The 57,414-nt window shown below is 52.5% G+C and carries 56 protein-coding genes, 3 tRNA genes and 1 pseudogene (1 of these 60 only partly in view); 24 read left to right on the plus strand and 36 right to left on the minus strand.

All coding sequences use genetic code 11. The annotated features are described in order from the left end of the window. Positions 1-177: 177 nt before the first annotated feature. Positions 178-2,391, plus strand: a complete 2,214-nt coding sequence (locus tag OGV74_RS16715) for a 3'-5' exonuclease (protein WP_286521221.1) — start codon at positions 178-180, stop codon at positions 2,389-2,391. Then, positions 2,363-3,277 (plus strand): tyrosine-type recombinase/integrase, encoded by a 915-nt coding sequence (locus OGV74_RS16720; protein WP_286521485.1) that lies wholly within the window; start codon positions 2,363-2,365, stop codon positions 3,275-3,277. Before OGV74_RS16715 ends, OGV74_RS16720 begins: the two co-directional genes overlap by 29 nt. A 66-nt stretch (positions 3,278-3,343) precedes the next feature. Here OGV74_RS16720 and OGV74_RS16725 read toward each other — a convergent pair. Next, positions 3,344-3,433, minus strand: a tRNA-Ser gene (locus tag OGV74_RS16725). Positions 3,434-3,526: 93 nt separating this feature from the next. Here OGV74_RS16725 and mtfA point away from each other — a divergent pair. Further along, a complete protein-coding gene (gene mtfA / locus OGV74_RS16730) occupies positions 3,527-4,291 on the plus strand; it encodes a DgsA anti-repressor MtfA (RefSeq protein WP_003030306.1) in 765 nt (254 codons plus the stop codon). 132 nt (positions 4,292-4,423) lie between these two features. Then, a tRNA-Asn gene (locus OGV74_RS16735) sits at positions 4,424-4,499 on the plus strand. Positions 4,500-4,639: 140 nt separating this feature from the next. Here the strand turns inward: OGV74_RS16735 and cbl are convergent. Both cbl and nac read right to left on the minus strand, forming a co-directional pair. Continuing rightward, positions 4,640-5,590 (minus strand): HTH-type transcriptional regulator Cbl, encoded by a 951-nt coding sequence (gene cbl / locus OGV74_RS16740; RefSeq protein ID WP_003846751.1) that lies wholly within the window; start codon positions 5,588-5,590, stop codon positions 4,640-4,642. Between the two features lie 101 nt (positions 5,591-5,691). Then, entirely contained in the window at positions 5,692-6,609 is a 918-nt protein-coding gene (nac, locus tag OGV74_RS16745; RefSeq protein WP_003030855.1) for a nitrogen assimilation transcriptional regulator NAC, read from the minus strand. Positions 6,610-6,935: 326 nt separating this feature from the next. Between nac and OGV74_RS16750 the strand changes: the two genes are divergently transcribed. Then, positions 6,936-7,011, plus strand: a tRNA-Asn gene (locus OGV74_RS16750). Positions 7,012-7,059: 48 nt separating this feature from the next. Here OGV74_RS16750 and OGV74_RS16755 read toward each other — a convergent pair. Further along, positions 7,060-7,281, minus strand: a pseudogene (locus tag OGV74_RS16755) (type II toxin-antitoxin system PemK/MazF family toxin); the annotation flags it as partial. Between the two features lie 223 nt (positions 7,282-7,504). Between OGV74_RS16755 and fecI the strand changes: the two are divergent. The 7 genes from fecI (at position 7,505) to fecE (ending at position 15,064) form a co-directional block, all read left to right on the plus strand. Continuing rightward, a complete protein-coding gene (fecI, locus tag OGV74_RS16760) occupies positions 7,505-8,026 on the plus strand; it encodes a ferric citrate uptake sigma factor FecI (protein ID WP_071697111.1) in 522 nt (173 codons plus the stop codon). Beyond that, positions 8,023-8,976, plus strand: coding sequence for a ferric citrate uptake sigma factor regulator FecR (fecR, locus tag OGV74_RS16765; protein ID WP_032949020.1), 954 nt, complete (start codon positions 8,023-8,025; stop codon positions 8,974-8,976). Before fecI ends, fecR begins: the two co-directional genes overlap by 4 nt. A gap of 86 nt (positions 8,977-9,062) precedes the next feature. Further along, positions 9,063-11,387, plus strand: coding sequence for a TonB-dependent Fe(3+) dicitrate receptor FecA (gene fecA, locus OGV74_RS16770; protein ID WP_086503961.1), 2,325 nt, complete (start codon positions 9,063-9,065; stop codon positions 11,385-11,387). Positions 11,388-11,445: 58 nt separating this feature from the next. Next, entirely contained in the window at positions 11,446-12,348 is a 903-nt protein-coding gene (locus OGV74_RS16775) for a Fe(3+) dicitrate ABC transporter substrate-binding protein FecB (RefSeq protein WP_286521226.1), read from the plus strand. Beyond that, on the plus strand, positions 12,345-13,343 hold the full coding sequence (gene fecC, locus OGV74_RS16780) for an iron-dicitrate ABC transporter permease FecC (RefSeq protein ID WP_286521228.1): 999 nt from the start codon (positions 12,345-12,347) through the stop codon (positions 13,341-13,343). Before OGV74_RS16775 ends, fecC begins: the two co-directional genes overlap by 4 nt. Further along, positions 13,340-14,296 (plus strand): Fe(3+) dicitrate ABC transporter permease subunit FecD, encoded by a 957-nt coding sequence (gene fecD / locus OGV74_RS16785; RefSeq protein WP_086503958.1) that lies wholly within the window; start codon positions 13,340-13,342, stop codon positions 14,294-14,296. The genes fecC and fecD overlap by 4 nt, the downstream gene beginning before the upstream one ends. After that, positions 14,297-15,064 (plus strand): Fe(3+) dicitrate ABC transporter ATP-binding protein FecE, encoded by a 768-nt coding sequence (fecE, locus tag OGV74_RS16790; protein WP_286521231.1) that lies wholly within the window; start codon positions 14,297-14,299, stop codon positions 15,062-15,064. It abuts the gene before it with no gap. Between the two features lie 90 nt (positions 15,065-15,154). Here fecE and OGV74_RS23310 read toward each other — a convergent pair whose 3' ends face one another. Together OGV74_RS23310 and OGV74_RS16800 are read right to left on the minus strand one after the other, a co-directional pair. Continuing rightward, positions 15,155-15,370 carry an AraC family transcriptional regulator N-terminal domain-containing protein gene (locus OGV74_RS23310; protein WP_003846779.1) on the minus strand — a complete coding sequence of 72 codons (216 nt, stop codon included), beginning with the start codon at positions 15,368-15,370 and terminating at the stop codon, positions 15,155-15,157. Continuing rightward, entirely contained in the window at positions 15,371-16,285 is a 915-nt protein-coding gene (locus OGV74_RS16800; RefSeq protein ID WP_086503957.1) for a LysR family transcriptional regulator, read from the minus strand. A gap of 114 nt (positions 16,286-16,399) precedes the next feature. On the opposite strand from OGV74_RS16800, the gene OGV74_RS16805 reads away from it, so the two are divergent. The 4 genes from OGV74_RS16805 (at position 16,400) to OGV74_RS16820 (ending at position 19,792) form a co-directional block, all read left to right on the plus strand. After that, entirely contained in the window at positions 16,400-17,308 is a 909-nt protein-coding gene (locus tag OGV74_RS16805; RefSeq protein ID WP_286521234.1) for an alpha/beta hydrolase, read from the plus strand. 46 nt (positions 17,309-17,354) lie between these two features. Further along, on the plus strand, positions 17,355-18,110 hold the full coding sequence (locus OGV74_RS16810; RefSeq protein ID WP_086503956.1) for an SDR family NAD(P)-dependent oxidoreductase: 756 nt from the start codon (positions 17,355-17,357) through the stop codon (positions 18,108-18,110). 38 nt (positions 18,111-18,148) lie between these two features. Then, a complete protein-coding gene (locus tag OGV74_RS16815) occupies positions 18,149-19,087 on the plus strand; it encodes an alpha/beta hydrolase (RefSeq protein ID WP_086503955.1) in 939 nt (312 codons plus the stop codon). Between the two features lie 303 nt (positions 19,088-19,390). Continuing rightward, a complete protein-coding gene (locus OGV74_RS16820; RefSeq protein ID WP_016150076.1) occupies positions 19,391-19,792 on the plus strand; it encodes a hypothetical protein in 402 nt (133 codons plus the stop codon). Positions 19,793-20,078: 286 nt separating this feature from the next. Here OGV74_RS16820 and OGV74_RS16825 read toward each other — a convergent pair whose 3' ends face one another. The 3 genes from OGV74_RS16825 to OGV74_RS16835 form a co-directional block, all read right to left on the minus strand. Further along, positions 20,079-20,624, minus strand: coding sequence for an Imm42 family immunity protein (locus tag OGV74_RS16825; RefSeq protein ID WP_003840847.1), 546 nt, complete (start codon positions 20,622-20,624; stop codon positions 20,079-20,081). 63 nt (positions 20,625-20,687) lie between these two features. Further along, the gene (locus OGV74_RS16830; protein WP_005120603.1) at positions 20,688-20,918 is read right to left on the minus strand and encodes a hypothetical protein; all 231 of its coding nucleotides are present in this window, start codon (positions 20,916-20,918) and stop codon (positions 20,688-20,690) included. A 240-nt stretch (positions 20,919-21,158) separates the two neighbouring features. Then, the gene (locus tag OGV74_RS16835) at positions 21,159-21,380 is read right to left on the minus strand and encodes a hypothetical protein (RefSeq protein ID WP_071697349.1); all 222 of its coding nucleotides are present in this window, start codon (positions 21,378-21,380) and stop codon (positions 21,159-21,161) included. A gap of 97 nt (positions 21,381-21,477) precedes the next feature. On the opposite strand from OGV74_RS16835, the gene OGV74_RS16840 reads away from it, so the two are divergent. From OGV74_RS16840 to OGV74_RS16855, 4 genes are all read left to right on the plus strand, one after another. Further along, positions 21,478-21,681 carry an N-acetyltransferase gene (locus tag OGV74_RS16840; protein ID WP_071697348.1) on the plus strand — a complete coding sequence of 68 codons (204 nt, stop codon included), beginning with the start codon at positions 21,478-21,480 and terminating at the stop codon, positions 21,679-21,681. Positions 21,682-21,925: 244 nt separating this feature from the next. After that, positions 21,926-23,242, plus strand: coding sequence for a shikimate transporter (gene shiA, locus OGV74_RS16845; RefSeq protein WP_003036285.1), 1,317 nt, complete (start codon positions 21,926-21,928; stop codon positions 23,240-23,242). A gap of 118 nt (positions 23,243-23,360) precedes the next feature. Next, positions 23,361-24,815 carry an AMP nucleosidase gene (locus tag OGV74_RS16850; RefSeq protein WP_016149940.1) on the plus strand — a complete coding sequence of 485 codons (1,455 nt, stop codon included), beginning with the start codon at positions 23,361-23,363 and terminating at the stop codon, positions 24,813-24,815. Between the two features lie 16 nt (positions 24,816-24,831). After that, positions 24,832-26,610 carry an aminopeptidase P family protein gene (locus OGV74_RS16855; protein WP_071667268.1) on the plus strand — a complete coding sequence of 593 codons (1,779 nt, stop codon included), beginning with the start codon at positions 24,832-24,834 and terminating at the stop codon, positions 26,608-26,610. A gap of 55 nt (positions 26,611-26,665) precedes the next feature. On the opposite strand, the gene ptsG is transcribed toward OGV74_RS16855, so the two are convergent. The 14 genes from ptsG to yceD all read right to left on the minus strand — a co-directional run bounded on the left by ptsG (position 26,666) and on the right by yceD (position 39,159). After that, on the minus strand, positions 26,666-28,099 hold the full coding sequence (ptsG, locus tag OGV74_RS16860) for a PTS glucose transporter subunit IIBC (protein WP_003036277.1): 1,434 nt from the start codon (positions 28,097-28,099) through the stop codon (positions 26,666-26,668). A gap of 293 nt (positions 28,100-28,392) precedes the next feature. Continuing rightward, a complete protein-coding gene (locus tag OGV74_RS16865; protein WP_003036276.1) occupies positions 28,393-29,190 on the minus strand; it encodes a metal-dependent hydrolase in 798 nt (265 codons plus the stop codon). A 10-nt stretch (positions 29,191-29,200) separates the two neighbouring features. Further along, positions 29,201-30,205 (minus strand): DNA polymerase III subunit delta', encoded by a 1,005-nt coding sequence (gene holB, locus OGV74_RS16870; protein ID WP_286521241.1) that lies wholly within the window; start codon positions 30,203-30,205, stop codon positions 29,201-29,203. After that, a complete protein-coding gene (gene tmk / locus OGV74_RS16875; protein ID WP_086503953.1) occupies positions 30,202-30,843 on the minus strand; it encodes a dTMP kinase in 642 nt (213 codons plus the stop codon). Before tmk ends, holB begins: the two co-directional genes overlap by 4 nt. Next, positions 30,833-31,855 carry a cell division protein YceG gene (gene yceG, locus OGV74_RS16880; protein WP_032948992.1) on the minus strand — a complete coding sequence of 341 codons (1,023 nt, stop codon included), beginning with the start codon at positions 31,853-31,855 and terminating at the stop codon, positions 30,833-30,835. The genes tmk and yceG overlap by 11 nt, the downstream gene beginning before the upstream one ends. Positions 31,856-31,857: 2 nt before the next feature. Then, positions 31,858-32,667, minus strand: coding sequence for an aminodeoxychorismate lyase (pabC, locus tag OGV74_RS16885; RefSeq protein ID WP_086503952.1), 810 nt, complete (start codon positions 32,665-32,667; stop codon positions 31,858-31,860). A 135-nt stretch (positions 32,668-32,802) separates the two neighbouring features. Further along, entirely contained in the window at positions 32,803-34,044 is a 1,242-nt protein-coding gene (gene fabF / locus OGV74_RS16890) for a beta-ketoacyl-ACP synthase II (protein ID WP_003036260.1), read from the minus strand. Between the two features lie 85 nt (positions 34,045-34,129). Continuing rightward, positions 34,130-34,366 (minus strand): acyl carrier protein, encoded by a 237-nt coding sequence (gene acpP, locus OGV74_RS16895; protein ID WP_000103754.1) that lies wholly within the window; start codon positions 34,364-34,366, stop codon positions 34,130-34,132. Between the two features lie 155 nt (positions 34,367-34,521). Beyond that, positions 34,522-35,256 carry a 3-oxoacyl-ACP reductase FabG gene (fabG, locus tag OGV74_RS16900; RefSeq protein WP_003036255.1) on the minus strand — a complete coding sequence of 245 codons (735 nt, stop codon included), beginning with the start codon at positions 35,254-35,256 and terminating at the stop codon, positions 34,522-34,524. Between the two features lie 12 nt (positions 35,257-35,268). Continuing rightward, the gene (gene fabD / locus OGV74_RS16905; RefSeq protein WP_008320343.1) at positions 35,269-36,198 is read right to left on the minus strand and encodes an ACP S-malonyltransferase; all 930 of its coding nucleotides are present in this window, start codon (positions 36,196-36,198) and stop codon (positions 35,269-35,271) included. Between the two features lie 15 nt (positions 36,199-36,213). Continuing rightward, entirely contained in the window at positions 36,214-37,167 is a 954-nt protein-coding gene (gene fabH, locus OGV74_RS16910; RefSeq protein WP_003832181.1) for a beta-ketoacyl-ACP synthase III, read from the minus strand. Between the two features lie 77 nt (positions 37,168-37,244). Then, entirely contained in the window at positions 37,245-38,324 is a 1,080-nt protein-coding gene (gene plsX, locus OGV74_RS16915) for a phosphate acyltransferase PlsX (RefSeq protein WP_003846798.1), read from the minus strand. Between the two features lie 123 nt (positions 38,325-38,447). After that, a complete protein-coding gene (rpmF, locus tag OGV74_RS16920; RefSeq protein WP_003036242.1) occupies positions 38,448-38,621 on the minus strand; it encodes a 50S ribosomal protein L32 in 174 nt (57 codons plus the stop codon). A 16-nt stretch (positions 38,622-38,637) separates the two neighbouring features. Further along, a complete protein-coding gene (yceD, locus tag OGV74_RS16925) occupies positions 38,638-39,159 on the minus strand; it encodes a 23S rRNA accumulation protein YceD (RefSeq protein ID WP_003036239.1) in 522 nt (173 codons plus the stop codon). A gap of 197 nt (positions 39,160-39,356) precedes the next feature. Here yceD and OGV74_RS16930 point away from each other — a divergent pair, with 197 nt between their 5' ends. Further along, positions 39,357-39,941: a Maf family protein gene (locus OGV74_RS16930; RefSeq protein WP_003836743.1), complete on the plus strand. Its 585-nt coding sequence runs from the start codon at positions 39,357-39,359 to the stop codon at positions 39,939-39,941. A gap of 82 nt (positions 39,942-40,023) precedes the next feature. Here the strand turns inward: OGV74_RS16930 and rluC are convergent, their stop codons facing one another. Continuing rightward, positions 40,024-40,977 carry a 23S rRNA pseudouridine(955/2504/2580) synthase RluC gene (gene rluC, locus OGV74_RS16935; RefSeq protein ID WP_174329982.1) on the minus strand — a complete coding sequence of 318 codons (954 nt, stop codon included), beginning with the start codon at positions 40,975-40,977 and terminating at the stop codon, positions 40,024-40,026. A 699-nt stretch (positions 40,978-41,676) separates the two neighbouring features. On the opposite strand from rluC, the gene rne reads away from it, so the two are divergent. Beyond that, positions 41,677-44,940, plus strand: coding sequence for a ribonuclease E (gene rne, locus OGV74_RS16940; protein WP_032948990.1), 3,264 nt, complete (start codon positions 41,677-41,679; stop codon positions 44,938-44,940). Positions 44,941-44,980: 40 nt separating this feature from the next. Here the strand turns inward: rne and OGV74_RS16945 are convergent, their stop codons facing one another. After that, positions 44,981-46,006, minus strand: coding sequence for a LysR family transcriptional regulator (locus tag OGV74_RS16945; protein WP_086503951.1), 1,026 nt, complete (start codon positions 46,004-46,006; stop codon positions 44,981-44,983). 21 nt (positions 46,007-46,027) lie between these two features. On the opposite strand from OGV74_RS16945, the gene OGV74_RS16950 reads away from it, so the two are divergent. Beyond that, positions 46,028-47,227 carry an MFS transporter gene (locus OGV74_RS16950; RefSeq protein ID WP_086503950.1) on the plus strand — a complete coding sequence of 400 codons (1,200 nt, stop codon included), beginning with the start codon at positions 46,028-46,030 and terminating at the stop codon, positions 47,225-47,227. Positions 47,228-47,303: 76 nt separating this feature from the next. Here the strand turns inward: OGV74_RS16950 and flgL are convergent, their stop codons facing one another. The 11 genes from flgL to flgB all read right to left on the minus strand — a co-directional run bounded on the left by flgL (position 47,304) and on the right by flgB (position 57,209). After that, a complete protein-coding gene (gene flgL, locus OGV74_RS16955; RefSeq protein WP_086503949.1) occupies positions 47,304-48,257 on the minus strand; it encodes a flagellar hook-associated protein FlgL in 954 nt (317 codons plus the stop codon). Between the two features lie 14 nt (positions 48,258-48,271). Beyond that, the gene (gene flgK, locus OGV74_RS16960) at positions 48,272-49,942 is read right to left on the minus strand and encodes a flagellar hook-associated protein FlgK (protein WP_086503948.1); all 1,671 of its coding nucleotides are present in this window, start codon (positions 49,940-49,942) and stop codon (positions 48,272-48,274) included. Between the two features lie 64 nt (positions 49,943-50,006). Then, positions 50,007-50,957: a flagellar assembly peptidoglycan hydrolase FlgJ gene (flgJ, locus tag OGV74_RS16965; RefSeq protein WP_003036212.1), complete on the minus strand. Its 951-nt coding sequence runs from the start codon at positions 50,955-50,957 to the stop codon at positions 50,007-50,009. Then, positions 50,957-52,033, minus strand: coding sequence for a flagellar basal body P-ring protein FlgI (locus tag OGV74_RS16970; RefSeq protein ID WP_086504947.1), 1,077 nt, complete (start codon positions 52,031-52,033; stop codon positions 50,957-50,959). The genes flgJ and OGV74_RS16970 overlap by 1 nt, the downstream gene beginning before the upstream one ends. 33 nt (positions 52,034-52,066) lie before the next feature. Further along, positions 52,067-52,765 carry a flagellar basal body L-ring protein FlgH gene (gene flgH / locus OGV74_RS16975; RefSeq protein ID WP_003036206.1) on the minus strand — a complete coding sequence of 233 codons (699 nt, stop codon included), beginning with the start codon at positions 52,763-52,765 and terminating at the stop codon, positions 52,067-52,069. Between the two features lie 57 nt (positions 52,766-52,822). Further along, positions 52,823-53,605 carry a flagellar basal-body rod protein FlgG gene (gene flgG / locus OGV74_RS16980; protein ID WP_003036202.1) on the minus strand — a complete coding sequence of 261 codons (783 nt, stop codon included), beginning with the start codon at positions 53,603-53,605 and terminating at the stop codon, positions 52,823-52,825. 13 nt (positions 53,606-53,618) lie between these two features. Further along, positions 53,619-54,374 (minus strand): flagellar basal body rod protein FlgF, encoded by a 756-nt coding sequence (locus tag OGV74_RS16985; protein ID WP_003036200.1) that lies wholly within the window; start codon positions 54,372-54,374, stop codon positions 53,619-53,621. A gap of 20 nt (positions 54,375-54,394) precedes the next feature. Then, positions 54,395-55,648 carry a flagellar hook protein FlgE gene (flgE, locus tag OGV74_RS16990; RefSeq protein ID WP_071697337.1) on the minus strand — a complete coding sequence of 418 codons (1,254 nt, stop codon included), beginning with the start codon at positions 55,646-55,648 and terminating at the stop codon, positions 54,395-54,397. 26 nt (positions 55,649-55,674) lie between these two features. Beyond that, positions 55,675-56,373, minus strand: a complete 699-nt coding sequence (flgD, locus tag OGV74_RS16995; RefSeq protein WP_003836761.1) for a flagellar hook assembly protein FlgD — start codon at positions 56,371-56,373, stop codon at positions 55,675-55,677. An 11-nt stretch (positions 56,374-56,384) separates the two neighbouring features. Beyond that, positions 56,385-56,789: a flagellar basal body rod protein FlgC gene (gene flgC, locus OGV74_RS17000; RefSeq protein ID WP_003036191.1), complete on the minus strand. Its 405-nt coding sequence runs from the start codon at positions 56,787-56,789 to the stop codon at positions 56,385-56,387. A 3-nt stretch (positions 56,790-56,792) separates the two neighbouring features. Next, positions 56,793-57,209: a flagellar basal body rod protein FlgB gene (flgB, locus tag OGV74_RS17005; RefSeq protein WP_003846806.1), complete on the minus strand. Its 417-nt coding sequence runs from the start codon at positions 57,207-57,209 to the stop codon at positions 56,793-56,795. 157 nt (positions 57,210-57,366) lie between these two features. On the opposite strand from flgB, the gene flgA reads away from it, so the two are divergent. Next, on the plus strand, positions 57,367-57,414 hold the 5' portion of the coding sequence (gene flgA / locus OGV74_RS17010; protein ID WP_003036186.1) for a flagellar basal body P-ring formation chaperone FlgA. 612 nt of this gene lie beyond the right edge of the window; 48 of the gene's 660 nt are visible here — the first part of the coding sequence; its start codon is at positions 57,367-57,369; its stop codon lies off the right edge, out of view.

Raw genomic sequence — 57,414 nt, forward strand, 5'->3', positions numbered from 1 at the left:
GCACAGCTGGCGCAGGGAAAATCCCCTACCCCATAAAGCACAAAACCCGCGCAAGGCGGGTTAAGTACCCGGTCAGCCGACCAAAGCTTTCCGGAACGAGTTTTGACCAATAACCACTACCTTAGGCGGCGATCATCAGCTGCCGGGTATCTTACAATCCTATGGAGCCCGAACGCAATGTTAACGTATGCGTATCTTATTAAAGCCAAAGCGAAAGCAACTGAGGCAAAAAACCTGTTTTGCTGGTTCTCTGCGAAATCAGATTCCCGTGCAGAACGCGAAATCCTCAATATTCTCGAAGACAACGATATTGCCGTCGGTCGTGGCGCCGACTATCAATTACCTGTCCGCACCAACTGGTTTGTTGTTGACGATCTTCCTGAGGAAAGCACACTTGATGACACATGGTGCGATCGTTACGAACTGGCAGAAGACCAGCAAACGTGGCAACTGAAACAGAAGCCGGATAATGAAAATCTGGAGGCTTCCAGCCAGCAAAAACCTGAAACCTCCAGTGCCAATGTACCCACCAGCGATGCGCCAGCATTGCTCCGCCCCATATCTCGCCTGCGCCTGTCTCAGCGGCTGATTGCGCACCTGTTAAATGACGGTGAAGAGAAGGAAATCAGTGAAGCGCGGCACGTCCAGATCGGGCAAATGGAACTGGACGAAAATGATCTCTATATACAAAACCTGTTACTGGCCGTTGCAAATGTGCCAGCGGCGAAAGAGCTTTCTGCTCATGTCGAGTGGAACCTGGCAAACGCAATAAAAGAAGTCTTCGACCGTGAGCAGGTCTATACCATTGCTTCATTTGAGGAATTTATTACCGAATGGATTGCGGAACCGAAAGCGCGGACTCAAACCGTGCAGGAGTGGGTTAACGATAAGAAAGCACGAATTGTGGGTGATGAGCCCACCGTTCCACCTGTAACGCCAGAACTCATTACCGTTGCGACTCTCCCGCTACGCCAGCGCCTTTTGGCTCAGTTTGTTTCTGATGAATATGCTTACCATATTGATACTGAACAGAAGAAAACCATTCAGGAACTTGAGCTGGATGTGGATAACAGCTACGTGCAAAATCTGCTGCTTGCCGCCGAGAATGTAGAACCATTCAGGAAAGCGCCAGAGATCGATATCTGGAAGATTGTCAGCGCGCTGAAAACCGTTTTTCCGGTTGATGGAAAACGAGTGGATTTGTCTACCGTAATTCAGTTCTTTAAGGCCTGGTTCAGTACTGAACACATTGACCGCGGGTTACTGGTTAAAGAGTGGTGTAAGGGCAATCGTGTCACGCAGATTCAGCGCTCTGATTCCGGAACGAACGCTGGTGGTGGCAATAAGACCGATCGTAACCCGGCACTTGTCCACACACTGGAAACTCTGGACATTGATATTGCGCTGGCCACGCTTCCAATGGATTTCAACATCTACGATATCCCGGGTGGCGTTTTCCGTCGAGCAAAAGAGATCATTGCTAAAAACGAAAGCCCGTTCAAAGAGTGGTCCGTCGCCCTGCGCAAACGTGCTGGCATCATGGATTATTCCCGTGCTGCTATTTTCGCGCTTATTCGCAGTGCAGAAGAAAACGCTCACCATTTCCCAGAGCTGCTGAGTCGTTACATCAATAAGAACCTGACGGAAACCGACCACCAGCACCCAACTGAAGAAACCCTGGCGGCAGCCGGTCACGTGCCAGAAAAAAGCTGGGAAAACGAGATTAACGAGAAAGTCACAGCTGAACAGAAGGCAGGAGTTGAACAACCAGAAATCGCCAACATGGGCAACGGCGTGTTCTCCATCGATGGCCTGATGGGGAACCAGCAAGCGCCAGCGCTTTCTGTCGTAGACCAGGTACGCCAGCGCGCCGTCGAGGATAAGTTACATCATACCCATACAGAGGAAGCCACCAGCGATGTGCAGATGGAAGAAACTGACAACAACGAAATCAAAGAAGTGTCTCAGAGCGAAACAGCAGTTTTGCCAGTTAAAAGCACTGATGCAACTGGTGACGCGTCAGCTTCCCTGAATAATGAACCCGTTCACCATATTGAAACGGATCCCCTGGACGCTTTCTATACTCACCTGATGGTTGATATGGAAACCATGGGTAACGGTCCTGATGCCCCAATAGTCTCTATCGGCGCTGTATTTTTTGATCCTTCAACTGGTAACACTGGCGCCGAATTTTACCAGGTTGTCAGTCTGGAGTCATCGATGTCGTTTGGCATGAAACCAGATGCGTCGACAATTCAGTGGTGGTTAAAACAATCATCTGAAGCCCGCTCTGCCATTCTTGTTGATGAAACTATGGGGCTGCGTGAATCCCTTGAACTTCTGGCTGACTTTATTGCTGAAAATGCTGCTAACGGTATGGGCGCGTTATGAGGAAGAAAAAGCCAAGCGTTCAGACGTAATGACATTTTCTAAATTATGGAAGTTATTCACCAGTAGCCCAGCTTTTGCTGAACTGGCTCCGCGGACACAGACTGATTACAGGTCATATGAAAAAAAACTGGTCCCAGTGTTCGGGAATATGCGAGCAGATGACATAAAAATTGAGATGGTCAGGATCTATATGGATAAACGTGGCCAACGCAGTATTAACCAGGCAAACCAGGAACTCGGCGGGATGTCGCGTGTTTTCTCATGGGGATATGAACGAGGGTACGTGAAAGGAAATCCGTGCAAAGGAGTACGCAAGTTCTCTTTAAAAGCCCGTGACGTGTACGTGACAGACGAAGAATATCAGGCAATTTATGAAGAGGCGGCACCAGCTCTCCGGGTTGGCATGGAGATATCTTACTTATGTGCAGCTCGCGTTTCCGATGTTCTTTCTCTCAAATGGTCGCAAGTAAGCGAGGAAGGCATTTTTATCCAGCAGGGAAAGACCGGGACTAAACAAATAAAAGTCTGGACTGAACGGCTTCATAACGCCATCGAACTTGCAAAAACTCTGGGTGGGCGGGAAACGGTTATCTGTAGCAGCAAAAAAACTAAATACTCGAAAAGTGGGTTTAACGATCTGTGGGAAACAGCAAGGGAAGCAGCAGGAAGAAAACTTGATAGAAAACTGCCGTGTACTTTTCATGATCTCAAAGCCAAGGGGATATCAGATTACGAAGGCTCGAGTAAGGACAAACAACTATTCTCAGGTCACAAAACTGAAAGCCAAGTTGTGGTTTATGACAGAAAAGTGAAAATTTCTCCCACACTGGATCTTCCAGTATTGGGCAAATCAGAAGATGATGATGGCGAGTTTTATACCAAGTGAATATACCAACACTATACCAAGTGTGACATGAGTCGTTGAAAGGAATTGAGCTAAGTGTTTGAATAGTGGCGGAGAGAGGGGGATTTGAACCCCCGGTAGAGTTGCCCCTACTCCGGTTTTCGAGACCGGTCCATTCAGCCGCTCTGGCATCTCTCCGTTTTGGCGGTTGCCATGATGCCAGGTAATTTGGCATTTTAACAGACCCCGTTCCGTCAATTTCGTTCAAGTGACGAGTTTGCGAGCAAAACGATGATTAAGTGGCCCTGGAAAGAGCAAGAAACAACCCGGAGTGACGACTGGCCGTGGGACGACGCCCTGGCTATTCCTCTTCTGGTGAATCTCACCGAGCAAGAACAAGCCAGACTTATCGCCCTGGCCGAGCGCTTTTTACAGCAAAAAAGATTGGTAGCGCTTCAGGGGTTTGAACTTGACCCGCTGAAAAGTGCGCGCATTGCGCTGCTTTTCTGTTTGCCTGTCCTGGAATTAGGGGTCGAGTGGCTCGACGGGTTTCATGAAGTTCTCATCTACCCTGCCCCGTTTGTCGTGGACGATGAATGGGAAGACGATATTGGGCTGGTGCATAATCAACGGGTTGTACAGTCCGGGCAGAGCTGGCAGCAAGGTCCGATAATCCTTAACTGGCTCGACATTCAGGATTCTTTTGATGCCTCCGGCTTTAATCTAATCATCCATGAAGTGGCACATAAGCTTGATATGCGTAATGGCGACCGCGCCAGCGGTATTCCGGCGATCCCTCTGCGAGATATTGCCGGTTGGGAGCACGACCTGTATGCCGCAATGAATAATATTCAGGATGAAATTGATCTGGTCGGTGAAACCGCGTGCAGTATAGATGCTTACGCAGCAACCGACCCGGCCGAATGCTTTGCCGTTCTATCGGAGTATTTCTTCAGTGCTCCTGAATTATTTGCGCCACGTTTTCCGGCCTTATGGCAGCGTTTTATTCAGTTTTACCGCCAGAACCCCATGGAGCGGTTACGCGATACCCGCTAAGATGGTCATTATCGCTCAGCAAATGTGCATTAACGCTGAATTTGAAGATTAATTAAGCAATTGAAATGACGCGCTAATTTTACTGTTGACACCTCATGGTGAGGTCAGTAATATGCGCCTCGTTCACACGATTCCTCTGTAGTTCAGTCGGTAGAACGGCGGACTGTTAATCCGTATGTCACTGGTTCGAGTCCAGTCAGAGGAGCCATATTTAAGAAGCCTGCTCAGGAAACTAAGCAGGCTTTTTGCTTTTCTGCGATCCCATTAGCCAGGTAGAGCGCTTCACTTCACCCCCAGGCTTTTCCATACTGGCAACGAGAGAAGCCCGTTTCTCACGGGCTTTTATTGTTAAATCTGATAATCAATCACCGCTTCATCTGGCTCCATCGCCTGACGCTTAATTTCATCAACGGATAACCCTGCGTTGCATAGCTCGATGAATCGCCAGACGTAGTTGCGCTGCAGTTGTCCGCGTTTAAGCCCTAGCCAAACAGTATTTGCATCAAACAAATGCCGGGTATCCAGACGGGTTAACGTCCCCTCTTCCTGCTCGCCGCTGGATTGCTCTGCCACCAGCCCAATCCCCAATCCCAGTGACACGTAAGTTTTAATCACATCCGAGTCCTGGGCACTGAGAATAATATCAGGTATCAGCCCCTTGCGAGCAAACGCCTCATCGATGCGGGAACGCCCTGTAATCCCCTGACGATAGGTAATTAACGGCCAGTGAGCGATGGACTCCAGCGTTAGCGGAGAAGCCTTCACTAATGGATGGTCCTGAGGAACAAGCAGGCTGTGGTGCCAACGAAACCAGGGAAAAGCCACCAACAATGGATCGCTGCTCAGCCGCTCACTGGCAATTCCGATATCTGCCCCGCCATTTTGTAGCAGGACATCAATCTCCTGTGGTGTGCCCTGAATAAGTTCCAGACGCACCTCAGGGAACAGCTCACGAAAGGCTTTTATCACCGCAGGCAAGCTATAGCGTGCCTGGGTATGCGTGGTGGCAATCGTCAGAACGCCGGACGTGTCATTGGTAAACAGATCCGCCAGTCGACGAACATTGCTGGCCTCATTCAGAATACGCTCGGCAATGATCAGCAAGGCTTTACCCGGTTCAGTCATGCCCAACAGGCGTTTACCGCGACGGATAAAAATTTCGATGCCAAGTTCATCTTCAAGTTCACGAATGTGTCGGCTGACGCCCGACTGCGAGGTGTACAGTATATTCGCGACCTCCGTCAGGTTGTAATCCTGACGGGCCGCCTCGCGGATTATTTTGAGCTGCTGGAAATTCACGTTTCACTCCGGGCACATCAGACATTACGCTATTGTTAAAGTCTGATGCCCGGCATAACAAATAATAAAAACCTGCATCTTATTCCTCGTGGGAATAAGGTTTAGCTGACCAGCTGCAATTCGCGATTTTCCAGCGCCGGACGGCTAACCAACGACAACAGGATCTCCTTCACTGCCTGTGCCTGGGGCGACAAGCTCCCTCTGGCTGATACGTTCAACGATAATGGCAGATTCATCGATGGGGTTGTGATGCGCGCCATCCAGCCGTTCGCTGCATTGCATAATGAACGGGCGGCCGACTCAGGCAACACTGTGACGCCCATACCACTGGCAATGGCGGCCGTCAGGGTGGAGATAGACTCAATTTCGCCAATCACTTTAGCCGTTAAGCGACGTAGCGAAAAAGCTTCATCCACGCGCAGGCGAACCGCGCTGTAATCCCGTGGCAAGAACAAATTCATCTGCGCCACCGCGGCTAAATCGACGCTTTGCCCCGGGCACTCACGCGTGCCGACCAGATACAGATCCTCTTTAAGCAACGGTTGACTGCTGATGCCCGCCACGGGTGAACGCTCATAGAGCACTGCCATATCTAATTGCCCGCTGAGCAGCTTGTCATTCAGAACTGCCCCACTATTTTCATGCAGATAAACCTGCACATCGGGCAGTTCGGCACGTAGCGTCTGTAATAACGGCATGGTAATGGATGACGCTGCTGTCCCCGGCGCAAGGCCGATAGAGACCTGGCCTGTCAAGGTCTGTCCCACGTTATTAACCGCAAGTTGCGCCTGTTCACACTGACGTAAAATCGTCCGGGCGTGGGTATATAACACTTTTCCTGCTTCCGTCGGCGTGACGCCACGCTTGGTACGAATCAGCAATTGCTGATCAAGCTCACCTTCCAGCGTAGCGACCTGCTGGCTCAGCGCGGGTTGCGCAATGTGCAATACTTCCGCTGCCTGGGTCAGGCTACCAATATCGACGATTTTCACGAAATATTTCAGTCGTCTAAAGTTCATTTTGCCTCCTGTCGGAATACCAGAACCCGTGCTGGCAGTCATTGAATTCAGGATTGCAAGATACTTGCCACTTTCGTCTAAAACGGTGTTTTATGGTTAAAGCCGCACAAAGTCAGGAGTAAAAGCGAAGGAAGATCATTCTGCACACCTAAATATCTCATTCAGGCTGCCCTGGAAGAGGTAGACACGCACCAGAATGGGGCAAAAGCATAAAAAGACGGAAAGATCGCCGCTTTGCTGATTTTGTCAGCAAACGAACACACAAATGTATTTACCCCTTTGACAAGCCTCACCACCCTCGCTAATATGCGCCTCGTTCAAACGATTCCTCTGTAGTTCAGTCGGTAGAACGGCGGACTGTTAATCCGTATGTCACTGGTTCGAGTCCAGTCAGAGGAGCCATATTTAAGAAGCCTGCTTAGGAAACTAAGCAGGCTTTTTGCTTTTATGCTATTGCTCATTGCGCATATCAAAGCCCCAGCTCAGTCTGGCCAACACTTCATTCATAATGACCGCAGGTATTTGTTCCAGGCGCTTGCCGTTCCGAGGTTCCATATCAATAGTTCTGGGCTGACCACGACGAATAACGCCCGTCGTTTTAGTGCCCGCATCATCCAGATAAACGCTAACACCAGCAGCATGAGCAAGGTTTCCGCCACTGGTGACAGGAAGTGAGGTGTCCGATTCTCACTCACAACAGACATGGTCAGATGTCATTCCAACCATCACATGCCAAAAGCAGACTCCTTTTCCCGTCTAGTATCCACATCATAAGATTTTTATAAAAAACAATGCGTTAATACGTTCAACGTAATACAATTATATTTCCAATTGTAATGATAACCATTCTCATATTACTATAATCGCGTGATAATTAACTTTTGATACATTCCGCATGTCTGACCACGCCACTACCACTGCTTCCTTTACGCTCGAGTCGCTTTATGGCGCACATCACGGCTGGCTGAAAAGCTGGCTGACGCGCAAACTCCAGTCCGCCTTTGATGCAGATGACATTGCCCAGGACACTTTTCTACGGGTAATGGGCAGCGGGTCGCTCTCGACGATCCGCGATCCGCGTTCCTTTCTGTGCACTCTCGCCAAACGGGTGATGGTCGACCTGTTTCGCCGAAACGCGCTGGAAAAAGCCTATCTGGAGATGCTGGCGCTGATGCCGGAGGCGCTCGCGCCTTCGCCCGAGGAACGCGAGAGTCAGCTCGAAACCCTGCAACTCATCGACAGCATGCTTGACGGGCTGAGCGGAAAAACACGCGAAGCGTTTCTCCTTTCGCAGTTGGATGGTCTGACCTACAGCAAAATAGCGCTAAAGCTCGGTGTTTCGGTCAGTTCAGTGAAAAAATATATGGCAAAGGCTATCGAACATTGTCTGCTGTTTCGTCTGGAGCACGGTCTGTGAACGCCTCTATCACCGATTCTCGCCGCCAGGCATTGCGCTCGGCATCACACTGGTATGCCGTATTGAGCGGCGAACGAGTCAGCCCACAGCAGGAGGCGCGCTGGCAACAATGGTACGAAGAGGACAAAGATCATCAGTGGGCCTGGCAACAGGTTGAAAACCTGCGTAGCCAGCTCAGCCGCGTACCGGGTGATATCGCCAGCCGGGCGCTGCACGATACGCGCCTTACCCGTCGTCATGTTATGAAAGGGCTACTGCTGCTGCTCGGCGTGGGCGGCGGCTGGCAGCTCTGGCAATCTGATGCCGGTGAAGGTCTGCGCGCGGATTACCGCACCGCCAAAGGCGCTGTCAGTCATCAGCGGCTGGAAGATGGCTCGCTGCTGACGCTCAACACACAAAGCGCCGCGGACGTTCGTTTTGATACACGTCAACGCGCTGTCCATCTCTGGTACGGCGAAATTGCGATTACTACCGCAAAAGACGCGCAGCAGAGACCTTTCCACGTTGTGACCCGCCAGGGCCGGCTCACCGCGTTAGGCACAGAATTTACCGTCTACCAGCAGGACAACGTCACACGCGTTACCGTTCAACAACACGCGGTTGAAGTCTTACTGGCAAACCGTCCGCAGGAAAAACGCATCGTCAGCGCTGGCGAGAGCCTGCAGTTTAGCGCGTCTGAATTTGGTGCAATTACCTCAGCGGATGATGAAAGCGCCGCCTGGACGCAGGGCATTCTGAGCTTTAGCGATAAACCACTGGGTGAAGTGATTGCCACGCTGAGCCGTTATCGCAACGGCGTGCTGCGTTGCGATCCGGCGGTGGCCGGGCTGCGCCTGAGTGGCACTTTCCCGCTGAAAAATACCGATGTGATTCTGGATATTATTGCCCAGACACTTCCAGTGAAAATTCAGACTATTACGCGATACTGGGTCAATATTTTGGCACTGTAAGAAAAATAATTCTCATTTTCATTGTCCTTTTTCCCCTTCTCATTCGACTCATAGCTGAACACAACAAAAATGATGATGGAGAAGGTATGACGCCTTTACGCGTTTTTAGCAAAACAACACCTTTGGTTAACGCCATTCGCCTGAGCCTGCTGCCGCTGGCTGGGCTCTCGTTATCCGCTTTCGCAGCGCAGATTGATATTGCACCAGGCTCACTCGATAAAGCGCTAAACCAATATGCCGCACGCAGCGGAATTACCCTGTCTGTTGACGCCAGCCTGACGCGCGGCAAACACAGCAACGGTTTGCACGGCGATTACGATGTTGAGAGTGGTTTGCAGCAGCTGCTCCTGGGCAGTGGCCTGCAGGTGAAGCCGTTAGGGAATAACAGCTGGACGCTCGAACACGTTCCTGCGCCGCAGGAAGATGCGCTCACGGTTGTGGGCGACTGGCTGGGCGATGCGCGCGAAAACGACGTTTTCGAACATGCTGGCGCACGTGACGTTATCCGCCGTGAAGATTTCGCCAAAACCGGCGCGACGACCATGCGCGAGGTGTTGAACCGTATTCCTGGCGTTACCGCCCCGGAAAATAACGGCACCGGTAGCCACGATCTGGCGATGAACTTTGGTATTCGCGGCCTGAACCCGCGCCTGGCCAGCCGTTCAACGGTACTGATGGACGGTATTCCGGTGCCGTTTGCCCCTTACGGCCAGCCGCAGCTTTCCCTGGCACCTGTTTCGCTCGGAAATATGGACGCCATCGATGTGGTGCGCGGCGGCGGTGCTGTGCGTTACGGGCCGCAGAGCGTGGGCGGCGTGGTGAACTTTGTCACCCGCGCCATTCCGCAAGACTTCGGTATCGAAGCCGGCATGGAAGGCCAGCTCAGCCCAACGTCCTCACAAAATAATCCAAAAGAGACGCACAACCTGATGGTGGGCGGCACGGCGGATAACGGTTTTGGTACCACCCTGCTTTACTCCGGCACCCGCGGCAGCGACTGGCGCGAGCACAGCGCGACGCGCATCGACGACCTGATGCTGAAAAGCAAATATGCGCCGAATGACGTGCATACTTTCAACAGCCTGCTGCAATACTACGACGGAGAAGCCGACATGCCCGGCGGCCTGTCGCGCGCGGATTACAACGCCGACCGCTGGCAGTCCACGCGCCCTTACGATCGCTTCTGGGGGCGCCGCAAGCTGGCAAGCCTCGGCTATCAGTTTCAGCCGGACAGCCAGCATAAATTCAATATTCAGGGCTTCTACACCGAAACCCTGCGTAGCGGCTACCTGGAACAGGGCAAACGCCTCACCCTTTCACCGCGTAACTACTGGGTACGCGGCATTGAACCGCGCTACAGTCAGAGCTTTATGGTGGGTCCTTCCGCGCACGAAGTGGGCGTGGGATACCGCTATGTGAGCGAGTCGACGCATGAAATGCGTTACTACACCGCCACCAGCAGCGGACAACTCCCGTCCAGCGCTAGCCCATACGATCGCGACACCCGTTCCGGCACCGAAGCGCACGCCTGGTATCTGGATGACAAAATCGACATTGGCAACTGGACTATCACACCGGGTATGCGCTTTGAACATATCGAGTCATACCAGAACAACGCCATCAAAGGCACACATGAAGAAGTGAGTTACAACGCCCCACTTCCGGCGCTAAACGTGCTTTATCACCTGACTGATAGCTGGAATCTTTATGCAAACACTGAAGGCTCATTCGGCACCGTACAGTACAGCCAAATTGGCAAGGCTGTGCAAAGCGGCAATGTGGAACCGGAAAAAGCGCGAACCTGGGAGCTCGGAACCCGATACGACGATGGCGCGCTGACAGCGGAAATGGGGCTGTTCCTGATTAACTTTAATAATCAGTACGACTCCAACCAGACCAACGACACCGTAACCGCACGGGGTAAAACGCGCCATACCGGGCTGGAAACCCAGGCCCGCTATGACCTCGGCACGCTGACGCCAACGCTCGACAACGTTTCGGTCTACGCAAGCTATGCGTATGTGAACGCCGAGATCCGCGAGAAAGGCGACACCTACGGCAACCAGGTGCCGTTCTCGCCGAAACACAAAGGCACATTGGGCGTGGACTATAAACCGGGTAGCTGGACGTTCAACCTGAATAGCGATTTCCAGTCCAGCCAGTTTGCGGATAACGCCAACACCGTGAAAGAGAGCGCCGACGGCAGTACTGGTCGCATCCCTGGCTTTATGCTCTGGGGCGCACGCGTAGCTTATGATTTTGGTCCGCAAATGGCAGACCTGAACCTGGCGTTCGGCGTGAAGAATATCTTCGACCAGGCGTACTTCACCCGCTCTTATGACGACAACAACAAAGGCATCTACGCAGGCCAGCCGCGCACGCTGTATATGCAGGGGTCGTTGAAGTTCTAATTCACACCGATTTCGTTGGCCGGGTAAGCGCAGCGCCACCCGGCTTTCAGGAGCACCGATGTTCACATTTATCCGCACACTTTTCGCCGCTCTGCTGCTGGTCACCAGCCACGCTTTTGCCGCCACGGTTCAGGACGAACATGGCACCTTTACGCTTGATAAAACGCCACAGCGGATAGTGGTACTGGAGCTGTCGTTCGCGGACGCGCTGGCTGCCGTCGATGTCAGTCCGGTCGGCATTGCCGACGATAACGATGCCACGCGCATTCTTCCCGAAGTTCGCGCCCATCTGAAACCCTGGCAGTCTGTCGGCACGCGTGCGCAGCCGAGTTTAGAAGCCATTAGCGCGCTGAAACCGGACCTGATCATTGCCGACAGCAGCCGTCATGCGGGTATTTTCAGCGCCTTACAACAAATTGCACCGGTGCTGCTGCTGAAATCTCGCAATGAAACCTACGCTGAAAATCTTCAGTCTGCGGCCATCATCGGCGAGATTGTGGGCAAAAAGGCACAGATGCAGTCACGCCTGGCGAAACACCAACAAAAGATGTCAGCGTGGGCCAGCCAGTTGCCAAAAGGCACGCTGGTGTTATTTGGTACGTCCCGGGAGCAGCAGTTTAACCTTCACACGCAGGAGACCTGGACCGGAAGCGTATTGACCGCTCTGGGGCTGACGGTGCCGGCGGCAATATCCGGTGCGTCTATGCCGTCTATCGGTCTGGAGCAGTTGCTGGCGCTCAATCCTGCATGGCTGCTGGTCGCACATTATCGCGAAGAGAGCATCGTGAAACGCTGGCAGCAGGACCCGCTGTGGCAGATGTTAACGGCTGCGCAAAAACAGCAGACGGCGTCAGTCGACAGTAACGCCTGGGCGCGGATGCGCGGTATTTTTGCGGCCGAACGTATTGCCAGCGACACGGTAAAAATCTTCCATCACCAGCCTTTATCCGATGTGAAATGACGGTTCTTAGACATCCAGCGCTGCAGTGGGGTCTTCCCCTTGCTGCGCTTATCACTCTCTTCTGGCTGAGTCTGTTTTGCTACTCGGCCATTCCTGTTTCTGGCGTTGACGCCATTCACGCTCTGCTGCCGGGCCATACGCCCACGCTTGCGCAAGCGCTGGTGCAAAACCTACGTCTGCCGCGAAGCCTGGTCGCCATTCTGATCGGCGCAAGCCTGGCTCTCGCGGGAACGCTGCTGCAGACTTTGACGCATAATTCAATGGCATCTCCTCCGCTGCTCGGTATTAACAGCGGCGCGGCGCTGGCGATGGCACTGACCAGCGCGCTCAGCCCCGTGCCCGTCGCGGGTTACTCCATCGCCTTTATCGCCGCCTGTGGCGGCGGCGTAAGCTGGCTGCTGGTGATGACCGCAGGCGGCGGGTTTCGCCATACCCAGGACAGAAACAAACTGATCCTCGCGGGTATCGCGTTCTCGGCGTTTTGCATGGCCCTGACCCGCATCACCCTGCTGCTGACGGAAGATCACGCTTACGGCATTTTATACTGGCTCGCGGGAGGCGTATCCCACGCACGCTGGCAGGAGTTCTGGCAGCTTTTCCCGGTGGTGGCAGTTGCTATACCGGTGGTGTTGCTGCTGGCCAATCAACTGAATCTGCTTAACGTCAGCGACAGCACCGCCCGTACGCTGGGGGTGAATCTGCCGAAGCTGCGTTTAATCATCAACATTCTGATGCTGCTTCTGGTCGGTACCTGCGTCAGCGTGGCCGGGCCGGTGGCGTTTATCGGTCTGTTGATGCCGCATCTGGCTCGCTTCTGGGTAGGATTCGACCAGCGCAAGGTCCTGCCGATGAGCATACTGATGGGCGCCACGCTGATGCTAGTGGCGGATGTTCTGGCCCGCGCGCTGGCCTTCCCTGGCGAATTACCCGCGGGGGCTGTGGTGGCTCTGATTGGTGCGCCCTGCTTTGTCTGGCTGGTCAGGAGGCGTGGTTGAAAATTGTGTTAGTCATTTTTATCGCCCTCGCACTGGCAGGATTTTCGCTGCTGTCTCTGCAAATGGGGGTGATCGCCGTTCCCTGGCGCGCCCTGCTGACCGACTGGCAGGCCGGGCGTGAGTATCATTACGTGTTAACGGCGTACCGCCTGCCGCGACTGCTGCTGGCGTTGTTTGTCGGTGCAGCCCTCGCGGTTGCAGGCGTTCTGGTACAAGGAGTCGTTCGTAACCCTCTGGCGTCGCCGGATATTCTCGGCGTAAACCATGCCGCCAGCCTTGCCTCTGTGGGCGCACTGCTTCTCGTACCGTCACTGCCGGTGATTGCTCTGCCGCTGCTGGCCTTTGCCGGTGGCATGGTGGGCCTGATCCTGCTGAGAATGCTGGCGAACACCAGCCAGCCGATGAAGCTGGCACTCACGGGTATCGCGCTGTCTGCCTGCTGGGCCAGTCTGACGGACTGGCTGATGCTTTCGCGCCCGCAGGATGTGAACAGCGCTCTGCTGTGGCTAACCGGCAGCTTATGGGGCCGTGACTGGAGCTTTGTGAAGATTGCCGTCCCGCTGCTGATGTTGTTTCTGCCGCTGAGCCTGAGTTTTTGCCGCGATCTCGACCTTCTGGCACTGGGCGATGCGCGCGCCACCACGCTCGGTATGTCGGTGCCGCGTATCCGGTTCCTGGCTTTGCTACTGGCCGTCGCCATGACATCTACCGGCGTGGCCGTCTGCGGCCCAATTAGTTTTATTGGTCTTGTGGTGCCGCATATGGTGCGCAGTATTACCGGTGGGCGTCACCGCTGGCTGCTGCCCATATCGGCCATGACAGGTGCGTTGCTGCTGGTGGTTGCCGACCTGCTGGCACGAATTACTCATCCCCCGCTGGAGCTTCCGGCTGGCGTACTGACCGCCATTATCGGTGCACCGTGGTTTGTCTGGCTGCTTGTGAGAATGCGATAAATGACATTACGAACTGAAAATCTGACGGTCTGTTACGGTACAAACAAGATCCTTGATGGCGTTTCACTCGCCCTACCAGCGGGGAAGACAACCGCCCTGCTCGGCCCTAACGGCTGCGGGAAATCGACGTTGCTAAACTGTTTTTCACGGCTGTTAGCGCCGCAATCCGGCGGCGTATTTCTCGGCGATAATGCCATCAACACGCTCTCATCACGCCAGCTAGCCCGCAGGCTGGCGCTGCTGCCCCAGCACCATTTAACGCCAGAGGGGATCACCGTCCAGGAGCTTGTTTCGTACGGTCGCAACCCGTGGTTGTCACTCTGGGGGCGCCTCTCCGTTGAAGACAATGCGCGGGTCCAAGATGCTATGCACCAGACTCGGATCCAACATCTTGCCGACCGACGGTTAACCGATCTTTCCGGCGGTCAGCGCCAGCGCGCCTTTCTGGCGATGGTCCTGGCCCAGAATACACCCGTCATACTACTCGATGAGCCAACCACCTATCTCGATATCAATCACCTGGTGGAACTAATGCGGTTGATGGGCGAACTCCGGGCTCAGGGGAAAACGGTGGTCGCAGTGCTGCACGACCTTAATCAGGCCAGCCGGTACTGCGATCATCTGGTGGTAATGGCGAACGGACATATTATGGCGCAAGGCACACCAGAAGCGGTGATGAACCCTGGATTGCTGAGAACCGTATTCAACGTGGATACGGAAATACACCCCGAGCCAGTATCTGGTAGGCCGATGTGTGTAGTGAGGTAAATGACACAAGCTGTAATGGTACCATGGTCTCAACAGGTCGCCTTTCATATCACTTGCGCTGTGATGACTTCACCCTGCCCAGGTAACATTTCAACTGTTCTGAGCTGAATAATATTGCAGCGTTCTGTCATCAATCATCATGCGTTTAGGACCAGTCAAAACCATGTTAATCATCGGTTCATAAACTGCAGACAGGCGGTGTTCAGGGATTACTCTCAGCACCATAGCAACCCGTGAAATGCAGGTTTCGGTACGCTGATTATCCGTGGCTAATGCAAGTTCTCGTAACTTCGGTAATTTTTGCATTTAACGAGTGATAACACGTCGCTGTAATGCGGGCATTCTCAGCGCTTCAACAATGATATTAAACGCAGCCGAGGATTTCAGCCGGCTGGTGTAATACAGATAATACCCCGGGAAAGTGATAGTGAAGTCGTCCAGAACGGTGAGCAGTCGGCCAGAGGCGATATCATCCTGCACTAATGCCTGCGGAACATAAGCCAGCCCGTAACCGTCAAGACAGGCCTGATGAACCTGATTGATGCCGTTAACGATAACCTGCCCCTGAACGCGCAACTTTTGCTCTTGCCCGTTAATTAAAAACGTCCACGGCAAATTCTGACCATGAGTGGGTAACTGTAAATTGATACACGGCAGCGTCAGCAATTGTGCGGGAGTTGTCGGGAAATCCTGTTCCTGCAGACACTGAGGCGAGGCTACGACCACCATACGGTGTTCCGCGCTAATCGGAATGGCCACCATATCCTGGGCTATCAAGCCACCTCGCCGCACGCCGGCATCAAAACGCTCTTTGGCGATATCAACCAGGCCATAATCAGTGATCAGTTCCAGGTGAATATCAGGATAGTCCTTCAAAACCGGTGCCAGTTTTGGCCACAGAACCTGCTGGATAGCGTATTCATCGGCAGATATACGCACTCTGCCCGCGGGTTTATCCCGCAGGTCAGCAAGCTGATCAAGACCGGTAGAAATTTCTTCGATAGCCGGGCCAATCAACTGTGCCAGACGCTCTCCCGCCTCCGTCAGAGTCAGGCTCCGCGTCGTGCGATTAAGTAACTTTAGCTGCAGACGCGCTTCAAGATTCCCGATAGTCTGACTCACCGCCGACTGTGATGTCCCTGATTTCACTGCCGCCCGCGTGAAGCTTCCCTCCTGAACAACCGTCAGGAAGGTGATCAGGTCGTTAAGATTCTCTTTCATTGATTAATAAGCCACGCTAATAACTGACATCAAATTATCCACGCTAATCAAATGAACTGTCCAGTTCTATCATCATTTCACCGTCACAACACACGTCGACTCCGGGGGGACAAAATGATGAAATCCATTCGCTTTACCAATGCCGAAATCACCATGGCGGGGAATCTGTTCCTGCCCGAGAATTTTAACGAATCCGCATGCTATCCAGCTATTGTGGTCGTTCACCCGAGCGGCGGCGTCAAAGAACAAACGTCAGGCCTGTATGCTGAAGAACTGGCGCGTCATGGCTACATTACCCTGGCGTTTGATGCCGCTTATCAGGGTGAAAGCAGCGGAGAACCTCGTCAGCTTGAAAACCCATATCACCGGGTGGAAGATATCAGCGCAGCTATAGACTATCTGGTGGCTCAGCACTGCGTCGATGAGCAGCGAATCGGTGTCGTTGGCATCTGCGCTGGCGGCGGCTATGCCATTCACGCCACCATGCTGGATCGCCGAATTAAAGCACTTGGCACCGTCAGCGCCGTTAACTATGGCGACATGTATCGCCAGGGATGGGAAGGCAATCAACAGCCTGCATCATCCCTTGAACTTCTGCAAATGGCTGCGGAACAACGTACTGCGGAGGCAAAAGGCGCAGCCACTGGCTATCTGCCCACCACCCCAAGCTCCGTAGAGGAGTCACAAAACAGGGATTTTGCTGAGGCTTATGAGTATTACCGTACGCCACGAGCGATGCACCGAAACGCACCCAGTCGATTCACCACTCGTAGCCTTGCTCAGCTGGTTACCTATGATGCCTTCAACCTCGCCAATATTTTTTTGACTCAGCCCATGCTGGTAATTGCGGGCAGCGAGGCGGGAACGCGCTGGATGACGGAAGAGATTTATCAGCGAGCCGCAAGCCAGAATAAAAACCTGCATATCGTTAATGGTGCTACCCATATCGCCATGTATGACCAGCCTGAATATGTGTCGGAAGCGGCAGGCAAATTTGTCTCTTTCTTCGCAGAACACCTGTAGACCCACGCCTTGCCCACCGGGCTACCACTGACCAGAGAACGACATCATGAAATATACCCTTATCACCGGCGCCAGTTCAGGCATCGGCAAAGCCCTTAGCTATAAGTTCGCTTCTCGCGGCTACAACCTGATTCTCACCGCCCGGCGCGAGGACGAGTTGCAGAAACTTAAACAGGATATTGAAAGCCGGTATGCGATGCAGGTCATCACAAAACCGTGCGATCTGGCTCAGGAAGGCCAGGCAGAACACCTGTATCGCCAGTTGGCTGATTTCGATCTCGTTATGCTTATCAATAATGCGGGGTTTGGCGATTTCTCCATGCCCTGGGATATCGATTTAGCGAAAGCGACCCGGATGCTGGATTTAAATGTTAAGGCCCTGACCACGCTCTCCCTTCTGTATACACGGGATTATGCCGATCGGGAGGCGACGCTGATTAACGTGTCATCCGTCGGCGGTTATTCACTCTTTGATATCGCCGTTACCTATTGCGCGACTAAGTTCTTTGTTGCCGCATTTACCGAGGGACTGGCGCAGAATCTGCGTGACAAGGGCAAAAAAATGCGGGCTAAGGTGATCGCGCCAGGTCCAACACAGAGTGAATTCGTTGTTCATTCTTCAGACAATGGTGGCATCAGTGGCGATGGATTGTTTGCCGAGGAGTCATTCATTACCGCGGAAAAGCTGGCGGATTACACATGGCAACTGTTTGACAGCGACAGTACGGTGGGCATCGTCAATACCGACCGCCAGTTGATGCTTAAGTCACCCGTCTATCCTTACATTAACGTCCCGCATTAATGCTCAGAACGTCGCCATTAACTTGAGGAACTCCTGCTATGTCTCATGAACAAGTCGTTTCATTCCGGCACAACAGCTGGCAAGTTGCCGCCACTCTCCGCTTACCTGAGGGATTTGATGCCAACCAGAAATACCCGGCGATTGTTTGCGCCCATCCTATCAGCAGTTGTAAAGAACAGACATCCGGCGCAGTCTACGGCCAGAAGCTGACTGAAGCTGGATTTATTACTCTTGCTTTCGATGCCTCTACCCAGGGTGAAAGTGGGGGTGAACCACGCTTTAGCGAAAATCCATCCACCCGCGTGGAAGACTTTCGCTGCGCGATAGACTATCTGGTGACTTTAGCCTACGTGGATGAAGATCGTATTGGGGTTTTAGGCGTTTGTGGCGGCGGTGGATATGCCGTTAGCGCCGCTACCATTGATCACCGTTTCAAAGCCGTTGCCACTGTGGTTGCCGCCAATTATGGGCGCATTATGCGTGAGGGGGACTCCAGTCCGGATGCCGCGCTCAGAACGATTGACGCGCTGGGTAAACAGCGTACTGCTGAAGCTCGGGGAGCCGCTGCTCTTGTTGTCGGTTATATTCCTGACAATGCAGAAGCGTTGGCGAATGCGAACATCAACGATATCGGCCTCATTGAGGCAGTTGATTACTACACGACCCCGCGCGGGCAAAAGCCAGGCTCGCCTAACAAACTGCGACTTACCAGCACCGCACCGGCCTTAAACTGGGATGCTTTTGCCTTTACGGAAAAGCTACTGATACAGCCATTACATATTGTTATTGGCGATGTTCCTGGTGGTTTTGGTTCTTATCGCGACGGTTATGAACTTTATCAGCGCGCGCGCTCCGTTGAGAAGACGCTGCAGGTTGTGAAAGGGGTATCTCACTATGATCTGTATGATCGTCCGGAAGCGACGGCACAAGCGCTGTCGGAGATTATTCCATTCTTTAATAAACATTTAGGCACATAAGTGGCATAACCTTTTGTTTACGCGCATTCTTAGCCATTACCCGGCCGTGCAAGCCATGGTCGGGTGTTAAAAATTGGCCTCATTCTGCTGCCTGGAAGCGAGAAAAAAGTCAGCGCTGATCTCTGAAATAATAATCCAGGTGTCGAGCCATCCTGCAGAGCATAGTAAACGTCAGCTTCGTGCCAGGAGCGGACGTGGAGAACAACAGTCTTAGTTGGCCAACGAGGAGCAGGTTAGCGGTTGTTGTCAAAGCCAGGCTTGATAGGTTTAAATATTGCATTCACAATGGTAGGGATTCTACACATGAAAAAACAATTGTTACTGCTTATATTGCTCATCACTTCCCAATCGTGGGCAAATCAACCCTCCCCAGGGGAGCAAGCTAAACAAATGGCTGAAGCAGCATGCCTATACCAATACAATGTCATCTACTCTCGCTTTACTTTGGGTTTTTCTGAGGAAAAAGCAATTCAGGCATCGTCTAAAATATTGACTAATTATTTGGAGAGTCATAAAGAAAATGCAGGGGATTTTTTTCTCTCCTCGATTCGTAGAAGCACAATTGCACAATTACGGGAGTTAGAAGTAAATAAAGCGGCAGTTCAGCAACTAAGAACTCCCCCACCAGATTTTAAAGATAAGTTTTTATCCTCTTGTAATGAAATGAAAAAAGAGCAATTGGAAGCTATGCATGTTTTTGGTTAAATTCAGCATACATACATACATACATACATACATACATACTGATGTGCTTATTTTTCGGCCATCGCATTTATTACTTTTGACCGTCGCTAGTAGCGGATCTCGCGGCGCTTCAGGCGGTCCGATTCGTGCCAGGAGCGGAAGTTTGCAACATGGTTTGTGCCCATTGAGTAGAGGAATTTCGTGCATATTTAAGCTGAATACTGGGCGTTACAAACACCCTCGCTGTGATTTTCTCAGATGAGGATATAAGTGGTTTAAATGCAAAATCCCTAGCCCTTGAATGTCATTAACGATCTATTTGTAATAAAGAAGTGGTATATTCCTTAAAGCTTGAAATTATTTTATTAATTTCGATTTTTTCTATAGTTATATCTTCTATAACAGGGTGCTTTATATCTTGCCAAACGCGTCTCTCACCATGTGAGACTAATTCAGATACCTTACCACCTAAGATTCTAACGAAATTTTTGTTCGAAACGGCAAAAAAACATGCTCCAGATTCTAAAATGATCGTGGGTGAAGCATTGAACTTACAAATTCCATCAGGATATTCATCCTCTGACGTGGGCTGTGGGTAAGCCATTTTATACAGATATTCAAAAGCTTTATCCGTAGATGCATTAAATATTTCATCATCACATGGCATAGCTATAAGAGCATTTTCAGAATCAATAACATCATCATAATCAACGAATAAGGTCGATGTGCGGATATCATTAGGATACATACTCCCGTTCAAAAAGAAATAAAAAAACCCATTCTTTATAGAATCGCCCCACTGCGGAACGTATTCAATCCAGATTGCAAAGCGATAGGGATCACCAAAAATCATAATATTCCTTTACCGAATAGTTGATCGATTTAGAGAAGTTCTGTTCGAAGCACATCAATGCTCTTAAGAATTTATGGTCTTTTTATATAGTAACCACTCATCCCAGGCATTTTTCGCATCAATATCGGGATAGCCTCGGCTTTCGATCATGTCCTTGGCAATCTCAGCAGGTAACTCAATAGCAGTAGCATCATCACGGATTGACTCAACATCCTCTCGTGTCAATTCTCGTCCGAAGTCCTTCTCTTTGGCTTCAAGCAGCACAACAAGGGCAGGAATAAACACAATAGCCATGATTTGCAATACTCCGTAAATGATTAAATTTAATTCATTTTGGCATAGATATCATGTCAATACATACCTTATAGCCACTGCATAACTGGAAAAATTTTATGTTTGAGTTCGTTCGTGAGGTGTAAACGTCAGCTCCTCGCTCAAAGTTGCCCCTCAGCTCCACGCCAGCTGCTGAACAAACGCATCCGTGTAAGTGCACAATTTTCATGTGGCACTAAAGCAGTGTGTTCCCGTCGACATTCAGTCAGCTTTATACGCCTGCCACTCGCGCCAGACATTCTCAGGATCAATATCGCGGTAGCCACGCTCTCTGATTATATCCTCGGCTGCTTCGGCCGGCAGGCGGACGGCTGTAGCGCCATCGCGAATGGACTCAACCTCATCGCGGGTCAATTCCCGTCCTATATCCTGTTCTTTATCAATCAGGACTACGATCAACGCAGGGATAAAAACAATCTTCATACTGACAAGCCTCTGAAATATTCGCATCCCACTGTATCACTGACAGTTTTGATATAATTCAGTAATCGTCAATTTATTACCAGGACGGGAATCATTCATGACATTGCAAATCCGTGACGCCACACCGGCCGACGCGATGTTGCTTAATGCGCTGGGCTACCGCATCTACCGCGCACACTTTGAACAAAAAGCACTGGAGCTTCGCTTATATGTCCACGGAGATAACGGGCGTGCGATTCGTGCTTATGAGCGATGTGGTTTCACTGAATCTCCGTATGCCATTATGAAAGTGGGTTTATAGCTTCCCCAAATACAGTACTCCTAATGCTCCGCCTGAAATCAGAACACTCCTGACAGGCCACGATTCCACCAGATTCAGATTTTTCATTCATCTTATTTTTCATGTTGCCATCAGATGAGGGAGATAATCGTTTTCACTTCCCGTCTGTCGCGGTAATCTCATAACGGTCGTTAATATTGCGACTGCAATGTGTGTAGCCCAACTCAAATACTAATAACTAAAAAACAGTACAGACAGGATAACTATGGATTCCACCCTCACCTCCACGGGTCCCCAACAGGACGCCTCTTCGCTTAACCGCGCCCGACGCGCTGCGCTTGGCAGCTTCGCGGGTGCAGTGGTCGACTGGTATGATTTTCTGCTTTATGGCATTACTGCCGCACTGGTCTTTAACCGCGAGTTCTTCCCGCAGGTCAGCCCAGCGATGGGGACACTTGCCGCATTTGCTACCTTTGGCGTCGGATTTTTGTTCCGTCCGTTAGGCGGGGTGATCTTCGGCCACTTCGGCGATCGTCTGGGCCGTAAACGTATGCTGATGCTTACCGTCTGGATGATGGGTATTGCCACTGCGCTGATCGGGATTATTCCCTCTTTTGACACCATTGGCTGGTGGGCTCCTGTGCTGCTGGTGACACTACGCGCCATTCAGGGATTCGCCGTTGGCGGTGAATGGGGCGGCGCAGCGTTGCTCTCGGTCGAAAGCGCGCCGAAAAATAAAAAAGCCTTCTACAGCAGCGGCGTCCAGGTTGGTTACGGCGTCGGACTGTTACTTTCTACCGGTCTGGTCTCGCTGATTAGCTCGCAAACCACCGATGAGCAGTTCCTGAGTTGGGGCTGGCGTATTCCATTCCTGTTCAGCATCGTGCTGGTATTGGGCGCGTTGTGGATGCGTAACCGAATGGATGAATCGGCCGAATTCGAACAGCAGCAGCAGGCACCGCAACCAGAGAAAAAGAGACTACCGGTAGTCGAGGCATTAATCCGTCATCCAGGTGCGTTTTTGAAAATTATCGCTCTGCGCCTGTGTGAACTGCTGACGATGTATATCGTCACCGCGTTTGCCCTTAATTACTCCACGCAGAATCTGGGTTTACCTCGTGAACTGTTTCTGAATATCGGCTTGTTGGTGGGTGGACTGAGCTGTCTGACCATCCCCTGCTTTGCCTGGCTCGCCGACCGCTTTGGTCGCCGGCGCGTTTACATTACTGGCGCACTGGTCGGGACGCTTAGCGCATTCCCGTTCTTTATGGCGTTAGAAGCACAATCCATTTTCTGGATCGTGTTCTTCGCGATTATGTTGGCCAACATTGCACACGATATGGTGGTCTGCGTACAGCAGCCTATGTTTACCGGTTTGTTTGGCGCAAGCTATCGCTACAGCGGCGCAGGCGTTGGTTATCAGGTAGCAAGCGTAGTTGGCGGCGGTTTTACCCCCTTCATTGCTGCTGCACTGGTAACATTCTCCGGCGGAGACTGGCACAGTGTAGCCATTTATCTGATGGCGGGTTGTCTTATTTCCGCGACTACAGCATTGCTGATGCGGGATAAGCAGCACGGTTAAGCCAGGGTGCGGAGGCCGTCCGGTCTTCGCACAATCTTCCTCAACGTCTGACTTTTGTTTCACATTCCTGTGACATACTATCGGGAGAGCAGTACATCTGTGGAACAAGGAGACAGACATGAACAATAAGGGCTCCAGCCTGACCCCGGCTCAGGCACTGGATAAACTGGACGCGCTGTACGAGCAGTCGGTTAAAGCACTGCGTAGCGCCATTGGTAAGTATATTGAAACAGGGACGCTCCCTGATGTAATCGCCCGCCATAACGGTCTTTTTGTTTACCCATCACTGTGTGTCACCTGGGATGGCATCGCCACCAATCCCCCGAAAACCCGAGCCTATGGTCGTTTTACCCATGCGGGCAGCTACACCACTACGATTACCCGCCCGTCGCTTTTTCGTCCGTATCTTGAAGAACAGCTCACGCTGCTGTATCAGGATTATGATGCGCATATCTCCGTCGAGCCGTCGCAGCATGAAATCCCCTATCCCTATGTGATTGACGGTTCAGAACTGACGCTGGATCGCTCGATGAGCGCCGGATTAACGCGCCATTTCCCCACCACTGAATTGTCGCAGATTGGTGACGAAACGGCAGACGGGATTTTTCATCCGGCGGAATTTTCTCCGCTGTCTCACTTCGATGCCCGACGCGTAGATTTTTCGCTGGCGCGACTACGTCATTACACGGGAACGCCGGTTGAACATTTTCAACCTTTTGTGCTGTTCACCAACTACACCCGCTACGTCGATGAGTTTGTGCGTTGGGGTTGCAGCCAGATCCTCGACCCGGACAGCCCATATATCGCGCTTTCTTGTGCGGGCGGGATCTGGATCACCGCCGAAACCGAAGCGCCAGAAGAAGCCATCTCCGATCTCGCCTGGAAGAAACACCAGATGCCCGCCTGGCATTTAATCACGGCTGACGGTCAGGGGATCACGCTGGTCAATATCGGCGTTGGCCCGTCTAACGCCAAAACCATTTGCGATCATCTGGCCGTACTGCGTCCTGACGTCTGGCTGATGATTGGTCACTGCGGTGGTCTGCGTGAAAGCCAGGCGATTGGCGACTATGTTCTGGCCCACGCTTATCTGCGTGACGATCACGTTCTGGATGCCGTACTACCGCCGGATATTCCGATTCCGAGCATTGCGGAAGTACAACGCGCCCTGTATGACGCCACCAAAGAAGTCAGCGGTATGCCCGGTGAAGAAGTTAAACAGCGCTTACGTACCGGTACTGTCGTCACCACCGACGATCGTAACTGGGAGCTACGCTATTCCGCTTCTGCGCTGCGTTTCAACCTCAGTCGCGCGGTGGCTATCGATATGGAAAGCGCCACCATCGCCGCTCAGGGATACCGTTTCCGCGTTCCGTACGGCACGCTGCTGTGCGTTTCCGACAAGCCGCTGCACGGTGAGATCAAACTACCTGGTCAGGCCAACCGTTTTTATGAAGGTGCTATTTCTGAGCATCTGCAAATAGGTATCCGGGCTATCGATCGTCTGCGTGCTGAAGGCGACCGACTGCACTCCCGTAAATTACGTACATTCAACGAACCGCCGTTCCGTTAAGACCTGAAGGTTAACTATGCACAACTCAACTCCTCTTTCCGCCCTGCGCAACCTGCTGATAGCGCAGGGGCTGGATGGCATGATTGTTCCGCGCGCCGACGCTCATCAAAGCGAAGATTGTACGCCGCATGACAATAAACTGGCCTGGCTGACCGGATTTAGCGGCTCTGCCGGCCTCGCGTTGGTCCTTCGGGATCGCGCGTTAATGTTTGTCGATGGACGCTATCAGGTCCAGGTACGCAATGAAGTCTCGCTGGATGATTTTGAAATTCATCATTTACACGATGAACCGCTGGCCGACTATTTGCAGTCTCACGTTGCAGCGGGTACACGTATCGGCTTTGAACCGCTGCTGATGGTCAACAGCCAGTTTGAAGCCTTGTCGGCAACTCATTGCGAGCTGGTACCTCTTGAGCAAGATCCTTTTGACCAGGTGTGGCTTGACCGACCGGCAGCCCCCTGCGGCATCATTCGTGAAATGCCCATTGAAATCAGCGGGGAAAACAGCACGCAAAAGCGTGCCCGCGTCGTGGAACAACTCGCTCAACATGAGGCTGACGTACTGGCAATTACCCTGCCGGATAACATTGCCTGGCTGTTGAATGTACGCGGTTCAGATCTGGCTATGGTGCCAGTACCGTTTTCGTTTGCCCTGCTCCATCGCAGCGGTGAGCTGGAATGGTTTGTGGATAGCAACAAAACGCAGCAACTCCCCGTATCACTGCTGAACACGCTCACGCTGGCCCCGCAAGAGAGTTTCCTGGTACGTTGCCAGCAACTGGCCAGTGGGAAACGCTTCCTGGTCGATAAAGACTACGCCCCGGTTGCGTTGCGTTTTGCCATTGAAGAACACGGTGGCAACGTCTTATGGGCCCCTGATCCCATCACCTTGATGAAAGCCCACAAAAATGACGTTGAACTGGCGGGCTATCGGGAATGCCATGAACAAGATGGCGCAGCCTGGGTTAATTTCCTTGCCTGGCTGGCCCATGAAGTCCCTTTGCGCGAAGCGGCTGGCAATCCGGTCACCGAACTGGAAGCCCAGGCAAAGCAACTGGAATTTCGCCAGCAGCAGCCGGGATTTATTGAGCAAAGCTTCAGCACGATATCGGCCTCTGCCAGCAATGCGGCGATGTGTCATTACCACTCCAGTGAAAAAACCAATACGCCAATTACCTCGCAGGCCATGTATCTGAATGATTCCGGCGGCCAGTACCACAATGGTACGACGGATACGACGCGTACCTTCGCGTTTGGTCCACAGGATCCGCAACGTCGTCTGCATTACACCGCCGTGCTGAAAGGCTTTTTGTCGCTTATTTCACTGCAGTTTCCCAGCGGCACTCAGGGCCATCAACTGGATGCCTTTAGCCGTCGGGCGTTGTGGGATTTAGGCCTGGATTTTGATCATGGAACAGGACACGGCGTAGGCCACCAGTTGCTTATCCATGAACAACCCCATCGCATTGCCAAGAAAGTAAACCCCTGGCCTCTGGTCGCGGGCAATATCATCACTATCGAACCGGGTTACTATCTGGCCGGGCAATATGGGATCCGTATTGAGAACCAAGTGGAAATAATCAACAGCCGCCCTGGCTTCTGTCGTTTCTCAACGCTGACGCTGGTGCCGATTGATTTGAATCTGGTTGAACTGCATCTGTTGAGTGAAGCTGAAAAGCAATGGATTGATGATTACCACCAGCAGGTCAGAGAGACGTTATCCCCTCGCGTGAATGCAGAGGCTCGTCCGTGGCTGTTCGCCGTCACCGCGCCGATTCGCGTTCAGGCTAATTAATGCAATAAAAAAGGCAGCCCGTAGGCTGCCTTAGTTCTCCCCAATTTCTTACTGCTTAGCTGTTACGGATGTACTCATCCATTTCAGTTTTCAGGTTATCGGACTTGGTACCGAAAATCGCCTGAACACCGGAACCAGCTACCACAACGCCCGCCGCACCCAGTTTCTTCAGGCCAGCCTGATCCACTTTGGCAACGTCAGCCACGCTGACACGCAGACGGGTGATACACGCATCAAGGTTAGTGATGTTTTCTTTACCGCCGAACGCCGCAACCAGAGCCGGAGCCATTTCGCCTGACGCACCTGCTTTGCTGTCTTCGGTGGCATCTTCACGACCCGGAGTTTTCAGGTCCAGCGCTTTGATCAGCACACGGAAGATGGTGTAGTAAACAATCGCATAACCGATACCGACAATCGGGAACAGCCACAGTTTGCTGCTGTTACCGGAAAGAACGATAAAGTCGATCAGACCGTGGGAGAACGACGTACCGTCACGCATACCCAGCAGGATACAGATCGGGAATGCCAGACCAGCCAGAATCGCGTGGATGATGTACAGGATCGGCGCCACGAACATGAAGGAGAACTCGATCGGCTCGGTAATACCGGTCAGGAACGAGGTCAGCGCCGCGGAGATCATGATACCGCCCACTTTCGCGCGGTTTTCTGGTTTAGCAGAGTGCCAGATAGCGATAGCAGCCGCCGGCAGACCGTACATTTTGAACAGGAAGCCACCGGACAGTTTGCCCGCAGTCGGGTCACCCGCCATATAGCGAGGGATGTCGCCGTGGAACACCTGACCTGCAGCGTTGGTGTATTCACCGATCTGCATCTGGAATGGAACGTTCCAGATATGGTGCAGACCAAACGGCACCAGGCAGCGTTCAATGAAGCCATAGATACCGAACGCCACGACCGGGTTCTGGTATGCAGCCCACTGGGAGAACGTCTGAATAGCAGTACCGATTGGTGGCCAAATGAAGGACAGAACCACACCTGTGAAGATAGCAGCCAGACCAGAAATGATAGGAACGAAGCGCTTACCCGCAAAGAAGCCAAGATACTCAGGCAATTTAATACGGTAGAAGCGGTTGAACATATACGCTGCAATCGCACCGGAGATAATCCCCCCGAGAACACCCGTATCAGCAAGGTGTTTAGCTGCGATCTCTTCAGCAGGTAAATGCAGAACCAGCGGCGCAACTACAGCCATGGTCTTAACCATGATGCCGTAAGCAACAACGGATGCCAGTGCAGATACACCGTCATTATTAGTGAAGCCTAACGCAACACCGATAGCAAAAATCAGCGGCATGTTCGCAAAAACAGAACCGCCCGCTTCTGCCATTACGTGCGATACAACGGCTGGCAGCCAGCTGAAGTTAGCGGAACCGACGCCCAGCAGGATACCTGCAATTGGGAGTACGGATACCGGCAGCATCAGCGATTTACCGACCTTTTGCAGGTTAGCAAATGCATTCTTAAACATAATTAGGAGTGCTCCTGAGTATTTGTGCTTTTCTACGTTCTCACGCATTAGCGAGGGGGGAGAACCTCGCCGTGTACAGGGCATCTAAGTACCCTTTATTTATTACACAGAGTAAAATAATTCAGTTTGTTTTTGTTTGACGGCTATCACAGTTCAGTCGTGAATGGCCGCAAAATCCGCACATTCCGATAAAATGCGTTTCTGAATGTGTCAAGCTGGTTATTCACCGCCCATTTTGTGGCGGTGAACTTTACTCGCATTAGTGATTAATTACGAGCTTTAAAAAAAGTCAGTTAACGAACAGATTGCAGGCGAGAAGCGTCGATGTGAAACAGGCGGGCAAAGTTATCAGTGGTTGCCTGCGCCAGTTCTTCAACGGCAACACCTTTCACTACGGCCATGTACTCTGCAACGTCACGAGTCATGGCGGGCTGGTTCTCTTTTCCACGATGCGGTACAGGCGCAAGGTAGGGAGAATCCGTCTCGACCAATAACCGGTCCAGAGGAACATAGCGGGCGGCATCACGGAGCTGCTCTGCATTTCGGAACGTGACGATGCCGGAAAACGAGATATAGAATCCAAGGTCCAGTAATTTGCCCGCCGTTTCTCTGTCCTCTGTAAAACAGTGTAGTACGCCGCCACAATCCGTCACTTTTTCTTCGCGCAGAATAGACAGCGTGTCGGCTCGCGCATCGCGGGTATGCACGATAACTGGCTTCTGTAACTCACGGCCAATCTGAATATGGTGGATAAAAGATTCCTGCTGACGCACCTTTGTTTCCGGCGTGTAAAAATAGTCCAGCCCGGTTTCTCCCATCGCCACAACCCCCTCTTCGGCGGCAAAACGACGCAGCTCCTCAACATCATAGGTTTCATCCTGATTTAACGGATGCACGCCGCAGGAAAAAACCACATTGTCACGCTCACCAACCAGTTCACGCATACTGCGGTATCCTGGCAAGGTGGTTGCAACGGCAAGACAGAATTTCACATCGCGTGCGGCCGCTTTCGCCAGCACGTCGTCCACGTCCTTATGCAGAGATTGATAATCCAGGCCATCAAGATGGCAGTGTGAGTCGACTAAAAACATAATGTCTCTCTCAAAGATGGGGAACAGGCAGTACGGTGCCTGGTTGCAGGTAATGCTCAATACGAAGAATAAGGTCGGTTAATACCAGCTCGCGGTTTACGCCCGTTACGTTCAGCAACTGCTGACGGCAATGACAAACGTCACCGAGTATCGCCTGTATCTGGGCAACGGATAACCGTTCTGCGATGGAAGATATCAGGTCCAGGGCATCGGGATTGGTTAAATGGGCAATCCCATACGGACGTTTCAACGCATCCGTAAACAACGTTGCCAGCCAGTGTAAACGGGCGGCAGCCTGATCGTGGTTTAACGCCGCGAGCAAGATATACCAATCACCGGCGTTTAATGTATTCACCAGTGCCGCACAAAAATCTGTACGGTGTGCCCAGCTTTCAGCCTGTAACAGCGTGAGTGCCGCGCCTGGCGAACCGGCACTTAGACGTAACGCGCTAAGCAGCGCTTCTGACGACGCAGTCACTTCACGAGCAAGCCAGGAGATAGCATACGACTCCGGAGGTGGCGCAAGATGATGTAACCGACAACGGCTGCGTAATGTCGCCAGCAAACGAGCTGGCTCTGTGCTGGCGAGGAAAAACCAGGTCTGTGCCGGGGGTTCTTCCAGCGTTTTCAACAGGGCATTGGCGGCAGCATCGGTTAACTGGGCGGCATCAGGGATCCATACGACCTTCGCACCGCCGAGACGCGAATGCTCGTACAGCTTTTCACTGACTTCGCGTACAGCATCAACCCCCAGCGTGCTTTTGCCTTTTTCTGGCAGCAGCGAATAGTAGTCAGGGTGTGTCCCCGCCTGCATCAGCTGACAGCCACGGCACTGTCCGCAGCTTTTATGTCCTTCCGGCTGCTGGCACATTAAATATCGGCTGAGGGCGTAAATAAGCGCGTCGTCGCCCATTCCGGGTAACGCCTGAATCAGTAACGCATGGTGACAACGACCCGCCTGGTAGCTGGCCACCAGTTTTTCAAAATCCGGTCGTAACCATGGGTACCATTTCATGCGCCCTGCTCCTTCACCCATTGGGTGATGGTATTGCGAATATCAGCCATCACAGCCTCCAGCGGCTGCGTAGCGTCTATAGTGCGAATGCTGGCGTCTTTGGCAGCCAGCTCAAGATAGCGCGCGCGGGTACGATTAAAGAAATCGAAAGATTCCTGCTCAATACGATCCAGCTCGCCGCGTGCACGGGCACGCTTCAACCCGACTTCTGGCGTCACATCCAGATAGATAGTCAGATCCGGGCGAAAATTGCCGAGTACTGCATCGCGCAGGGTTGCCAGCATGTTTTGATCGATACCACGTCCACCGCCCTGATACGCCTGAGTAGACAGATCGTGACGATCGCCAATTACCCACGCGCCTTTCGCCAGCGCAGGTTTAATAACGGTTTCGACCAGCTGTACGCGCGCAGCGTAAAACATCAGAACTTCGGCTTTGTCAGTGATAACCTCGTCACCCACCGACTTAATGTCCAGCACCAGGCTTCTTAGTTTCTCAGCCAGTTGCGTGCCGCCAGGTTCGCGGGTGAAAACCATGTCACGAATACCGAGTTGCTCAAGTGTCTCTACCACTACGTTACGCGCGGTGGTTTTTCCGGCGCCTTCCAGGCCCTCGATGACGATATAGTTACTGCCCATTTTTTTCCTTAAGCACTTTCAGGTAATCCTGCACGGACCGGTTGTGGCTGGCAAGATTGGTGTTAAACGTGTGGCCACCTTTACCGTCAGCCACAAAATAAAGATACGGCGTTTTTGCCGGATGTGCCGCGGCCTGCAACGATGCCTCTCCCGGCATGGCAATCGGGCCAGGTGGCAGTCCTGTAATGGTATAGGTGTTATAAGCGGTCGGGCTGTCTAAATCCACGCGCGACAATTTGCCATTATACCGTGACCCCATACCGTAAATCACCGTCGGATCGGTTTGTAAACGCATACCGATACGTAAACGGTTAACAAACACCGAAGCAACCTGGTCACGCTCGCTGGCAACCGCAGTCTCTTTTTCAATAATAGAAGCCATGGTTACCAGCTGGTTTTTGTCCTGATAAGGCAGGCCGTCAGCGCGCCCTTCCCAGACAGTATCCACCGCTTTAACCATTTTCTGATGCGCGCGTTTTAGCAACGCTACGTCAGTAGTATTGGCGGTATACATCCAGGTATCTGGCCAGAACCAACCTTCCACCCATTGCGGGTTTTCCAGCTTCAGCGCCTGGGCCACGGTCTCATAGCTATCGTCGCTTAACGTATGTTTGATATACGGGGCATCGCGCAGCTGTTTCAGGTAATCGCTTAGGCGCATCCCTTCAACCAGACGTAACGGGAACTGCGCCTCTTTGCCGCTTTCCAGCAGTTGCAGCATATCCCGAACCGTCATGTCGGGTGTAAAACGGTAGGTTCCGGCCTTAAAATGCGACAGTTCGGGTTCCACACGCAGCAGCCATTGGAACACGCGCGGACGGTTAATAACCTTGTCCGCATACAGCTGTTCGCCAAGGGCCAGGCGGCCCGTCCCCGCTTTCAGCGTAAAAATCGTCTCTTCTTTAATCAATAATTTACTGTCCGCCAGATGGCGAACTTTCCACATTCCCACTCCCGCGGCAATGCCCAGCACAACCAGCAATAACAGGACAACAAGTAACAGTTTTTTCATGACTAATTCGGGTGCTCACAAAGTGGGGCTAAAAAATCGAATAACAAACGTGAAGACAGCAATGTGTCGCCACAGGCACACACGGGAATAATGGGCATTAACGCGTTACAGACGACGATTTCATCAGCCTGCATAACCTCCTCCAACCCGGCATACACTTCGACAATACTGAATGGCGATTGTGCCAGCATCCGGATACAGAATTGTCGCATAATGCCGTTTACTCCGGCCTGATCCAGGCGGGGCGTGTAAACCACATCACCTTTACGCCAGAACAAATTAGCCGCACAGCATTCCGTAACCCATCCCTCGCTGTCAAGAACCAGTGCTTCATCTGCGTCCGTCTGTTCAAGATGAGAGCGAATCAACACCTGCTCCAGTCGATTCAGATGCTTAAGTCCGGCAAGCAGTGGATTACGTCCCAGACGTACTGGGCTTAGCGCCAGCACAATGCCATCTTGCCGCCAACGATCGTAATGAACGGGCCAGGCTGAAACGGAGAGGATGCGTGTGGCGCTGTGACAACTTTTGCCACTGTAACCCCGGCCTCCACTGCCACGGCTGATAATCACTTTCAACACCCCGCGTACGTGCCTTTTCGCCAGCATTTTCATTTCATTTTGCAGCTCGGACCAATTTTCAAAAGAGATCAGCAGTTTTTGGCAAGCGTCTTGTAAACGCTCAAGATGCGCTGCAAAGAGAGGGATTTCGCCGTCGATAATACAGGCAGTGGTAAAACAGCCATCACCAAATTGTGTCGCTCGATCGCTTGCTGCCAGCATATTTTGCTCGCAGCCATTAATTAAGAACATGGTGGCTCCTTATTTCTGGTCCGCTAGTTTGGCAGGATGAGTAACACAGGACAAGGGCGGAAAACCGAATAAAAAAAGGCCCGACAAGCGGACCTTTTCAATTTGCTATCGATGCTAGCGCATCACCTAACGGGCTTAAATCTTTTTAAAGATCAAAGAGCCGTTGGTACCACCGAAGCCAAAGGAGTTACACAGCGCATACTCCAGACCACTAACCTGACGCGCTTCGTGAGGTACGAAGTCCAGATCACAACCTTCATCCGGGTTATCCAGGTTGATGGTTGGCGGAATAGCCTGATCGCGCAGCGCCAGAATAGAGAAAATAGACTCTACCGCGCCCGCCGCACCCAACAGGTGTCCGGTCATAGATTTGGTGGAGCTTACCATTACACGGCTTGCCGCATCACCAAAGACAGATTTCACTGCCTGGGTTTCTGCTTTATCGCCTGCAGGCGTAGACGTACCATGCGCGTTGACATAGCCAATCTGACCCGCTTCAATAGCCGCATCACGCAGCGCGTTGACCATTGCCAGCGCAGCGCCTGCACCGTTTTCCGGTGGTGACGTCATGTGGTAAGCATCACTGCTCATACCGAAGCCAACGACTTCAGCATAGATTTTTGCACCGCGCGCTTTCGCATGTTCGTACTCTTCCAGTACAACCATGCCTGCGCCGTCGCCCAGCACAAAGCCATCACGTTCTTTGTCCCACGGACGGCTTGCCGCTTGCGGGTTATCATTACGTGTAGACAGCGCACGTGCCGCGCCAAAACCACCCACGCCCAGCGGCGTACTGGCTTTTTCTGCACCACCCGCAACCATCGCGTCCGCATCGCCGTATGCAATGATACGTGCAGCATGACCGATGTTATGCACGCCTGAAGTACAGGCGGTCGCGATGGAGATGCTTGGCCCTTGCAGGCCGTACATGATGGTCAGGTGACCTGCCACCATGTTAACAATCGTCGACGGAACGAAGAACGGGCTGATCTTACGCGGTCCACCATTTACCAGAGAGGTATGGTTTTCTTCGATAAGACCGAGACCGCCAATACCAGAGCCGATAGCGGCGCCAATACGGTGGGCGTTCTCTTCCGTTATTTCGAGGCCAGAATCCTGCATGGCCTGAACGCCAGCGACAATTCCATATTGAATGAAAGCATCCATCTTGCGCTGTTCTTTGCGCGAGATAATGTCTTCACAGTTAAAATCCTTTACTAAGCCAGCAAATTTCGTTGCATAGGCGCTAGTATCGAAATGGTCGATCAGGCTGATGCCACTCTGACCGGCAAGGAGAGCTTTCCAGGTAGACTCTACGGTATTGCCGACAGGAGACAACATGCCCAGTCCGGTCACAACTACACGACGCTTAGACACGGTTGTCCTCCAGGGAGGGAAAATAATTCAAGTGGGATAAAAAGATAAAACTCAGGCGGTCGAATGACCGCCTGGAGATGTTCACTTACGCCTGGTGGCCGTTGATGTAATCAATGGCAGCCTGAACGGTAGTGATTTTCTCAGCTTCTTCGTCCGGAATCTCAGTATCAAACTCTTCTTCCAGAGCCATTACCAGCTCAACGGTGTCAAGAGAATCTGCGCCCAGGTCTTCAACGAAGGAAGCATTGTTGGTTACTTCTTCCTGCTTAACGCCCAGCTGTTCGCCGATAATTTTCTTAACGCGTTCTTCGATAGTGCTCATACTCTTAAATTTCCTATCAAAACTCGCTTTCGCGATGGTTTTCGTAGTGTATAAAATGTTGAAAAATTTGCAACTAAATCCCGGCAGGTCTTACCACGATTTTGCGCTATTTTGAGGCCATTCACCCTAATAACGCAAATATTTTTCAATCGTGGTTAAACCATGTACATCCCGCCGTTGACGTGCAAAGTCTCACCTGTGATGTAACTTGCTTCGTCAGAAGCTAAAAATGCAACCGCACTGGCGATTTCCTGAGCGCCGCCAAGGCGACCCGCAGGAACCTGCGCCAGAATACCCGCACGCTGATCATCAGACAGCGCACGCGTCATGTCCGTTTCAATAAAGCCCGGAGCAACAACGTTTACAGTAATGCCACGAGACGCAACTTCGCGCGCCAGTGATTTACTGAAGCCGATCAGACCCGCTTTCGCCGCAGCGTAGTTAGCCTGACCCGCATTTCCCATGGTACCAACCACAGAACCGATAGTGATAATACGCCCATGACGCTTTTTCATCATAGCTCGCATTACCGCTTTTGACAGACGGAAAACAGATGACAGGTTGGTTTCGATGATATCGTTCCACTCGTCATCTTTCATGCGCATTAACAGGTTATCACGAGTAATCCCGGCATTATTGACCAGGATATCGACTTCACCAAATTCTGCGCGAATATTTTCCAGAACAGATTCGATAGATGCAGGATCGGTCACATTCAACATCAGACCTTTACCATTTGCACCTAAATAATCGCTAATGGCCTGCGCGCCGCTTTCGCTGGTAGCAGTACCGATAACTTTCGCGCCACGGGCAACGAGTGTCTCAGCAATTGCGCGGCCAATGCCACGGCTTGCACCGGTAACCAGCGCGATTTTTCCTTCAAAACTCATGGTCTTCCTCTTTTATTGCTCTAGCGCCGCAGACAGTGCCGCCGGCTCATTCAGTGCCGAAGCAGTCAGGGTGTCAACAATACGTTTCGTCAAACCGGTCAGAACTTTACCCGGACCGACTTCATACAGGTGCTCTACGCCCTGGGATGCCATAAATTCAACGGTTTTAGTCCACTGAACCGGGCTATACAGCTGACGAACCAACGCATCGCGAATTGCATCTGCCGTGGTTTCACACTTCACATCGACGTTGTTCACGACCGGAACAGTCGGCGCGTTAAAGGTGATTTTCTGCAGCTCAACGGCCAGTTTTTCAGCAGCAGGCTTCATCAGCGCACAGTGAGACGGCACGCTAACTGGCAGTGGCAGAGCACGTTTCGCACCCGCAGCTTTACAGGCAGCGCCCGCACGTTCAACCGCTTCTTTATGACCCGCGATAACCACCTGGCCTGGCGAGTTGAAGTTAACCGGAGAAACAACCTGACCTTCTGCTGACTCTTCACATGCTTTAGCGATAGACGCATCATCAAGACCGATAATCGCAGACATACCGCCTGTGCCTTCTGGTACAGCTTCCTGCATGAACTTACCGCGCAGTTCTACCAGACGTACGGCATCAGCAAATGCGATCACGCCTGCGCAGACCAGCGCAGAATATTCGCCCAGGCTGTGACCCGCCATCAGCGCAGGTGTTTTACCACCCTGCTGCTGCCATACGCGATAAAGCGCGACAGATGCGGTCAACAGCGCTGGCTGCGTCTGCCAGGTTTTATTCAGTTCTTCGGCCGGACCCTGCTGAGTCAACGCCCACAGATCATAGCCCAGCGCAGCTGATGCTTCAGCAAATGTTTCTTCAACAATTGGGTAGTTTGCTGCCATTTCAGACAACATCCCAACGGTCTGGGAACCCTGCCCCGGAAACACAAATGCAAATTGCGTCATGTTTAAATCCTTATACTAGAAACGAACCAGCGCGGAGCCCCAGGTGAATCCACCCCCGAAGGCTTCAAGCAATATCAACTGCCCAGCTTTAATACGCCCGTCGCGGACGGCTTCGTCCAGCGCGCACGGTACGGAGGCAGCAGAGGTATTACCATGTCTGTCGAGCGTCACGACAACATTATCCATCGACATACCCAGCTTTTTAGCTGTCGCGCTGATAATGCGCAGGTTAGCCTGATGCGGTACCAGCCAGTCCAGCGCAGAACGGTCGAGATTATTGGCTTCCAGCGTTTCATCAACGATGTGCGCAAGCTCGGTCACCGCGACTTTAAATACTTCGTTACCCGCCATCGTCAGATGAATCGGGTTTTCTGGGTTCACGCGATCGGCGTTAGGCAGCGTCAACAGTTCGCCATAGCGACCGTCAGCGTGCAGATGCGTGGAGAGAATGCCTGGCTCTTCTGATGCGCTCAGTACAACCGCGCCCGCCCCATCACCGAAAATGATGATCGTTCCGCGATCGGTTGGATCACAGGTGCGCGCCAGAACATCAGAGCCAACGACCAGAGCATGCTTAACTGCGCCAGATTTAACATACTGGTCGGCAACACTCAGGGCGTAAGTGAAACCAGCGCAAGCGGCTGCAACGTCAAACGCCGGACAGCCTTTGATCCCTAGCATACTTTGGATCTGGCACGCCGCGCTTGGAAATGCGTGAGTGGATGATGTGGTAGCAACCACAATCAGACCAATTTGCTCTTTGTCGATGCCCGCCATTTCAATCGCACGGTTTGCGGCGGCAAAGCCCATCGTCGCAACTGTTTCATTTGGCGCTGCAATATGGCGTTCACGGATACCTGTACGAGTGACGATCCACTCATCAGATGTCTCAACCATTTTTTCCAAATCGGCGTTAGTACGCACTTGTTCAGGCAGATAGCTGCCAGTACCAATAATCTTCGTATACATGTACGCTCAGTCACTTTTTGGTTATATACCGCCACGAGCAAATCGCTGATACGTTGGCCACATTCACAAACGCACCGTTATCTGTGTGCTCGTGAGGTTGCGCTTTCGCCACCGTCCAGCAGTTCGAATCCAGCTGGGTATACAGATTCCAGGCGAGCGGCAATTCGCTGAGGAACTTGTCGCTGCACCGCCTGCACTGCCTGTTCAATCGCGACTTCAAATGCTCGCTGATTGGCCGCACCATGACTCTTAATCACCGTGCCGCGCAATCCTAACAGACAGGCGCCATTATACTGGTCGGGGTTGAGGTGACTAAATCGCCTTGTCAGGCTTTTTTGTAACCAACGTTTTAATAACAGAAGCCACCACGACCGTTTTTTGCCCTCACCCTGAGATTTCAGCAGTGAAAGGAACATTCTGACAACACCTTCCATCGTCTTTAATGTGACATTACCTGTAAAGCCGTCACAGACCAACACATCGGTTTTGCCAGTCAGTAACTCATTGGCTTCAAGATAGCCGATATAATTAATGGAAGGGATTGTTTTTAGCACAGCTGAAGCATCTCGAATACTGTCGAGACCTTTCGTTTCTTCTTCGCCGATGTTGAGTAACGCTACGCGAGGATTGGCAATGCCAACAACCTCTTCTGCCAGCACGGAACCCATGACGGCAAATTGCACCAACATCGTGCTATCACAATCTACGTTGGCGCCCAAATCCAGCACCACCGTTTTGCCCTTTTGCTGATGCGGTAACACCGTCACCAACGCCGGACGCTCAATCCCCTCAAGGGGTTTGAGCAATAACTTCGCAAGTCCCATAAGTGCGCCCGTATTACCGGCGCTGACACAAGCTTGTGCCTGACCTTCTTTCACGAGCTCCAGGGCAACACGCATTGAGCTTCCACGACTGGCGCGAATAGCTTGCGAGGGCCGGGCATCACTGGCAATAACTGACTGAGCAGGGATAATCTGCAGACGCGAACGTTGTTCGAAGTCAGCTTTGGCAAGTAATGGCGTGATTGTATCGGGATCCCCGACTAAAAGAAGTGTGAGTTGCGAATTAGAATTCAGTGCCTGCAATGCTGCAGGCACTGTCACGGTAGGGCCAAAATCTCCCCCCATGACATCTAACGCCAGGGTTAGACGTGTCAAGGTATCGTCGCTGCCCGGTTAGGTGTTTCCCCAGTTACCCGGGGAAAGCCTCACTAAGCTTCATCACGCGTTCACTCTTTGTCTTTCTCACCAGGGGTGGGAAAGCCATTGAGTCATGCGTGATTACTTAGCGATTACCTTACGGCCACGGTAGAAACCGTCGGCAGTGATGTGGTGACGCAGGTGTTGTTCACCAGAAGTTTTGTCTACAGACAGGCTGGTGACTGCGGTCAGAGCGTCATGAGAACGACGCATGCCACGTTTGGAACGGGTTGGTTTATTCTGTTGTACGGCCATGGACCTTACTCCTCAATTACTTACGCTTTAAGCTGGCTAATACGGCAAATGGGTTTGGTTTTTGCGCTTCATCAGGCAATTCGCCAAAGACCATGTCCGCCTCGGACACTTCACAGTGTTCAGAATCATGCACCGGAACTACCGGCAAGGAGAGGATAATCTCATCTTCAACCATTGCAAGCAGATCGATTTCACCGAATTCGTTAACCTCAATCGGCTCATACGCTTCCGGGAGTGCTTCAGCCTGCTCGTCAGAACGGACAGGACTAAAACAATATGTTGTGTGAACATGAAGTGGGAACGGTTTCCCGCAACGCTGACATTCGAGCGTAACCGATACCTTCGCATCACCGGTTATAACGGCGAGACGCTGGTTATCGATAGCGAACGACATGGAGCATTCCACATCACTGTCCACACTGACTACAGAATCGGCGACGCGCTCAACCAGATCAGAAGTATAGATACCTTCATAATCGAGGCGTTTCTGAGCCGTACGAACCGGATCAAGAGTCAGGGGTAATTTTACCTTTTGCATAGGGCGCGCATATTAACTTTGTAACGTCATATAGTCAAAGAAAAAGGCAGCCTGTGGTTGCCTTTTGCCAATAATTCGCACACATTGCGGGTCATCGACTTAAAATCGCTCAAGACAAGCCACTACAGCCAGCTTGTAGGTCGAAGTCCATAGTTTAAAATGGCTCTCATCAATACGCTATATGCGAGGGAAAAAATATGCCTCAACTTATTCTTGCTTCCACCTCTCCCTGGCGTCGCGCTTTACTCGAAAAACTGGCAATTCCGTTCGAATGCGCAGCACCAGAGGTTGATGAAACACCATTACCAGGCGAGGCGCCGCGTCATCTGGTGTTGCGACTGGCTCAGCAAAAAGCACAATCACTCGCCCACCGTTATCCCTCGCATCTGATTATTGGCTCCGATCAAATTTGTGTTCTTGATGGTGAAATAACCGGCAAACCATTAACAGAAGAAAATGCGCGCCAACAGTTACTCAAAGCCCGTGGCAATATTGTGACGTTTTACACCGGACTGGCGCTGTATAATTCTGCGACCGGACATTTACAAACTGAAGTAGAACCTTTTGACGTCCATTTCCGTCATTTAAGCGAGGCGGAAATTGATGATTATCTGCGCAAAGAGCGTCCGCTCCATTGTGCAGGTAGTTTCAAAAGTGAAGGGTTAGGTATTGCACTCTTTGAACGCCTGGAGGGCCGTGACCCAAATACCTTGGTAGGTTTGCCGCTGATCGCGTTGTGTCAAATGCTGCGGCGGGAGGAAATGAACCCGTTGAACGCCTGATTAATCTGCCTGATGTCGACGCGATGCGTCTTATCAGGCCTACGGTCCATCACACGATTGTAGGCCTGATAAGCAACGCGCATCAGGCTTTGCTGCGTAATACCTCGAGGCAGCGCTTCAACTGCTTATCCATTGGCGCTTCAATACGCATCAATTCTCCCGTACCCGGATGAGTAAACTTCAACGCTGCGGCATGCAGGAAAAGTCGGTTCAACCCCGTATCCGCCAGTTGCTTATCGAATTCACGGTCACCGTAGCGATCGTCAAAAGCAATTGGATGACCGGCATACTGGGTATGCACACGGATCTGGTGCGTACGTCCGGTCACCGGGCTACAGCGCACAAGCGTGGCAAACGCATAGCGCTCTTCCACTTTAAAACGTGTTTCTGACGGTTTGCCTTCCTGATTCACCCGCACGATACGCTCACCGCTTTGCAGAATGTTCTTTAACAGCGGTGCCTGCACGGTTTTGACATGCGACTGCCATTGGCCTCGAACCAGCGCGAGGTAATCTTTCTGCATGCCTTTTTCACGCAGTTGTTCATGCAATGAACGCAAGGCTGAGCGTTTTTTGGCAACCAGCAGCACACCAGAGGTATCCCGGTCGAGGCGATGCACCAGCTCAAGGAAACGCGCTTCCGGACGCAACGCACGTAATCCTTCAATGACGCCAAAGCTTAACCCGCTTCCGCCATGCACGGCCGTACCTGAAGGTTTGTTAAGCACCAGAATGTGGTCATCTTCATATAAAATGACATCGGTCAGCGCCGCAACCTTCTGCAGGTTTGGCGAAATGGCCTCTTCTTCACGTTCAGCGACACGCACAGGTGGAATACGCACAATATCCCCATCTTCGAGTTTGTACTCGGGTTTAATGCGTTTTTTATTCACCCGCACTTCGCCTTTACGCAAAATGCGATAAATCATACTTTTCGGCACGCCCTTAAGCTGGGTGCGCAAAAAGTTGTCGATGCGTTGCCCTGCTTCGTCGGCAGTAATGGCAACTGTTTTTACGGCTGGAGTCTCTGTTTTCATGGGGGCCGATTTTAAATAGCCATCAAGATTCGCGCCACACATTTTTCTATGCTTATATTAACTGCTATACCTTATTACTTAAGTTTGACATAGCCGATTTGGTGGTTATTAAAGCAATCACTACGCGGAAGTGAAAAAACTGTGAGTAACCGGGTGATAAATGGCAAAAGTCATCTTGCTATAACAAGGTTAGCAGTGGAATAATGCGGTTGTTTCCGTGTTGAATCTTGTTAAAACAAGAACTTTTCCGGAATGACCCAATTTTGCCCGACCGATCATCAACGCAGCAATGGCGTAAGACGTATTGATCTTTCAGGCAGTTAGCGGGCTGCGGGTTGCAGTCCTTACCGGTAAGTGCTCTATGGATTTCACATTGTAGGAAGGCGGCAAGTCTGGATACCCCCAGGTTCTTACTCCTGTAAGTGACCAGGGTGAGAAGATAAAGCCAACGCACCGACAGCGTGAAAGACGACAAGCACAATGGAAGCTTCTCTGGAGAGTAACACCCAGACTGTTCCCCTGATAATTGCGCTGTGTTTCCGTATGAAATACAGGCAACCGACACTCTGCGCCTCTTTGAGCTGACGATAACCGTGAGGTTGGCGACGCGAATAGACACGAGGCCATCGGTTCACACCCGGAAAGGCATTACTCTGCCCGCAGCTTAGTCGTCAATGTAAGAATAATGAGTAAGTTACGATGAAAAGAATGTTAATTAACGCGACTCAGCAGGAAGAGTTGCGTGTCGCCCTTGTAGATGGGCAACGTCTGTACGATCTGGATATCGAAAGTCCTGGACACGAACAGAAAAAAGCCAACATCTATAAAGGCAAAATTACCCGTATTGAACCGAGTCTGGAAGCTGCTTTTGTTGATTACGGCGCTGAACGTCACGGTTTCCTCCCGTTAAAAGAAATTGCCCGCGAATACTTTCCCGCTAACTACAACTCCCATGGTCGCCCCAACATTAAAGACGTGTTGCGTGAAGGTCAGGAAGTCATCGTTCAGATCGATAAAGAAGAACGCGGCAACAAAGGCGCTGCGCTGACTACCTTTATCAGCCTGGCAGGTAGTTATCTGGTTCTGATGCCGAACAACCCGCGCGCGGGCGGCATCTCCCGTCGCATTGAAGGCGACGACCGTACCGAATTAAAAGAAGCGCTGGCAAGCCTGGAACTGCCTGATGGCATGGGGCTTATCGTGCGTACCGCAGGGGTAGGCAAATCCGCCGAAGCGCTGCAGTGGGACCTGAGCTTCCGCCTGAAGCACTGGGAAGCGATTCAAAAAGCCGCTGACAGCCGCCCTGCTCCGTTCCTGATCCATCAGGAAAGCAACGTTATCGTGCGTGCCTTCCGCGACTATCTGCGCCAGGACATCGGCGAAATCCTCATCGACAACCCAAAAGTCATGGAGATGGCGCGTCAGCACATCGCGGCGCTGGGTCGTCCGGATTTCAGCAGCAAAATCAAACTGTACACCGGCGAAATCCCGCTGTTCAGCCACTATCAGATCGAGTCTCAGATTGAGTCCGCGTTCCAACGCGAAGTGCGTCTGCCGTCCGGCGGCTCAATCGTTATCGACAGCACTGAAGCACTGACCGCTATCGATATCAACTCCGCACGCGCAACCCGCGGCGGCGACATCGAAGAAACAGCGTTCAACACCAACCTTGAAGCAGCCGATGAAATTGCGCGTCAGCTGCGTCTGCGCGACCTCGGCGGTCTGATTGTAATCGACTTCATTGATATGACGCCGGTTCGTCACCAGCGCGCGGTTGAAAACCGTCTGCGCGAGGCCGTACGCCAGGACAGAGCGCGTATTCAGATCAGCCATATTTCTCGCTTCGGTCTGCTGGAAATGTCCCGTCAGCGTCTGAGCCCGTCACTGGGTGAATCCAGCCATCACGTGTGCCCGCGCTGCTCCGGTACCGGTACTGTACGTGATAACGAATCACTGTCGCTGTCTATTCTGCGTCTGATCGAAGAAGAAGCACTGAAAGAAAATACGCAGGAAGTACACGCTATTGTTCCTGTGCCTATCGCTTCCTATCTGCTCAACGAAAAGCGTACCGCGGTAAATGCAATCGAGACGCGTCAGAATGGCGTGCGCTGTGTGATCGTGCCAAACGATCAGATGGAAACCCCGCACTATTCTGTGCTGCGCGTACGTAAAGGGGAAGAAACGCCGACCCTGAGCTATCTACTGCCGAAACTGCATGAAGAGGCAATGGCATTGCCGACGGAAGAAGAGTACGTCGAGCGTAAACAGCCTGAGCAACCGGCGCTGGCTACCTTCGCCATGCCAGACGTTCCGCCAGCCCCTGCTCTGCAGGAACCTGCCGCGAAAGCCGCCGCGCCTAAAGCAGCGGCAGCGACCGCAGCCGTTGCCGCACAGCCCGGTTTGATTAGCCGTTTCTTTGGCGCACTGAAGTCCATCTTCGGTGGTAGCGAAGAAGTGAAACCGGTTGAACAACCTGCGCCGAAAGCTGAAGAGAAAACCGAACGCCAGCAGGATCGTCGTAAACCGCGTCAGAACAATCGTCGCGACCGTAACGATCGTCGTGATAACCGTGATAATCGCGGTGACCGTGACAACCGTAACGAACGTTCAGAAAACGGCGAAAACCGTGAAGATAACCGCCGTAACCGTCGTCAGTCACAGCAGCAAAATGCGGAAGCTCGCGATAACCGCCAGCAAACTACTGACGTTGCAGACAAAGCGAAATCTGGCGATGAGCAGCAGGCTCCGCGTCGCGAACGCAACCGCCGTCGTAACGATGACAAGCGTCAGGCTCAGCAGGAAGTTAAAGAGCTGAACCAGGCTGAACAACCTGTGCAGGATGCCGAGCAGGAAGAGCGCGTACGTCAGCCTCAGACTCGCCGTAAGCAGCGTCAATTGACTCAGAAAGTTCGTTTCACTGACAGCCCGGCGGTTGAAACCGAAGTGGCAACTGCCGCAGTAGTCGCTGAAACCGCTGCCGCTCAGCCAACAGAACAGCCTGCACCAGCACAACGCACCGAACTGGCGAAAGTTGATCTGCCAGCCGTCGTTGCGACTGAGCAGGAAGACAACAGCGACGCGCGTGACTCCAATGGTATGCCGCGTCGCTCCCGTCGCTCCCCTCGCCATCTGCGCGTCAGTGGACAGCGTCGTCGTCGTTACCGTGACGAGCGTTATCCGGTTCAGTCACCGATGCCATTAACGGTCGCCTGTGCATCTCCTGAATTAGCGTCCGGTAAAGTTTGGATCCGCTACCCTGTCGCACGTCCTCAGGATCAGCAGGTTGAAGAACAGCGCGAACAAGAAATGGTCCAGCAGCAAGCCGCACCTGTCGCTGTAGAGCCTCAGGTTGCTGCAGCTGCCGTGGAACACATTGTGGATGCCCCTGCGCCAGTTGAAGCCGTGCAGCCAGAGATTGTCGTAGCTGAGCCTCAGGCCCCCGTTGTTGAAACCACACAGGTTGAAACCACGCATCCGGAAGTCATTGCGACCCCGGTCGAGGAACAACCACAAATTATCGCTGCATCTGATGCGCCCGTTGCAGAAGAAATCGCCGCTGAAGCCGAACCTGTGGCTGACGTTGTGACTGCGCCGGTTGTCGAAGAGCCTGCAGAGGTTGTTATTTCCCAGCCAGAAGTGGTTGAAGAGATTGCCGAAGTTGTGGAAACAGCGCCAGTTGTTGAAGAAGTTGCTGCACCGCAGGAAGTTGTTGCAGCGCCAATTGTAGAAGCGACTGTCGTTAAGCCTGTAGTTGTCGCAGCCAGTGTTGATGCTGAACACCTTCACAGCCATGCGACCGCACCGATGACCCGCGCCCCGGCACCGGAATATGTACCAGAAGCGCCGCGTCATAGCGACTGGCAGCGTCCGGCATTCGCCTTTGAAGGCAAAGGTGCCGCAGGTGGACACAGTGCAACGCATCAAGCGACTGCGCCAGCAACACGTCCTCAGCCTGTCGAGTAAGCCATAATCAATATCAAAGCCGGCCTTCGGGTCGGCTTTTTTATATCTGATCTACGCCTTTCATCCCCGTCAGCTGCGGCATAACATCCTTCATTAAGGCCAGAAACTTGCGTAAGCGAATCGGATAGTAACGCGCCCACGGATAAACCAAATGTACAGGCAACGGCGCCGCATGCCACTCAGGTAGCAACGCAACCAGACGTCCGTTGGCAATATCCTCCGCCACCATCCAACTTGAAACAATAGTCACTCCCAACCCTGCCAGCGCGGCATTCCTTGCGACATAAATACTGTCGGTACTTAATCTGGGTGAAATATTCAACGTGACTGGCTCATTACGCAATTGGTGCAACAACGAAACGCTATGTTGATAAAACGTATTCACGGCAATCCAGGGCAGCGCTGATAACTGCTCAGGATGAGAAAGCTCGCAGTATTGTTCCAGCAGCCCAGGGCTCGCCACCATACTACGGGGAACTTCAGCCAGTAAAACGGCAACCGTGGCCGGATCCACCTCGGCACCAACCCTGATAGCGCAGTCAATATTATCGCTCAGAAAATCAACGGTTTTATCGTTGAGCATCCACTCTACTGCTACCTGGGGATAGCGCGAAAGAAACTGCAAAAGCGGCTCAAGCAGTTGTTGTTGCCCGAACGCATGCGGTGCACGGACTCGCAACGTCCCCACCGGTTCATCTTCCGTGACATTAAGTCCATCTTCCAGCGCCAGCCAGGCATCAATAATCTTCTTGGCATGCTGGTAGCCTCTTTCGCCGTCTTCGGTCAATTTCATCGCATGCGTGGTACGCATGATCAGTTTCACACCCAGCAGAGTTTCCAGGGATTGCAACCGTCGGCTTACGGTCGCTTGCGTTGTCCCCATCTGTTTTGCCGCTGCCGAAAGCGATCCTGCTTCGACAATACGCACAAACGTACGCATCAGCTCCACCCTGTCTATACGCTCATTTTTTATCATTTTCAGTTTCATCATACGTCTGACGTATAACTGTTTTACCACTGCGCTCTCTACCACGCCACTCGCTGAAGGATAAAAATAGCCGCACATCCAGTGATTGAGGAATCATTTGTGAACACATATACCGCACTTTCCCGTTGGGTCACTTTCGTTCTGGCAGTAGGTGCCGGATTCAGTGTCGCTGCTATCTACTATGCTCAACCCCTTCTGCCTTTAATGGGTCAGGATCTGAACTTAAGTATTACCGGCATGGGGTTGGTCCCGACGCTGACCCAGGCGGGATACGCGCTGGGTATTTTGTTTTTATTGCCATTGGGCGATCGTTATGACCGCAGGACATTAATCCTGCTGAAAAGTATCTCTCTTGCTGTGCTGCTTCTGGCATGCAGCTTTACCGGGCAGTTGCATTCACTGTTAATAGTGAGCCTGTTGATGGGCATGGCGGCAACCATGGCACAAGATATTGTGCCTGCGGCGGCAATACTGGCGCCCGAAGGCAAACAGGGAAAAACGGTGGGCACCGTAATGACGGGCCTTCTGCTGGGAATTTTGCTCTCACGTACCGTCAGTGGACTGGTCGGTGAGGCGTTTGGCTGGCGTGAGATGTACCAACTTGCTGCCGTCAGTATTGCCGTAATTACCGCGATTTTGTGGAAAGCACTGCCTCGTTTTACGGTCCATTCCACGTTGAGCTATCCATCATTAATGCTCTCGATGGTGCAACTTTGGCAACAATATTCCACCTTGCGCCGCGCAGCACTGGCACAAGGCTTTCTGTCCATTGCTTTTAGCGCCTTCTGGTCTACGCTGGCGGTGATGTTATCTGAGCATTACCACTTGGGTAGCGCTATAGCGGGTGCTTTTGGTATCGCGGGAGCAGCCGGAGCCCTTGCTGCACCCATGGCGGGCCATCTTGCCGATAAAGTGGGTGCAGCAAAAGTGACGCAATTGGGTGCTTTGCTGGTAACGGTATCTTTCGCACTGATGTTTTTGTTACCCGCCCTGCCCGTTCAGGGGCAGTGGCTGCTTTTCGCCCTTTCTGCGGTAGGTTTTGATCTCGGATTGCAATCCAGCCTGGTTGCCCACCAAAACCAGGTCTATAGCCTGGAGCCTCAGGCACGAGGACGATTGAACGCTCTGCTGTTTACGATGGTGTTTATCGGTATGGCGCTGGGTTCCGTTCTCGGGAGTCAGGTCTATGCGCTTGCCAACTGGGAAGGTGTGGTGACGCTGGCAACCTTCAGCAGTGCGATCGCGTTGGTCATAAGACTGACGGGGAACCCGTCGCTTAGTAAGACGTCGGTTGCCTAAAAAAATGCCCGCTCCGGGTGTTAAGGGAGCGGGCAGACAAACATATCCAGTTTCATGATATGTTCAAAATCAGTCGTTACCGGTTAAGCTGGAACAGCGACATGCCCTGCATATCGGTAAACGCTTTATAAGAAGCCTGAAGCGCGGCCTGCTGCATGACGTAAGACGAAATCGCCGCATTCCAGTCGACATCCACCAGGTTACTCATCTGTTGGGTTTGCCCTAATGCACGATCGGCACCCAGTGAATCCAGCGAGCTTAATTCACTCAGTTGCGTACCTAATTCTGCACGAACGGAAAGCACGTTATTCAGTGAGTTTTTCAGACCACGATTGGTTTTATCGATAGCTGCTGCGGCGATATCTTTTGCCGCATCATTGCCCGCAATCGGTGTGTTAAGCGCATCAATCGCGCTATCCAGCATTTTGAACAGGTTCTTTTCCTGAGTGCTACCCGGTGGTTCCGGTACGGCGTTGCTGGTCAGGCTGGCGAAGATTTTATCGCCCGTATGGCCAATGACCATGGTACGGGAAGCATCAACCTGCTGGGTCACATTTGTGGCACCGCCACTGTAGGAACCATCAGCCTGCGCAAACGGTGCGGATTCTGTTTTATATCCACCGAAAATATAGCGCCCATTACCGTCAGTGCTGTTCGCCAGGTTCATCAGCTGATCGCGGATCCCCTGCAGGTCGGTGGCTAACGATGCACGGTCATCATCACTTAACGTACCGTTGCCCGCGCTAACGATTTTTTCCTGCGCGGTCTGGATCGCCGTCGTCACCTGGCTCAGAACGTTCTCTTCCAGCGACACCTTTTGCGTCGCGAACGAGCGTGCCAGCGTATATTGGCTGTTCTGCGCCTGAGCCTGAGAAAGTACCACGGCCTGCGAGGCGGCAATCGGATCGTCTGATGGGTTGATCACGCGCTTGCCCGTTGACATTTGCTCGCCGAACTTCATCCATTCCGCCTGAGAGTTAGTGATGCCGCGCATGTTCTGCTGGTACATCATCTGGGTGCTAATACGCATAGTCTCCTTCTCCCTTAGCGGATATTAATCAGTGCATCAAACAACGCATTCGCGGTCTGCAGCACTTGAGCATTAGCCAGGTAATACTGCTGAAAACGCTGTAAATTACCGTACTCTTCGTCGAGGTTAACGCCGGAAATAGACTGTTGCTGCCGGTAAAGCTGTGTCACCACGTTGTTCTGGGTGGTGGCGCTGGTTTTCAGCGTAGCGGTTTTGTTCCCGACATCGCTTACCAGCGTGGCATATGCATCGTTGAAGGTCTTATTGCCGACAGTCGCTTTGGTTTGCAGATCCAGCAGTTTCTGACCGTTACGGTTATCGCTTGCACCTGTATCCGCAGCAGGATCAGTGTTTTTCTCTGACGCCATGGCGATTTTCGACTCGTCGGTCACCTTGACTTTCATATCAACGATAACGTTTTCTACCGGTTTCAGAATAAAACTGTCATTCTCTTGAGGCCCGGGGTTGGGGGGATTAATAGTCACTGTCACTTTCAGACCATCAATATCCAGTTTTCCGTCCGCACCTGGTGTAGCTTCAAACGTTGTGTTATCTGCCAGACGCGTCACCTGCCACTTACCGCCACTGAACACAACCTTATAGTCGGTAGCCTGTACTTTCGAACTGTCACCAACTTCTGCAGTTAATTCCGCTTTGCCAGTATTTTTAGCATTACTCAGTACAGACGGGCTGCCGATATCAAAGAAATTCCCACCCTTATCGCCGTTGGCATCAAAACCTTCTTTATGCTGGGCGTTAAATGCACTGGCAAATGCAAGTGCCAGTTGGCCTAGGGTATTACGCGTCTGATCCAGCTCCTGCGAACGGAAGGTGAGCAGTCCGCCCAGTGAACCGGTATTCAACAGTTTCTCAGGAATTTCAACAGCTCCGGCAACCCCATCAACGTAGGCCACTGTTGTTCGATTAGGATCGTCGCTGGAAGGTACTGCCGCCAGTTGGCGTGCATTGCTACCCTGCACCAGCGAATAGCCGTTGGCCATTGTCAGGTTGTAGGTGCCACCATCCTGAACGCTGACTTCAACACCGACAATCTGATTCAGTTCACTGACCAGCTGATCGCGTTGGTCAAGCAGGTCGTTAGGAGATGCACCTGCGCCGACGCCTGTCATACGAGAAATCTGGTCGTTGAGGCTGGCAATTTGTTTCGAATAGTTGTTGATCTGATCAACGCTGGCTTTAATCGCGGTATTAACCTGCTTATCCTGATCGCGCAGATACTGGTCGGTCGTTTTAAACTGATTTACCAACCCATCAGCTTTACCGATCAGCGCCTGGCGCGCCGCCGGATCTTCGGCGTTGCTGACCAGCGTTTGCAGGCTGGTAAAAAAGTCCTGCATTGAGGTCGAAATAGAACTGGTTTTGCTGGAGAGCAAATTGTCTATCTTTGACATTTGCTCATAACGCGTCGTCAGACCGCTGCTCTGGTTCTGCGCTGCTCGCAACTGGTTAGTGATAAAGGAGTCATATTCACGTTGTACACCAGAAACATAGACGCCATTGCCTACCCAGCCCCCCGCACCCAGCGTGCTGTTCGCTTGCGCCATAATTGTTGTTTGTCGGGTATATCCGGCAACGTTATAGCTGGAGATGTTATTACTGGCAGTATTCAACGCGGCCTGCGCTGCGCTGAGTCCACTCATCGCGTTATTAATCAAGCTGGACATGGAGGTTCCTTGTAATCCTTCAATACTCGTTATTATCGGCAGCAGGTCGGTAGACTTGAGCTATTTAAAAGAGATTATCGAGATTCGTGCTGTAGGTTTTACTCACCTTTTCGCTCATCGATTTCAACTGCTGGATCATGCTGGTTAATTTACGTGCATAGTTAGGGTCTGTGGCGTAACCCGCATTTTGCAATGCCTGCGCCCCCTGTTCGGCGGTCGCGGCAGCGGTCACCGCCGCATAGCGCGGGTTACGGGATATCAGACCGACATAATCCGACAACGCCTCAAGGTAAGAGCTATAGACACGGAATCTGGCTTTCACCTTTTTCGCCTCACCGTTCTCATATTCAGTGGTGGTGATTTCAGTGGTTGGACCTTTCCAGCTTCCCGAAGCCTTCACACCAAAAATGTTGAAACTCGGTTCGCCATTCTCGCGACGAATTTGTCGCTGCCCCCATCCGGACTCCAGCGCCGCCTGCGCCAAAATCAGATGATGCGGGACCCCGCTCTGCTGACTGGCCAGCTTAGCCGGCAGTGACAGCTGGGCGAGGAAGTCTTTGCTGTCACCTGACAGCGGCTCATCATTGCTTTCTGTCGCCCGGGGGATGGCTTTGCGGACCAGTTGCGTCAGTGCCTGATTTTGATAGCTAGTCACCGTTTCCAGTGAAAACTTCATCGGCACCTGCGGCGCGTCACCCGCAGGTTGCGCTTGCCCTTCAGTCATCTGCTTGACCATCATTTCAGCCAGCCCCAGACCTTTGCCTGCGGTCATCTGCTGTGCAATTTGTTGGTCATACATGCTGGTATACAAGCGCGTTGAATCGCTGCTAAACATGCCATCTTTCGGCAGCGCTTCACGCATGCTTTTCAACATCATTTGCACGAACATCCCTTCAACCTGACGGGCGACCGGGCGGATATTCGCCGCCGGGTCCTGACCCGCTTTCGCTTTCAGTTCGTTCAGAGATTGCGCATCCCAGGCGGCACTGGTCAGCAGTTTGCTGTCACCAATCATTAGATGATTTCCAGTTTGGCGCGTAAGCAACCCGCGCTCTGCATCGATTGCAGAATGGACATCAGATCCATCGGCGTTGCCCCCAGTGCATTCAGCGCACGCACAACATTGTTCAGGTTGGCGCTGGAACGCACGCTTTGCAGTGAACCACCGCTTTGGCGCAGGTCAATCTGGGTTTGCGGCGTCACTACGGTTTGTCCACCGCCAAACGGTGTGTCCGGCTGGCTGACGTTCGCCTGGCGGTTCACCGTGATCGACAAGTTGCCTTGTGCCACGGCACAGCTATCCAGCGTTACTTCGCGGTTCATGACGACAGATCCGGTGCGCGAGTTGATAATCACTTTCGCATCCTGCGGCGTGACGTTCACCTCCATATTCTGGATATCAGCAAGGAAGCGCACCTGCGAGCTGTTGCCGCTTGGCACCCGCACCTGAATAGTGCGGGCATCCAACGCCGTTGCGCTGCCAAAGCCACGCGAGCGGTTAATAGTGTCGGTAATTTGCTGCGCCATCGCGAAATCTTCATTATTCAGCTGCAGATTAATGGTGTTACCGCCGCCGAACTGGCTGGGTAATTCACGTTCGATGGTCGCGCCGTTGGTAATGCGTCCGCCATTGAGCTGGTTTACCTGCACGCTGCTGCCACCCGCAGCCGCGCCGGCACCGCCAACCAGAATATTCCCCTGCGCCAACGCATATACCTGGCTATCGACCCCTTTCAGCGGGGTCATCAGCAGCGTACCGCCGCGCAGGCTTTTGGCGTTCCCCATAGAGGAGACCACCACATCAATGGTTTGCCCTTGACGGCCAAAGGCCGGGAACTGCGCGGTGACCATTACCGCCGCCACGTTTTTCAGCTGCATATTGGTGCCAGTTGGCACGGTGATCCCCAACTGCGAAAGCATGTTGTTGAGCGTTTGCGTGGTAAACGGCGTCTGGGTGGTCTGGTCACCTGTGCCATCCAGACCTACCACCAACCCATAACCAATCAGCGAGTTTTCCCGCACGCCCTGCACGCTGGTCAGGTCACGAATACGGTCGGCATGCGCGAAGGCGGTTACCAGCACCAGTGCCATTCCAACAAAAAATTTAAACACGGGGTACCTCGCTTACATCGGCGACAAGTTAAGGAAGAAACGCTGCAACCAGCCCATATTTTGTGCTTCATTGATGTAGCCGTTGCCGACGTACTCAATACGCGCGTCCGCAACCTGGGTTGACGGTACGGAGTTGCTGCCACTGATGGTGCGCGGGTTAACGACCCCGGAGAAGCGAATGAATTCAGTGCCCTGATTTATGGCGATCTGTTTTTCACCCACGACATGTAAGTTGCCATTCACCAGTACCTGATCGACCGTTACGGTCAGCGTACCGCTGAAGGTATTTCTGGCGTTCGCGCCGCCTTTACCGTTAAAGGAGTTACCGCCTGAGGCTTCTACGTCGGCACGTTCGTTACCGAACAGACCTTGCAGATAGCGCGGTACGGTATCAAAACCAAAGTTTGTCTTGCCGTCGCGGCTGGCGTTCGCCGAAGAGCTTTTGCTCGCGCTGACGTTTTCCTGCAACACGATGGTCAGCGTATCGCCAATATTGCGTGGACGACGGTCTTCAAAGAGTGGCTGATAACCATAGTTAATCGGTTGTGCCGACTGGAAGATTGAGCCATTCGCCACCGGCGTTGGACCTGGAACGGGCTGGGCAGTCGTCGCGCCCTGCACGAGGGGAGTAGCCGGGATCCAGGCACATCCTGTTAGTGAAACCACCAGCAGGGCTAAAATAGGGTATGGGTGAAGCGCGTGTTTTCGCATTGCGGTCATCTTCAAAATCAGTGTGCCGGTGAGGTTTTCACCCCACCGGACTCCACTTTAGAGTTGCGTCAGTTTTTGCAGCATCTGATCGGTGGTCGATACCGCTTTACTGTTGATTTCGTAAGCACGCTGAACCTGGATCATGTTTACCAGCTCTTCCGCCACGTTGACGTTAGAGGTTTCAACATAGCCCTGATACAGCAGACCCGCGCCGTTCAGCCCCGGCGTGCTCTCGTTCGGCGCACCGGATGACTGCGTTTCGGTGTACAGATTCTCACCAATGCTTTCCAGACCGGTATCGTTCATGAAAGTTGTCAGGTTAAGCTGCCCGACCTGAACAGGCGCCGCCTGTCCCTGTTGGGTCACGCTGACAATACCGTCGCGTCCAATGGTGATACTGAGCGAGTTGGCCGGAATGGTGATGGCAGGCTGAACCTGAAAACCACCCGCCGTCACCAACTGACCGTTCTGATCCACCTGGAAAGAACCGTCGCGGGTATAAGCGGACGTACCATCGGGCAACATGACCTGGAAAAAGCCCTGGCCTTTAATCGCCACATCTTTACTGTTGTTGGTCTGCGACAGGTTACCCTGGCTGTGTAAACGCTCGGTCGCAACCGGACGTACGCCGGTACCAATCTGCAAACCAGACGGCAATGTGGTCTGCTCAGAAGACTGTGCGCCAGGCTGACGAATCGTCTGGTACAACAGATCTTCAAACACGGCACGTTGGCGCTTAAATCCGTTGGTGCTGACGTTTGCCAGGTTGTTGGCAATCACATCCATGTTGGTTTGCTGCGCATCCAGGCCGGTTTTGGCGATCCATAATGAACTGATCATAAAATGTCCTGTATTAACTCATCGACAGCAGTTGGTTGGCGCGGCCCGCGTTATCATCCACGCTACTGATAATTTTCATCTGCATTTCAAAGCGGCGGGCGTTGGCGATCATGTCGCTCATCGCAGCAACCGGTTTAACGTTACTGCCTTCCAGCACGCCCGACATCACACGGATGCTGGGGTCGGCCTGTAACGTCGCACCACGGGTAGCCTGTGCGGCCTGGGTCAGACGGAACATACCGTCATCGCCACGTTGCACTTCGATCCCTGTTGCCTTCACCAGCTTCAACCGCCCCACTGGCGCGACCGTATTAGCCGGATCGCCAGGGTTAAGTGCAGAAATTGTCCCGTCCGCCGCAATGGTGACTTCTGAACCTTCTGGTACGGCTATCGGTCCGGCTTCGCCAATTACCGGGTGTCCCTGAATAGTCAGTTCACCCGTTGGGCTTACCTGAATAGCGCCGTTACGGGTATATCCTTCGCTACCATCCGCGGTCTGCACAGCCAACCAGCCATCCTGTTGCAGCGCCACATCCAGCGGGCGGGAGGTATAGTCCATCTGACCCGGCGTCATATCGGCCCCCGGCGTGGAGGCCACGACCAGCGTACGTGTCGGTAAAGACAATCCTTCTACAGGAACCGCGCGCAGTGCATTGAGCTGTGCACGAAACCCTGGCGTGGAGGCGTTTGCCAGGTTGCTGGCCGTCACCGCCTGTTGATTCAGCGTCTGACTGGCCGCGCCCATGGCGGTATAAATTGCGTGATCCATTAAGCCATCCCGTCAGGCGCTTAGCGCAGGTTGACCAGCGTGTTGAGGATCTGATCCTGGGTTTTGATAGTCTGCGCGTTCGACTGATAGTTACGCTGGGCGACAATCATATTCACCAGTTCTTTACTCAAATCCACGTTTGACGCTTCCAGCGCACCGTTGGTCAGTTTGCCAAAGTTACCTTCGCCTGCGGTACCCAGCAGCGCCACGCCGGAAGCCTGAGTCGCCGCCCAGACGTTATCGCCCTGAGATGCCAGACCTTCGTTATTGGCAAAGTTTGCCAGCACGATCTGCCCGAGAACCTGTTGCTGTTCGTTGGAGTAGTTACCGACCACCGTTCCGTCATTGTTAATCTGGTAACTCACCAGATCGCCCGGCTTGTAGCCGTTCTGATTCGTGGCGACGATGTTGTTGGCGCCGGTGTTTTGCTGCATGGAGTTCAGGAAGCTCAGAGAGAAGTTCGCCGGAACTGCGCCATTGATCGTACCGGTTGTAATTTTGATATCCTTTGGCCAGACGGCTGGAGCCGTCGGTGGTAACTCGGCTGCCGTGGCACTAATACCTAAAAACAAACCATTATTATCAAAACGCATAAACCCTGCCGATTTCTCAGCATCCCCAGTAGAAGCATCTTGAGTGAAAACTTCCCAAGTGTTGCTCTGCGCATTTTTGACATAAAAAATGTTCATGTCATGAGCGTTACCCTGGCTATCGAAAACGGTAACACTGCCTTTTTTGTTGTAGGAATCGGCATCGCTTGGGTTAAACGGGGTTTTGGTAGGGACCTTGTCAGTGGAGTTCAGGTTGACCTGCATTGACGCAGTAGTGGTGGATTTAGCCGCCATCAGCGTATTCGGGATAGTGATCGGTGCCGGGTTTGCACCCTGCTGAACTGTCGGTGGGGTACCGGTAGCCGGATAGCCCGTCAACTGCAGCCCCTGCATGTTAACGATATTGCGATTTTCATCGAGCTTGAACTGACCGTTACGGCTGTAGAAAACGGAACCGTTGCTGTCTACCATACGGAAAAAACCGTTCTGGCTGATAGCAACATCCAGACCACGTCCGGTGTTGGTGGTAGTACCGTCGGTAAAGTCCTGAGTAATACCCGCAACTTTAACGCCCAAACCGACTTTCGAACCGGCAAACATATCGGCAAAAGATGCCGTACCGGATTTAAAACCGTAGGTGGCGGAGTTGGCGATGTTGTTACCAATGACATCGAGGTTGGTCGCTGCAGCGTTAAGACCGCTGACCGCTTGAGAAAAGGCCATGACTTACTCCTGATAAGTGTGAAGGCTTAAATTATCTGCCGTACTTCGTCGAGGGTGGTGGTTCCATAGGTGCCAAGATCCAGCGTATTACCGCCGTTACTGCGAATAACGCCCTGCACCAGCGCAAACTGAAGCGGCTGTGCCACCAGTTGCGTTCCGCCATTGCTGGCAGCAATTGACACGTTGTAAGAACCGCTTGGTGCATCCGTGCCATCGGTCATGGTGCCGTCCCAGGTAAAAGTATGAACGCCCGCTTTCAATCCACCAATGTCAATGGTGCGTACCACTTTGCCGTCTTTATCGGTAATGGTTGCGGTAACCTTATCTGCCGGTTGCTGCAGCTCAACGCCAAATGGTGTTGTCGTGGTTTTGGCACCCTCTTCCGTCCCTTTACCGGTCAGGATGGTGGTACCCGGGATCATGACCCCGTGGCCAATCAGCGTACTGGCCTGCAGCGACTGACTGTTGTCGATCTGCCCGGAGATCGACCCTAACGTGGTGTTCAGTTTCTCAATCCCGCTCACGGTACTAATTTGCGCCAGTTGGGTGGTCAGTTCATTGTTTTGCAGCGGATTGGTTGGGTCCTGGTTTTTCAGTTGTGCGACCAGCAACGTCAGAAAACTGCTTTGCAGGTCAGCGGCATTGCTGCCCGTCAGGGAGCTATTCCCGGTGGCAGCTTTAACGCCTGCATTGCTCGGGTCATTCATGGTTACAGCAATAGACATATGCGCCTCCTTTACTGGCCTAACGTAAGCGTTTTGAGCATCAAGCTTTTTACGGTGTTGAGCACTTCGACGTTTGCCTGGTAGCTACGTGAGGCAGACATGGTGTTGACCATCTCGCCAACAACGTCCACATTCGGCATTTTTACGTAGCCATTCGCATCGGCCAGCGGATTACCGGGTTCATAAACCAGCTTATCCGGTGCCTGACTTTCAATGACGTCAGCAACTTTTACGCCACCAGTTGCCGCACCTGGCGCAGCATCTACCTGAAAAACAACCTGTTTCGCGCGATACGGCTGACCGTCGGGCCCGCTGACGCTATCCGCATTCGCCATGTTGCTGGCCGCGACGTTCAGGCGTTTAGACTGAGCCGTCAGCGCAGAACCTGCGATATCAAAAATATTTAACAGCGCCACGAATTAGTTCCCTCCTTGCAGCACGTTCATCATGCCTTTGATTTGCCCACCCAGCGCGGTCAGCCCCATTTGATACTTGAGGCTGTTGTCTGCAAATTGCGTGCGCTCCCGGTCCATATCCACCGTGTTGCCATCAAGAGATGGCTGGTCAGGAATACGGTAGAGCAGCTCCGTAGACGGCGAAGAAACGGTCTGGGCCGGAATGTGTTGTGCAGAGGTCAGCGTCAACGAAACGCCACCGGTTTCTTCCCGTCCTCGCACCATGACTTTTTTTAATTCACTGGCGAAATCCAGGTCGCGCGCCTGGTACCCCGGCGTGTCGGCATTGGCAATGTTGGCCGCCAAAATTTCCTGGCGTTGGGCGCGCAAATTCAGCGCTTCCTGTTGAAAACGTAAGGCGGCGTCGAGCTTATCGAGCATATCTCCTCCGCAAATGACAAAATTCAGCCGACAGCTTAAATCCCATTACGCGCGCGTTATCGCCGGAATAAACGCAAAATGCGTCGCTATTTGTTGCGTTGATGACTGCGTCACACAGGTAAAATCCTGCCACTACCTGAAAAAGCGCGAGGTTTTGATGCAAACGTTTAAACGTGGAATAGTCGTGGCAGCACTGCTGTTCAGC

It is taken from the genome of Citrobacter sp. Cf116 (assembly GCF_030336505.1).
In the GTDB taxonomy this organism is placed as follows: Bacteria; Pseudomonadota; Gammaproteobacteria; order Enterobacterales; family Enterobacteriaceae; genus Citrobacter; species Citrobacter freundii.

Bases quoted from the DNA above. Each gene is read 5' to 3' on its own strand.
- OGV74_RS16715 (WP_286521221.1), top strand. From the start codon at position 178: ATGTTAACGTATGCGTATCTTATTAAAGCCAAAGCGAAAGCAACTGAG.
- OGV74_RS16720 (WP_286521485.1), top strand. From the start codon at position 2,363: ATGCTGCTAACGGTATGGGCGCGTTATGAGGAAGAAAAAGCCAAGCGT.
- mtfA (WP_003030306.1), top strand. From the start codon at position 3,527: ATGATTAAGTGGCCCTGGAAAGAGCAAGAAACAACCCGGAGTGACGAC.
- nac (WP_003030855.1), bottom strand. From the start codon at position 6,609: ATGAACTTTAGACGACTGAAATATTTCGTGAAAATCGTCGATATTGGT.
- fecI (WP_071697111.1), top strand. From the start codon at position 7,505: ATGTCTGACCACGCCACTACCACTGCTTCCTTTACGCTCGAGTCGCTT.
- fecA (WP_086503961.1), top strand. From the start codon at position 9,063: ATGACGCCTTTACGCGTTTTTAGCAAAACAACACCTTTGGTTAACGCC.
- OGV74_RS16775 (WP_286521226.1), top strand. From the start codon at position 11,446: ATGTTCACATTTATCCGCACACTTTTCGCCGCTCTGCTGCTGGTCACC.
- fecC (WP_286521228.1), top strand. From the start codon at position 12,345: ATGACGGTTCTTAGACATCCAGCGCTGCAGTGGGGTCTTCCCCTTGCT.
- fecE (WP_286521231.1), top strand. From the start codon at position 14,297: ATGACATTACGAACTGAAAATCTGACGGTCTGTTACGGTACAAACAAG.
- OGV74_RS23310 (WP_003846779.1), bottom strand. From the start codon at position 15,370: ATGCAAAAATTACCGAAGTTACGAGAACTTGCATTAGCCACGGATAAT.
- OGV74_RS16800 (WP_086503957.1), bottom strand. From the start codon at position 16,285: ATGAAAGAGAATCTTAACGACCTGATCACCTTCCTGACGGTTGTTCAG.
- OGV74_RS16805 (WP_286521234.1), top strand. From the start codon at position 16,400: ATGATGAAATCCATTCGCTTTACCAATGCCGAAATCACCATGGCGGGG.
- OGV74_RS16810 (WP_086503956.1), top strand. From the start codon at position 17,355: ATGAAATATACCCTTATCACCGGCGCCAGTTCAGGCATCGGCAAAGCC.
- OGV74_RS16815 (WP_086503955.1), top strand. From the start codon at position 18,149: ATGTCTCATGAACAAGTCGTTTCATTCCGGCACAACAGCTGGCAAGTT.
- OGV74_RS16820 (WP_016150076.1), top strand. From the start codon at position 19,391: ATGAAAAAACAATTGTTACTGCTTATATTGCTCATCACTTCCCAATCG.
- OGV74_RS16825 (WP_003840847.1), bottom strand. From the start codon at position 20,624: ATGATTTTTGGTGATCCCTATCGCTTTGCAATCTGGATTGAATACGTT.
- OGV74_RS16830 (WP_005120603.1), bottom strand. From the start codon at position 20,918: ATGGCTATTGTGTTTATTCCTGCCCTTGTTGTGCTGCTTGAAGCCAAA.
- OGV74_RS16835 (WP_071697349.1), bottom strand. From the start codon at position 21,380: ATGAAGATTGTTTTTATCCCTGCGTTGATCGTAGTCCTGATTGATAAA.
- OGV74_RS16840 (WP_071697348.1), top strand. From the start codon at position 21,478: ATGACATTGCAAATCCGTGACGCCACACCGGCCGACGCGATGTTGCTT.
- shiA (WP_003036285.1), top strand. From the start codon at position 21,926: ATGGATTCCACCCTCACCTCCACGGGTCCCCAACAGGACGCCTCTTCG.
- OGV74_RS16850 (WP_016149940.1), top strand. From the start codon at position 23,361: ATGAACAATAAGGGCTCCAGCCTGACCCCGGCTCAGGCACTGGATAAA.
- OGV74_RS16855 (WP_071667268.1), top strand. From the start codon at position 24,832: ATGCACAACTCAACTCCTCTTTCCGCCCTGCGCAACCTGCTGATAGCG.
- ptsG (WP_003036277.1), bottom strand. From the start codon at position 28,099: ATGTTTAAGAATGCATTTGCTAACCTGCAAAAGGTCGGTAAATCGCTG.
- OGV74_RS16865 (WP_003036276.1), bottom strand. From the start codon at position 29,190: ATGTTTTTAGTCGACTCACACTGCCATCTTGATGGCCTGGATTATCAA.
- holB (WP_286521241.1), bottom strand. From the start codon at position 30,205: ATGAAATGGTACCCATGGTTACGACCGGATTTTGAAAAACTGGTGGCC.
- tmk (WP_086503953.1), bottom strand. From the start codon at position 30,843: ATGGGCAGTAACTATATCGTCATCGAGGGCCTGGAAGGCGCCGGAAAA.
- yceG (WP_032948992.1), bottom strand. From the start codon at position 31,855: ATGAAAAAACTGTTACTTGTTGTCCTGTTATTGCTGGTTGTGCTGGGC.
- pabC (WP_086503952.1), bottom strand. From the start codon at position 32,667: ATGTTCTTAATTAATGGCTGCGAGCAAAATATGCTGGCAGCAAGCGAT.
- acpP (WP_000103754.1), bottom strand. From the start codon at position 34,366: ATGAGCACTATCGAAGAACGCGTTAAGAAAATTATCGGCGAACAGCTG.
- fabG (WP_003036255.1), bottom strand. From the start codon at position 35,256: ATGAGTTTTGAAGGAAAAATCGCGCTGGTTACCGGTGCAAGCCGTGGC.
- fabD (WP_008320343.1), bottom strand. From the start codon at position 36,198: ATGACGCAATTTGCATTTGTGTTTCCGGGGCAGGGTTCCCAGACCGTT.
- fabH (WP_003832181.1), bottom strand. From the start codon at position 37,167: ATGTATACGAAGATTATTGGTACTGGCAGCTATCTGCCTGAACAAGTG.
- rpmF (WP_003036242.1), bottom strand. From the start codon at position 38,621: ATGGCCGTACAACAGAATAAACCAACCCGTTCCAAACGTGGCATGCGT.
- yceD (WP_003036239.1), bottom strand. From the start codon at position 39,159: ATGCAAAAGGTAAAATTACCCCTGACTCTTGATCCGGTTCGTACGGCT.
- OGV74_RS16930 (WP_003836743.1), top strand. From the start codon at position 39,357: ATGCCTCAACTTATTCTTGCTTCCACCTCTCCCTGGCGTCGCGCTTTA.
- rluC (WP_174329982.1), bottom strand. From the start codon at position 40,977: ATGAAAACAGAGACTCCAGCCGTAAAAACAGTTGCCATTACTGCCGAC.
- rne (WP_032948990.1), top strand. From the start codon at position 41,677: ATGAAAAGAATGTTAATTAACGCGACTCAGCAGGAAGAGTTGCGTGTC.
- OGV74_RS16945 (WP_086503951.1), bottom strand. From the start codon at position 46,006: ATGTGCGGCTATTTTTATCCTTCAGCGAGTGGCGTGGTAGAGAGCGCA.
- flgL (WP_086503949.1), bottom strand. From the start codon at position 48,257: ATGCGTATTAGCACCCAGATGATGTACCAGCAGAACATGCGCGGCATC.
- flgK (WP_086503948.1), bottom strand. From the start codon at position 49,942: ATGTCCAGCTTGATTAATAACGCGATGAGTGGACTCAGCGCAGCGCAG.
- flgJ (WP_003036212.1), bottom strand. From the start codon at position 50,957: ATGATTGGTGACAGCAAACTGCTGACCAGTGCCGCCTGGGATGCGCAA.
- OGV74_RS16970 (WP_086504947.1), bottom strand. From the start codon at position 52,033: ATGGCACTGGTGCTGGTAACCGCCTTCGCGCATGCCGACCGTATTCGT.
- flgH (WP_003036206.1), bottom strand. From the start codon at position 52,765: ATGCGAAAACACGCGCTTCACCCATACCCTATTTTAGCCCTGCTGGTG.
- flgG (WP_003036202.1), bottom strand. From the start codon at position 53,605: ATGATCAGTTCATTATGGATCGCCAAAACCGGCCTGGATGCGCAGCAA.
- OGV74_RS16985 (WP_003036200.1), bottom strand. From the start codon at position 54,374: ATGGATCACGCAATTTATACCGCCATGGGCGCGGCCAGTCAGACGCTG.
- flgE (WP_071697337.1), bottom strand. From the start codon at position 55,648: ATGGCCTTTTCTCAAGCGGTCAGCGGTCTTAACGCTGCAGCGACCAAC.
- flgD (WP_003836761.1), bottom strand. From the start codon at position 56,373: ATGTCTATTGCTGTAACCATGAATGACCCGAGCAATGCAGGCGTTAAA.
- flgB (WP_003846806.1), bottom strand. From the start codon at position 57,209: ATGCTCGATAAGCTCGACGCCGCCTTACGTTTTCAACAGGAAGCGCTG.